The sequence below is a fragment of the Paenibacillus sp. Soil724D2 genome (assembly GCF_001427935.1).
Classification (GTDB): domain Bacteria; phylum Bacillota; class Bacilli; order Paenibacillales; family NBRC-103111; genus Paenibacillus_E.
Map to the genome: position 1 here is coordinate 57,672 of NZ_LMRY01000013.1, position 57,671 is coordinate 115,342.

55 protein-coding genes and 1 riboswitch (1 of these 56 only partly in view) are annotated in these 57,671 nt (G+C 43.7%); of the genes, 13 read left to right on the forward strand and 42 right to left on the reverse strand.

Annotated features, from left to right (window positions below):
• The 3 genes in view from ASG85_RS15090 to ASG85_RS15095 are tightly spaced (at most 3 nt apart) and all read right to left on the reverse strand, a layout consistent with a single transcriptional unit that may run on beyond the window.
• Nucleotides 1-256, reverse strand: partial view of an ABC transporter permease gene (locus ASG85_RS15090; RefSeq protein WP_060646709.1) — the beginning only. The gene continues 668 nt to the left of window position 1, outside the view; the window shows 256 of its 924 coding nt (coding positions 1-256); the start codon lies at nucleotides 254-256; the stop codon falls past the left edge of the window.
• A 3-nt stretch (nucleotides 257-259) separates the two neighbouring features.
• Nucleotides 260-427: a hypothetical protein gene (locus ASG85_RS37880; RefSeq protein ID WP_156389842.1), complete on the reverse strand. Its 168-nt coding sequence runs from the start codon at nucleotides 425-427 to the stop codon at nucleotides 260-262.
• A complete protein-coding gene (locus ASG85_RS15095) occupies nucleotides 424-2,709 on the reverse strand; it encodes a helix-turn-helix domain-containing protein (RefSeq protein ID WP_057301366.1) in 2,286 nt (761 codons plus the stop codon). The genes ASG85_RS37880 and ASG85_RS15095 overlap by 4 nt, the downstream gene beginning before the upstream one ends.
• Before the next feature lie 231 nt (nucleotides 2,710-2,940).
• Here ASG85_RS15095 and ASG85_RS15100 point away from each other — a divergent pair, with 231 nt between their 5' ends.
• Nucleotides 2,941-3,960 carry a LacI family DNA-binding transcriptional regulator gene (locus tag ASG85_RS15100; protein WP_060646737.1) on the forward strand — a complete coding sequence of 340 codons (1,020 nt, stop codon included), beginning with the start codon at nucleotides 2,941-2,943 and terminating at the stop codon, nucleotides 3,958-3,960.
• A gap of 27 nt (nucleotides 3,961-3,987) precedes the next feature.
• Here ASG85_RS15100 and ASG85_RS15105 read toward each other — a convergent pair whose 3' ends face one another.
• The 3 genes from ASG85_RS15105 to ASG85_RS37885 all read right to left on the reverse strand — a co-directional run bounded on the left by ASG85_RS15105 (nucleotide 3,988) and on the right by ASG85_RS37885 (nucleotide 10,163).
• Nucleotides 3,988-5,607, reverse strand: coding sequence for a cellulase family glycosylhydrolase (locus ASG85_RS15105; RefSeq protein ID WP_060646710.1), 1,620 nt, complete (start codon nucleotides 5,605-5,607; stop codon nucleotides 3,988-3,990).
• Nucleotides 5,608-6,057: 450 nt separating this feature from the next.
• Nucleotides 6,058-9,756 (reverse strand): FIMAH domain-containing protein, encoded by a 3,699-nt coding sequence (locus ASG85_RS15110; protein WP_060646711.1) that lies wholly within the window; start codon nucleotides 9,754-9,756, stop codon nucleotides 6,058-6,060.
• A gap of 248 nt (nucleotides 9,757-10,004) precedes the next feature.
• Complete coding sequence (locus ASG85_RS37885; protein WP_156396593.1) at nucleotides 10,005-10,163, reverse strand: hypothetical protein; 159 nt, start codon at nucleotides 10,161-10,163, stop codon at nucleotides 10,005-10,007.
• A 125-nt stretch (nucleotides 10,164-10,288) separates the two neighbouring features.
• On the opposite strand from ASG85_RS37885, the gene ASG85_RS15115 reads away from it, so the two are divergent.
• The 3 genes from ASG85_RS15115 (at nucleotide 10,289) to ASG85_RS15125 (ending at nucleotide 13,153) form a co-directional block, all read left to right on the forward strand.
• The gene (locus ASG85_RS15115; RefSeq protein ID WP_063860298.1) at nucleotides 10,289-10,957 is read left to right on the forward strand and encodes a TetR/AcrR family transcriptional regulator; all 669 of its coding nucleotides are present in this window, start codon (nucleotides 10,289-10,291) and stop codon (nucleotides 10,955-10,957) included.
• A 294-nt stretch (nucleotides 10,958-11,251) separates the two neighbouring features.
• Entirely contained in the window at nucleotides 11,252-11,809 is a 558-nt protein-coding gene (locus tag ASG85_RS15120) for an NADPH-dependent FMN reductase (protein WP_057301369.1), read from the forward strand.
• 273 nt (nucleotides 11,810-12,082) lie between these two features.
• The gene (locus ASG85_RS15125; protein WP_060646712.1) at nucleotides 12,083-13,153 is read left to right on the forward strand and encodes an SDR family oxidoreductase; all 1,071 of its coding nucleotides are present in this window, start codon (nucleotides 12,083-12,085) and stop codon (nucleotides 13,151-13,153) included.
• 57 nt (nucleotides 13,154-13,210) lie between these two features.
• Here the strand turns inward: ASG85_RS15125 and ASG85_RS15130 are convergent, their stop codons facing one another.
• Nucleotides 13,211-13,585 carry a winged helix-turn-helix transcriptional regulator gene (locus ASG85_RS15130; protein WP_060646713.1) on the reverse strand — a complete coding sequence of 125 codons (375 nt, stop codon included), beginning with the start codon at nucleotides 13,583-13,585 and terminating at the stop codon, nucleotides 13,211-13,213.
• 170 nt (nucleotides 13,586-13,755) lie between these two features.
• Between ASG85_RS15130 and ASG85_RS15135 the strand changes: the two genes are divergently transcribed.
• Nucleotides 13,756-14,829 (forward strand): LLM class flavin-dependent oxidoreductase, encoded by a 1,074-nt coding sequence (locus tag ASG85_RS15135; RefSeq protein ID WP_200957326.1) that lies wholly within the window; start codon nucleotides 13,756-13,758, stop codon nucleotides 14,827-14,829.
• Nucleotides 14,830-15,072: 243 nt separating this feature from the next.
• Nucleotides 15,073-15,462, forward strand: coding sequence for a PaaI family thioesterase (locus ASG85_RS15140; RefSeq protein WP_060646738.1), 390 nt, complete (start codon nucleotides 15,073-15,075; stop codon nucleotides 15,460-15,462).
• A gap of 334 nt (nucleotides 15,463-15,796) precedes the next feature.
• On the opposite strand, the gene ASG85_RS15145 is transcribed toward ASG85_RS15140, so the two are convergent.
• The 4 genes from ASG85_RS15145 to ASG85_RS15160 form a co-directional block, all read right to left on the reverse strand.
• A complete protein-coding gene (locus tag ASG85_RS15145; RefSeq protein WP_060646714.1) occupies nucleotides 15,797-16,663 on the reverse strand; it encodes a phytanoyl-CoA dioxygenase family protein in 867 nt (288 codons plus the stop codon).
• 100 nt (nucleotides 16,664-16,763) lie between these two features.
• Nucleotides 16,764-18,470: an ABC transporter substrate-binding protein gene (locus ASG85_RS15150; protein WP_060646715.1), complete on the reverse strand. Its 1,707-nt coding sequence runs from the start codon at nucleotides 18,468-18,470 to the stop codon at nucleotides 16,764-16,766.
• A 95-nt stretch (nucleotides 18,471-18,565) separates the two neighbouring features.
• Nucleotides 18,566-19,501: a carbohydrate ABC transporter permease gene (locus ASG85_RS15155; protein ID WP_057301374.1), complete on the reverse strand. Its 936-nt coding sequence runs from the start codon at nucleotides 19,499-19,501 to the stop codon at nucleotides 18,566-18,568.
• Between the two features lie 12 nt (nucleotides 19,502-19,513).
• On the reverse strand, nucleotides 19,514-20,419 hold the full coding sequence (locus ASG85_RS15160; protein WP_047673254.1) for an ABC transporter permease: 906 nt from the start codon (nucleotides 20,417-20,419) through the stop codon (nucleotides 19,514-19,516).
• Between the two features lie 153 nt (nucleotides 20,420-20,572).
• Between ASG85_RS15160 and ASG85_RS15165 the strand changes: the two genes are divergently transcribed.
• Nucleotides 20,573-22,336 (forward strand): sensor histidine kinase, encoded by a 1,764-nt coding sequence (locus ASG85_RS15165; RefSeq protein WP_057301375.1) that lies wholly within the window; start codon nucleotides 20,573-20,575, stop codon nucleotides 22,334-22,336.
• Nucleotides 22,333-23,850: a response regulator gene (locus ASG85_RS15170; RefSeq protein ID WP_060646716.1), complete on the forward strand. Its 1,518-nt coding sequence runs from the start codon at nucleotides 22,333-22,335 to the stop codon at nucleotides 23,848-23,850. Before ASG85_RS15165 ends, ASG85_RS15170 begins: the two co-directional genes overlap by 4 nt.
• Before the next feature lie 41 nt (nucleotides 23,851-23,891).
• On the opposite strand, the gene ASG85_RS15175 is transcribed toward ASG85_RS15170, so the two are convergent.
• The 3 genes from ASG85_RS15175 to ASG85_RS15185 form a co-directional block, all read right to left on the reverse strand.
• Nucleotides 23,892-25,193, reverse strand: a complete 1,302-nt coding sequence (locus ASG85_RS15175; RefSeq protein WP_060646717.1) for a hypothetical protein — start codon at nucleotides 25,191-25,193, stop codon at nucleotides 23,892-23,894.
• Nucleotides 25,194-25,489: 296 nt separating this feature from the next.
• Nucleotides 25,490-26,470, reverse strand: a complete 981-nt coding sequence (locus tag ASG85_RS15180; protein ID WP_057301378.1) for an aldo/keto reductase — start codon at nucleotides 26,468-26,470, stop codon at nucleotides 25,490-25,492.
• Between the two features lie 234 nt (nucleotides 26,471-26,704).
• Entirely contained in the window at nucleotides 26,705-27,046 is a 342-nt protein-coding gene (locus tag ASG85_RS15185; RefSeq protein WP_057301379.1) for a zinc ribbon domain-containing protein YjdM, read from the reverse strand.
• Between the two features lie 153 nt (nucleotides 27,047-27,199).
• Between ASG85_RS15185 and ASG85_RS15190 the strand changes: the two genes are divergently transcribed.
• Both ASG85_RS15190 and ASG85_RS15195 read left to right on the forward strand, forming a co-directional pair.
• Nucleotides 27,200-27,580 (forward strand): hypothetical protein, encoded by a 381-nt coding sequence (locus ASG85_RS15190; RefSeq protein ID WP_060646718.1) that lies wholly within the window; start codon nucleotides 27,200-27,202, stop codon nucleotides 27,578-27,580.
• A gap of 134 nt (nucleotides 27,581-27,714) precedes the next feature.
• Nucleotides 27,715-28,257, forward strand: coding sequence for an NADPH-dependent FMN reductase (locus tag ASG85_RS15195; protein ID WP_060646719.1), 543 nt, complete (start codon nucleotides 27,715-27,717; stop codon nucleotides 28,255-28,257).
• 89 nt (nucleotides 28,258-28,346) lie between these two features.
• Here ASG85_RS15195 and ASG85_RS15200 read toward each other — a convergent pair whose 3' ends face one another.
• From ASG85_RS15200 to ASG85_RS15215, 4 genes are all read right to left on the reverse strand, one after another.
• Nucleotides 28,347-28,946, reverse strand: coding sequence for a response regulator transcription factor (locus tag ASG85_RS15200; protein ID WP_029197103.1), 600 nt, complete (start codon nucleotides 28,944-28,946; stop codon nucleotides 28,347-28,349).
• On the reverse strand, nucleotides 28,943-30,079 hold the full coding sequence (locus ASG85_RS15205) for a sensor histidine kinase (protein WP_057301382.1): 1,137 nt from the start codon (nucleotides 30,077-30,079) through the stop codon (nucleotides 28,943-28,945). The genes ASG85_RS15200 and ASG85_RS15205 overlap by 4 nt, the downstream gene beginning before the upstream one ends.
• Before the next feature lie 77 nt (nucleotides 30,080-30,156).
• Nucleotides 30,157-31,212: a fatty acid desaturase gene (locus tag ASG85_RS15210; protein WP_060646720.1), complete on the reverse strand. Its 1,056-nt coding sequence runs from the start codon at nucleotides 31,210-31,212 to the stop codon at nucleotides 30,157-30,159.
• Nucleotides 31,213-31,491: 279 nt separating this feature from the next.
• A complete protein-coding gene (locus ASG85_RS15215; protein WP_057301384.1) occupies nucleotides 31,492-32,346 on the reverse strand; it encodes a helix-turn-helix transcriptional regulator in 855 nt (284 codons plus the stop codon).
• 118 nt (nucleotides 32,347-32,464) lie between these two features.
• Here ASG85_RS15215 and fabF point away from each other — a divergent pair, with 118 nt between their 5' ends.
• Nucleotides 32,465-33,700, forward strand: coding sequence for a beta-ketoacyl-ACP synthase II (gene fabF / locus ASG85_RS15220; RefSeq protein ID WP_060646721.1), 1,236 nt, complete (start codon nucleotides 32,465-32,467; stop codon nucleotides 33,698-33,700).
• Nucleotides 33,701-33,793: 93 nt separating this feature from the next.
• Here the strand turns inward: fabF and ASG85_RS39880 are convergent, their stop codons facing one another.
• The 4 genes from ASG85_RS39880 to ASG85_RS15240 are packed head-to-tail and all read right to left on the reverse strand — an operon-like array spanning nucleotide 33,794 to nucleotide 37,971.
• On the reverse strand, nucleotides 33,794-33,994 hold the full coding sequence (locus ASG85_RS39880; RefSeq protein WP_057301386.1) for a CLC_0170 family protein: 201 nt from the start codon (nucleotides 33,992-33,994) through the stop codon (nucleotides 33,794-33,796).
• A gap of 57 nt (nucleotides 33,995-34,051) precedes the next feature.
• Nucleotides 34,052-35,275, reverse strand: a complete 1,224-nt coding sequence (locus ASG85_RS15230; protein WP_057301387.1) for a Ger(x)C family spore germination protein — start codon at nucleotides 35,273-35,275, stop codon at nucleotides 34,052-34,054.
• Complete coding sequence (locus ASG85_RS15235; protein ID WP_057301388.1) at nucleotides 35,247-36,368, reverse strand: GerAB/ArcD/ProY family transporter; 1,122 nt, start codon at nucleotides 36,366-36,368, stop codon at nucleotides 35,247-35,249. The genes ASG85_RS15230 and ASG85_RS15235 overlap by 29 nt, the downstream gene beginning before the upstream one ends.
• On the reverse strand, nucleotides 36,316-37,971 hold the full coding sequence (locus ASG85_RS15240; RefSeq protein ID WP_057301672.1) for a spore germination protein: 1,656 nt from the start codon (nucleotides 37,969-37,971) through the stop codon (nucleotides 36,316-36,318). Before ASG85_RS15240 ends, ASG85_RS15235 begins: the two co-directional genes overlap by 53 nt.
• 282 nt (nucleotides 37,972-38,253) lie before the next feature.
• Here ASG85_RS15240 and ASG85_RS15250 point away from each other — a divergent pair, with 282 nt between their 5' ends.
• Nucleotides 38,254-39,510, forward strand: a complete 1,257-nt coding sequence (locus tag ASG85_RS15250; RefSeq protein WP_060646722.1) for a sensor histidine kinase — start codon at nucleotides 38,254-38,256, stop codon at nucleotides 39,508-39,510.
• A gap of 1,047 nt (nucleotides 39,511-40,557) precedes the next feature.
• Here the strand turns inward: ASG85_RS15250 and ASG85_RS15260 are convergent.
• From ASG85_RS15260 to ASG85_RS15315, 14 genes are all read right to left on the reverse strand, one after another.
• A complete protein-coding gene (locus ASG85_RS15260) occupies nucleotides 40,558-41,055 on the reverse strand; it encodes a DinB family protein (RefSeq protein WP_057301391.1) in 498 nt (165 codons plus the stop codon).
• A gap of 322 nt (nucleotides 41,056-41,377) precedes the next feature.
• Nucleotides 41,378-41,542 carry a DUF4025 domain-containing protein gene (locus ASG85_RS37890; RefSeq protein ID WP_162257264.1) on the reverse strand — a complete coding sequence of 55 codons (165 nt, stop codon included), beginning with the start codon at nucleotides 41,540-41,542 and terminating at the stop codon, nucleotides 41,378-41,380.
• Nucleotides 41,543-41,622: 80 nt separating this feature from the next.
• The gene (locus ASG85_RS15265) at nucleotides 41,623-42,420 is read right to left on the reverse strand and encodes an endonuclease I family protein (RefSeq protein WP_060646723.1); all 798 of its coding nucleotides are present in this window, start codon (nucleotides 42,418-42,420) and stop codon (nucleotides 41,623-41,625) included.
• Nucleotides 42,417-43,379: a S8 family peptidase gene (locus ASG85_RS15270; protein ID WP_057301393.1), complete on the reverse strand. Its 963-nt coding sequence runs from the start codon at nucleotides 43,377-43,379 to the stop codon at nucleotides 42,417-42,419. Before ASG85_RS15270 ends, ASG85_RS15265 begins: the two co-directional genes overlap by 4 nt.
• Nucleotides 43,380-43,623: 244 nt before the next feature.
• Nucleotides 43,624-43,707, reverse strand: a complete 84-nt coding sequence (locus ASG85_RS39885; RefSeq protein ID WP_367618672.1) for a putative holin-like toxin — start codon at nucleotides 43,705-43,707, stop codon at nucleotides 43,624-43,626.
• Nucleotides 43,708-43,823: 116 nt separating this feature from the next.
• Nucleotides 43,824-43,904, reverse strand: a riboswitch (cyclic di-GMP riboswitch).
• A gap of 170 nt (nucleotides 43,905-44,074) precedes the next feature.
• Nucleotides 44,075-45,265: an alanyl-tRNA editing protein gene (locus ASG85_RS15275; RefSeq protein WP_057301394.1), complete on the reverse strand. Its 1,191-nt coding sequence runs from the start codon at nucleotides 45,263-45,265 to the stop codon at nucleotides 44,075-44,077.
• 55 nt (nucleotides 45,266-45,320) lie between these two features.
• Entirely contained in the window at nucleotides 45,321-45,959 is a 639-nt protein-coding gene (locus tag ASG85_RS15280) for a ThuA domain-containing protein (protein ID WP_057301395.1), read from the reverse strand.
• Nucleotides 45,960-46,108: 149 nt separating this feature from the next.
• Nucleotides 46,109-46,867 (reverse strand): class I SAM-dependent methyltransferase, encoded by a 759-nt coding sequence (locus ASG85_RS15285; protein WP_057301396.1) that lies wholly within the window; start codon nucleotides 46,865-46,867, stop codon nucleotides 46,109-46,111.
• Between the two features lie 220 nt (nucleotides 46,868-47,087).
• Nucleotides 47,088-47,870 carry a phytanoyl-CoA dioxygenase family protein gene (locus ASG85_RS15290; RefSeq protein WP_060646724.1) on the reverse strand — a complete coding sequence of 261 codons (783 nt, stop codon included), beginning with the start codon at nucleotides 47,868-47,870 and terminating at the stop codon, nucleotides 47,088-47,090.
• A 30-nt stretch (nucleotides 47,871-47,900) separates the two neighbouring features.
• Nucleotides 47,901-49,088: a GntR family transcriptional regulator gene (locus tag ASG85_RS15295; protein WP_235550137.1), complete on the reverse strand. Its 1,188-nt coding sequence runs from the start codon at nucleotides 49,086-49,088 to the stop codon at nucleotides 47,901-47,903.
• The gene (locus tag ASG85_RS15300; RefSeq protein WP_060646740.1) at nucleotides 49,054-50,244 is read right to left on the reverse strand and encodes a trans-sulfuration enzyme family protein; all 1,191 of its coding nucleotides are present in this window, start codon (nucleotides 50,242-50,244) and stop codon (nucleotides 49,054-49,056) included. Before ASG85_RS15300 ends, ASG85_RS15295 begins: the two co-directional genes overlap by 35 nt.
• A gap of 17 nt (nucleotides 50,245-50,261) precedes the next feature.
• Complete coding sequence (locus tag ASG85_RS15305) at nucleotides 50,262-51,092, reverse strand: carbohydrate ABC transporter permease (RefSeq protein WP_060646725.1); 831 nt, start codon at nucleotides 51,090-51,092, stop codon at nucleotides 50,262-50,264.
• Complete coding sequence (locus ASG85_RS15310; RefSeq protein WP_060646726.1) at nucleotides 51,093-51,974, reverse strand: carbohydrate ABC transporter permease; 882 nt, start codon at nucleotides 51,972-51,974, stop codon at nucleotides 51,093-51,095.
• A gap of 64 nt (nucleotides 51,975-52,038) precedes the next feature.
• A complete protein-coding gene (locus ASG85_RS15315; protein WP_060646727.1) occupies nucleotides 52,039-53,409 on the reverse strand; it encodes an ABC transporter substrate-binding protein in 1,371 nt (456 codons plus the stop codon).
• Between the two features lie 276 nt (nucleotides 53,410-53,685).
• Here ASG85_RS15315 and ASG85_RS15320 point away from each other — a divergent pair, with 276 nt between their 5' ends.
• Nucleotides 53,686-54,033: a VOC family protein gene (locus ASG85_RS15320; RefSeq protein WP_060646728.1), complete on the forward strand. Its 348-nt coding sequence runs from the start codon at nucleotides 53,686-53,688 to the stop codon at nucleotides 54,031-54,033.
• 89 nt (nucleotides 54,034-54,122) lie between these two features.
• Here ASG85_RS15320 and ASG85_RS15325 read toward each other — a convergent pair whose 3' ends face one another.
• From ASG85_RS15325 to ASG85_RS15350, 6 genes are all read right to left on the reverse strand, one after another.
• Nucleotides 54,123-54,404, reverse strand: coding sequence for a late competence development ComFB family protein (locus ASG85_RS15325; RefSeq protein ID WP_060646729.1), 282 nt, complete (start codon nucleotides 54,402-54,404; stop codon nucleotides 54,123-54,125).
• 217 nt (nucleotides 54,405-54,621) lie between these two features.
• Nucleotides 54,622-55,167: a DinB family protein gene (locus tag ASG85_RS15330; protein ID WP_060646741.1), complete on the reverse strand. Its 546-nt coding sequence runs from the start codon at nucleotides 55,165-55,167 to the stop codon at nucleotides 54,622-54,624.
• Between the two features lie 83 nt (nucleotides 55,168-55,250).
• Nucleotides 55,251-55,604 (reverse strand): DUF6463 family protein, encoded by a 354-nt coding sequence (locus ASG85_RS15335; RefSeq protein ID WP_060646730.1) that lies wholly within the window; start codon nucleotides 55,602-55,604, stop codon nucleotides 55,251-55,253.
• 54 nt (nucleotides 55,605-55,658) lie between these two features.
• On the reverse strand, nucleotides 55,659-55,904 hold the full coding sequence (locus ASG85_RS15340; RefSeq protein ID WP_060646731.1) for a hypothetical protein: 246 nt from the start codon (nucleotides 55,902-55,904) through the stop codon (nucleotides 55,659-55,661).
• A gap of 22 nt (nucleotides 55,905-55,926) precedes the next feature.
• On the reverse strand, nucleotides 55,927-57,102 hold the full coding sequence (locus tag ASG85_RS15345; RefSeq protein ID WP_057301406.1) for an ArsA family ATPase: 1,176 nt from the start codon (nucleotides 57,100-57,102) through the stop codon (nucleotides 55,927-55,929).
• A gap of 49 nt (nucleotides 57,103-57,151) precedes the next feature.
• Nucleotides 57,152-57,625 (reverse strand): MarR family winged helix-turn-helix transcriptional regulator, encoded by a 474-nt coding sequence (locus ASG85_RS15350; protein ID WP_060646742.1) that lies wholly within the window; start codon nucleotides 57,623-57,625, stop codon nucleotides 57,152-57,154.
• Nucleotides 57,626-57,671 lie beyond the last annotated feature (46 nt).

Genomic DNA, 57,671 nt, shown 5'->3' on the forward strand with positions numbered 1-57,671 from the left:
AAGCCAAATTGTACACGACCGTATTTTTCGTCAAGTTCCATAGCGTACCTGATTGATACAAAAACTTAAAGTTCATCATACCGATGAATTCGCTTCCAAATATCCCGCCGTCGAAGCTGAACTTCGTGAAGGACAGATAAATTCCCACCATTGGAATATAGCTGAATACAATGAAAAAAAGGATCGCAGGAGCTACCATCAGAAACATGATTTTGTTCCTGGACACTTCCGCCCAGAAGCCTTTTAAAGCTGCCATCGCTTACTCACCTCCGAACTCTTGGATTGTGTTTGTTGTTTGCAAGGCCAATCTTAGGCCTTCTGCCAAGGCTGGAGCAACTATAAATATGCGATCATTATCATTTTTCACTTCATTACGAAGAGCTTTTCTCCGCATCAGATCACTTTTCCCGATGCGTTGAGCAATCAACTGATCTCTCGGACCCCTTCGTCCTGCAATCGACCGTTTTTACGGAAGTCAGCTGGGGTTACACCATTGATTTTTTTAAACGCTTTGTAGAAATACGGACTGTTTGAGAAGCCTGACTTTTCCGCAATATCCCCTATGGGAAGCTCTGTTGTATGCAATAATGTTCTCGCTTTGTCCATTCTTACTTCAATGATGTAATTCAGAATTGTGTTAAGCGTATGTTTCTTGAATAACCGGCCGATATAGGTTGCAGACAAACCCATTTCTTCGGCTAAGGAGTCCAGAGAGAGCTCTTGAAGCATGTATTTCTTCTGCACAATGGCAATGATTTTACCCACCACTTCGTCGTTTCTTGAATTCTTCTTATCTTCCAGGCTTGCGGATACGCGCTCGAATACATCGAAGAACGGGCGGAACATGTCCTCGACTAGCTCCGCATCGTTTAGACCGGAAAGCAGCGCATTGATACTCAAATCCCAGGAGATATCATTATTCTTTTGAATCGTGGAAACTGCGTTATTCACAGCAAAAGCCAAGTGCGACACAGCCAAATGATACGACATATAGGAATAACCAGCCGTTTCTTCGACGATCTCGCGGAATATGCGCGACGCTTCGGCAATTCGACCCAGCATCAGCTCTTCGATCAGCAACTTTTCCTTGGAGATCGGGTACACATAGGATTTGGCCTTCAGTGACTCGATCTGCTCCGCGTAAATCAGACACTCATGTCCAAAGAAAAGCCGATGGAATAAGGCTTCCGTCGCCTGAGTGTATAAGCGGCTGATGCTTCTAGCATCATCGCCTGTCGTACTCACCGCAATGGATACAGATACTTTTATGTAATCAGCCACGAAGGATTGAATTTGACGCCATAAACTCTCTGGCAGGACAGAATGACTATCCAAAGCGGGTTCCTCTATATTAAGCAGAATCGCAATACGGTCATCTCCCATATCTACGGCAAAAGAAGGACAGTAGGCATTCAATAACTCTTGAGAGATGTTCATAACCCCAATCTTGAGCAGGCTCCTGTCGCCGACGCTGTATCTCTCCACTAGCTCCCGATAACCGTCAATCTTCAGCACTGACACGGCAAAATGCTTCTTGGCGTTCAAACGAATTTCATACAATCTGAACTTCTCATCCAGACAATGAGGATTACTGCTGCCCGATCCTAGAAGCAGATTGCGAACCAGATCTTGCCGCAGCGCCATGAAATGATTTCTTCGTTCCGTCTCAAGCGTTGTCAGCTTCACTAACTTGCGGTTTACATTCAAGGACAATTTTCGTGAAATCAGGTAGGAAGTCAGAAGTCCAAGAAGTAGAATAGCGACTGCTATTGCGATCGTATATAGCCTCATATGATTAATACCGCTCGTAATGGCGCTGTAAGGTGCAATTCTAATATAGCGCCAGCCCAGAACATCGGGAGCCGTATAAGTCACTAAGGATTTAACCCCATCCACATCGGAGACGAAATATCCTTCAGATTCACCGCTTCCGAGTATTACTTGGATGTACGGTTTGTTGGTAAGGTCCGTCAGCATAGCATTCTTCCAGCTGTTCGTGACGAGGAAACCGCGATTGTCGATGATGAACGTGTTTTTGTCCGAAGTGGCGATCATACCGTCGATATTTTTGTGCATTTGCGTTTCGGATATATTAACGATAATGACGTTCTTTTCATCTTTATGAGAAAGAGTGTCGTACAACAGGAAAGTATAACAATCCCTTTCCTTCTCTTGGTTGTTCAACATAAGGCTCTCAAACGGAATTTTACGCGGGATTGGCATCAGCGTCTTGTAATCCGAAATATGTTTAACCATTTCTACGGCTGTCGAATCATAAAACTCATTCGATTTCCAAACCGAATTGGCACTGATCTCGGCGCTTGTATAAAACGTATCCGTTTGGTAGTTATAAATGTAGATAGAATCGATAAAAAGGGATGTAGCTCGATAAGAGTTCAGTTGAGCCATCGCTATACTTGTATCGAGAGGATCACCCGACGAGAAGTAAAGCAACTTGGAAACATTCATGTCGTTATATATTTGTTTAGCAAACGTGTTGGCGTTAACCGCCATGATGGAAGCTTCTTGACTTGTTTGTGCTAGATTATTCAATGTGGATTTGTACGTCTGTTTAAGGGAAATATCTTCGAAATAAACATGTAGAATTCCCGACAGCATGACAATCGTTAAAGCGATGGTCAACGTAAAGGACCGAAAAATGGAAGCGGAGAATTTTACGTTGGAATTGGACGTTTTTATTTTCAACATCGTCACCTCGTTCATTGAAATCGATTTCATTTAATTATAAACTAGCATGAAACCGTATTCAATTTGTTTTTACGTTTGTATTTTCATCTCAACATCTGTTTTCAAACCACAGTCATGTTTTATATGATAGATTACATGCATTCTTATTGAAATCGATTTCAAACTAACTTATACTTGGTGTACAGATCACACAATTTGTTTAATATGGATAGAAGGTTGATACTTATGGATATGAAATTCAAACTTGTCGACGTCGCCACCAGAGCAGGAGTTGCTCCCGCTACGGTTTCACGCGTTCTCAATGACAGCAGTAAAGTTACGCCTAAAACAAGAGCAAGAGTCATGAAAATCATTAATGAGCTCGGTTACCAACCCAATGCCGCTGCAAAAAATCTTCGTTCGCAAAAAACAATGACAATAGGAGTCATCGTTCCTGATATCAGTAACTCCTATTTTTCCGAAATCATTAAGGGTATTGAGAACATCGCTTATTCCAAGAAGTATAAAGTGGTGATTTGTGATACCGAAAATAATGAAGAAAAAGAATTAGAATTCTTGAATTTGTTAACCACGCGTACCATCGACGGAGTCATTATGGTTGCACCCATGCTTTCAAACGAAGTTATCTTGCAAATTGCAGATAATGGGTATGCCATTGGCATTGTAGGAAAGCAGATTGATCATGACCGAATCCCCTGCATTGTAACCGATAATGTGAAATTTTCGATGAAGGTTATAGCCCATCTAGTGGAACTTGGCCATCAAGAAATTGCATTTATTAACGGTTCTGCCCATGCTGTCGACAGTTATGATCGTTTAGAAGGTTATTTGAAAGCATTAAGAGAGCATCACATTCCGTTTCGTCCTGAATTAATTGAAAACGGCAACTTTAATGAAAATGGCGGTTATGAAGCTATTCAGCGACTTTTTGCTAAGAAGATCCCCTTTACTGCTGTCTATTCAGCAAATGACGAAATGGCGCTTGGCGTATATCGGGCATGCTCGGAACTTGGTATTCAAATCCCGATGCAGCTAGCGGTTGTCGGTGTAGATAATAATCGAATCAGTAAATATATCACCCCTCCGTTAAGTACTGTGAATCAGCCGAAATACACCATGGGTGCTCTTCTCGTCGAGAAATTAATCGACATGATGAATGAGAACGAATTTGCGGAGAAACGTGTTTTTAAAGTGGATTCTGAACTGCTGATCCGCGGCTCCTCCGACTATGATAAAAATGGGCAGGAATGATCCCCTGCCCACTTTTTTTGCCTATTATTAAGGTGCGGGGGTTATAACAAATGATTCCCAGGCTCCTCCAACTGAGCTTCTATTGGCCACCAGTGTGCCAGATTCTACATTCAGATCGGCACATACAAATAAATTATTCGCCATGGCTTGGAACGCTAATGTTCCATCTGGATTCATTACCTTCTTAAACTTCTCCCAACCTGCAATGCCTTGTGATCTCGCAATCAATCTGCCGCCTTGGTTGAGATCCGCTGTTACGTATTTATTATTCGCCATGGATAGGAACGATACCGTGCCGTCAGCATTATTCACCAGAATGAATTTCTCCCAACCACCCACCGTTGTGCGGTTCGGTATAAGCGGATTGGCGCCAGCGTTTTCAGCTGTTACGTATTTGCTGTTTGCTACTGCCTTTATACTGGACGTCCCAGCAAGATTCGAATAAGATTTGAAGATATTCTGTAAGGCTGTGTTTGCTTGGAAATTACTCGTCGAAAATTTGGTTAGTTTAGAGGATATTGTGGATGCACTGTCATTATTGATATCCGGGAATGCATTGCTATTGTTTTGATAAAGGCCCCAGTTCCCGCCACCTGTTACTTTGTAGGTCCAATTGGTCCACGATACATTAAGCGCGTCTAGCCCTGATAAATATTTTTCCCATAAGTCATTAAAATCCCAGAGTGTGAATTCACCAGCAAACACCGGAATATTCCAATTCTGTTGATGCCAAATGATATCGGTAAACCATTGATTCACACTTGCAGATTGACTATTGTAATCCGTGTTGCTCCAATTGTAGTTATGCACTTCATAGACAACATTCGTCCAACCATAGGTTGATGGCGATACGATGTTGTTCCAGTAGCCAAAGGCTTCCACATAAATCATGTGATCAGGATCAATCGCACGCACTGCCTTGTAGAGCCTGTCATACATTTGACTAATGGAAAGGTTGCTATTATTACTTACCGGTTCGTTCAAAAGATCGTAACCGGCGATGGTCGGATTGCCTTTATAGTGGGTTGCCAGACGCTCCCAAATCTGCACGGTCCAAGCCTGGTAGGTTGTATTGGTCCAAAGTTCATTTACACCCTCTCGCCCACCGCTCTGCCAACCATCATCATTACCTGGAACACCATGCAGATCGAGCAGCACATATATGCCTCGCTGCTGTGCTTGCGTTACCAGCCAATCAAGCTTACGGAACGAAACGGCATCTGATTTCATTGAACCATCCCGATTCATCAAGTTTTCCCAATAAATCGGCACGCGAACGAAGTTCAAGCCCATATTTTTAATGTTATCCAAGTCGCTTGCTTGAATCCACGTATCTTGGTACCCAGCGATTATGTTGTCCGTAGTCGCCACTCCGAATCGATTGGTCAACGTTTGACGCACAGTCCATTCATCTACGCCACCTAGAGGCGACATCCAATTCTCCTCCAGGAGCCAACCGCCGAGATTCGTTCCATGGAGATTAACAACGCTGCCTGACCCATTATTGTTTTTAATGACTGTACCGCTCGTTTTTAGGAAATCACTGGCGCCGATTGCAGCACTGGCAGCGGACGGGATGGCCGTAACAAGCAAGCCGATTGCAAAACAAATAACCAACAGCAGCGATAATACTTTCGTAAATTTCATAGTAATCCTCCTTTGAGTTCAATTCTTGGAAATTGCGCATAGATTCCGCTTGCAAACATCAATGTCGCTTCCTCCTTATCTTTCACTCGATGCTGTGAACATCACCTCCTTCATGAATTCACAAATGACAGCGCTTTCTTTCTAATGAAAAAAAAGAAATGATTCAATCACCTTCTGTGAAATTCTTGGTAGTTCGTTATTCCCTGTTTTCATTTTCCTTCATTCTCTAAAATGAAATCGATTTTATTTTGAAATATACATTGGTTATTCTTTTCTTTAAAAGAAAACTGGTTATTTTTGTTAACCCTATATTTGGATATTATACGAGAAAATGAAATCGATTTCAACGAAATATTTCAACACGATTTTCTTAATCTTTCGAGGATAAAAAAAGCATCCGGCCTTCAACAATGGCCGGATGCTTTTGCAGCTATAAAACGTTATTGTTCTTTACTTCGTTGACCAAAGCTCGATCAAAGCGTTAGCGTCAGCCGCGAGGATAGTCTTTACTGTTTCGGAGACATTATCCGCCATCGAAATGTTGTTCAAATGCTTCAGGAAATCCTGCATATGTTTGGCCGCTTTGTCATTGTCGCCTTTGCCCAATTGATGCAGCGCCAGATCCAGGCTGTTGCGCAATTGGTTAACCAACGGTCCCTTCAATTCACCAGCTTTGGCATAGCGGTCAATCAAGTTGGACATTCCTTCTGGGGTAGCTATAATGGTAAACCGAACAGATGCATCCGTCTTATTGTCGGCCTGATCGGCTATGACGATATTCAGGGTATGGAGGCCAGGCTTGCCGGCCAAATCAATAGAAGCGCCGCTATCCAAACGCTTCCCGTCCAGGCTGAGCTCCTGGCTCGCTATGCCGGACAGTACATCGTTTGCGTTCAAAAGAAGCGCAATCGGACGGTCGTCGGAGAATACAGCGCCTTCCGCAAGCGGTTCCCCGTTTGCCGTCAGTACAAATACTGGCTTCGTTTTGTCAATCTGGACACTTAGCTCCTTCGTTTCCTCGATGTTGCCCGCAGCGTCAACTGAGTGGAACTGCAGCCGATACACGCCGTCGTTCTTGAGAGCGATTGACCCGGCATAGGTTTGCCATTCAGCGTTATCCCCCAGCTTGTATTCCGTTTTCGCTAAAGCGGAGAGATCGTCATGTGCCGTCAGTACGACGGACCCATCCGTGTTCAACCAGCCGTTCCTCAGCGCCGGTTCGATCTGCGCTTCCGTCTTAGGAGCAGTCACATCTTGCGGATCTACTACTAAGGCCGGTGCCGATATCATAAACTTGCGGGAATTCGGGTCTGTTCCCTTTGATCGTATAGCGACTTTGGATACATCGGTTATGCCGCTTGGTAAAGTATAGCTTGTTGCGCCTGCGGGTAAGTCAATAAGTACCGCTGCGCCATTATAAACTGTGTAACCTTCGCTTAAATCATCAGTATCCCACTTCACCATTTTAGCTGACCCGTTTGCTTCAATTGTAAGATTCTGTGGAGGTGTTGGCGCATTAAACACTTGAACCTGTGTAAGACGTGGAGGACCTGTTAGATCCGTTCCGGAATTACTGCCGGATGCGTTCTCTACCGTTACCTTGATATATCTGGAATGATAGGTCTTACCAAGGTTAATTGGATAGGAACCATCTTCCGAATCAGTACCTCCATTATTGCTGCCTGTTGTATACGTATAACCTTGGGCAGACTGCCTATCTACTTGTTTAAACGTCATTGCATCAAATTCAGAAGCCGATGTATGGTTTCCAATATCATCAGATACATAAACGGTTGCACCTTTTAATCTGGTGGATTTTGCAAATAGTCTTAATTGGCTAAAATCCATTGCCTGGCCAAGGTCAATGACGAAACTGCCTTTTCTCTCTCCGTCGGTACCCAGCCATGAGTAATTCCCGATTTGATTCAGACTGGTGACGTTGGTAACATTCCATTTTGTAGGGTCTTCCAATACACCGTTTGTCAGTTTGTTTGCATTTCCGTATTCGTTAGTCATAGCAGATTGTATCTGAATCGGGTTAGCCCCTTCTGCCCTGCCTACGTTATACGCTTTTTTATTAAGGGCAAGGTTTACAGAAGACAAACCTGTTGCCACCTTGCTTATGGTGATATCGGCAAGTTGAAGCGAAGCGTCATAGGCAGAGTTGGTTCCGTTAGCGGAGCTGCGGTAAATGCCCCATTTGGGACGCAAATATTGATCAAATGCAGCTGGATACTCCGTCTCGAAACCGCCGACTCTTTCTGGTCTTCTCCATATATCTTTCGTACCGTCGCTTGCACCTTTGTTTGTAAACACTTGATAAACATCCGGGCTATCATATGTGTATACCTTACCAGTGACCCCATCCGTTATCTTAATTGTGAACCAGCCGCTATCCGAAATAAGAGCGTTAAGCTCAACCTTAATCCAGTGGCCATCGATTTCTTTCAACGGAATTCGCATCATGGTCTTATCGCCGTCATATCGGTTATGATTCACGACCAGATCCCTGCTGTTCGTTCCCGAAATCGACATCGCGAGGATATAGGCGCCGTTTTCACCACCGTTGTTTCCACCCGGTAAAGTATCAGGTGCTTGGCGATTCACGGCCTTCAATTGGAAGATATGTCGGAAGTTTGACTGATTCCACTGGTTGCCGTCCGGAATATTCCAGAGCCATTCATAGGAAACCAAGTCGCCGTCATAGGCTACAAAATCGCCGTTTGAATCTTCACTGGGGCGAATTTCAATTCGCTGCCTGTCCGTAATCGCCGCACCATCAACCACATAGCCTAAATTCCGGTCAAAAACACCTTTGTGGCCATACTCGCCGTCGCGAACCTTATCCAAGAATTCATTATTCAAACCTCTGCCGTTGGCAAGGACCTTGAATACATTTTTTTGCAAGGTACTGTCCCAAATGCTCTGAATATGGTCGTCGGCTGCAGTCGCCTTAGACTGATCTCCATAAAATTCGTGGTAACCGTCTCTTATTCTTTTGGTCACGCCTTCTACCGGTTCGTCTGTCCCCATGGCGCCGCCTAAAATGTTATAAGGAGATGTGCCATCAATTGCATTCATTTTGATCGTTTTGTCATTCGAGCCATACCCACGGGCTGTTACGTCCAATGCAAATATGGATGGGTTGCCGCTGTTAAAATGAAAGGTAAATTCATTCGTGCCGAGTGGCAGTTTGGCCAAGTATGGAAGTGTGAAAGTAACCGTGCTGCCAGCTAACAAGTAATCGATATTCGAACGAAGCGTAATCTCGCCTTTGGTAATACTCGTTAGTGTCTGTCCACTAGCAAGGCTTATATTGGTAGATTTAGGTGCAACCTGATCCCATGTGCTGTAGGTATCCTTAGCCGGTACCAGCGCAGTTGGGTTAGATACCGAATCTTTGCCGTATATAGCCAAGCCGGATATACCCATCATCGAACTGGTATCATTCGCTCGTTTATCACTGGGACCAACAAGCACCGTGTTGATCATCACATACCGGGCTGTAAACGGATACAAGAATGTCTTGGTATCATAGCCCCATTGTTGCCCGTTGTAAGTAACATAAGACCATAAGCCTTCCGTTTCCGTCCCGCCGGCCAGCGTCCAGCCGTTTGCCTTCCAATTATAATTGTTCGCGGTGTCGGAGGCCGTGGGAGCACTTGCCCAAGAATTGGGGTCATTTGTGTAATAAACCTCAAATCGTGTCGCATTGCTTTGGATATTTGCAATTGTGTTGGGAATTTCAAGATAAAGCTTATCAATCGTTTTGGGAGCGCCTAAGTCGAGGGTTAATGCTAGAAGAGATGGCGAATAGTTACTCCTATAGACATTTGAGCTTGAATTCCGCCAGTAACCGCTGCCTCCCGATCGCAAAGCGTCTACTCCCGGATGATCAGCAGCTTCTGAACTTACTTTGAGATTCACGCCAGCTTGTGGTGTAAAACGAGATGGAGCCAAGAGATTGACTGAACCAGTTGCTGAGGGGTTATAAACAGCATCCGTTACTGAAGAGTTGAGTTGGTTGCTATCTGGCGTATTGGCATGAACCGTTGCTGCTGGAAGAACGGACAAGTTAATAAACGAAAATGCAAGTGCAAATGAAAGAACTGAGCTTACTATCTTCTTTTGAACTTGTTGCTTAAACATCTTAAAGCCTCCTTATTTTCGTAAAATTAACTGACGAGCTTCGGCTCGCCGAGAGCTCGCTGAAAGCGCGATTTCCGCGCCTATTAAAAAACGATTCTGCATACAACAGATAAAATCAGAATTAACTTCTTCTCATTATGAACCCCTTCTTTCCTCATTTTTGCGAGAATGTTATACGCTTTCAATTACCATCATAATGAATCGCCGAGATTTCTGTATTAGTTAATTTATGATACACATGGAATTTTTTACGATTTTACATAACCACAAGCGATCATCGCGCTTATGCCGTCTTCTCCCCCGTTTCCTTGTAGTCCTCTTTTCACGAGAAAGGCATTGACCTCATCGGGTACAAAACCTTCGATGGGACAAGAGTCATTTCCGATCATTGCCGCGGCGTTCATCATGTTCTATATGGATCCGTTATTTCCAGAGTGACAATTTATATATTTTTCGTCTATTAAGTGTTAAATGTTTTTATTCATTTCAATGTTATGTATAATAAGAAGGAGAGTTTGCAGAAGGGAAAAGAATGAATATGCCCATTGAGAACCAGCAAGATAAATCACGTAATAAGTTGCTAAAAAAATTAATTACTTCCGTCACGAAAGACGGCTTTCAGAACTTGAAGATGGACGACATTGCCAAATACATGGATGTAAGCAGAGCCACTATGTATAAGCACTTTTCTTCAAAAGAAGAAGTCATCGAAGGCGTTGTGCGAATTTTTGTAGATTATATAGAGAAGCAAGAAGAACGGAATTCGGATGATGACGAGGAATCGTTCGGGGTCTGGTTTCAACAGTTGTTTGAGCAATCGGTATCTCTTGTAGGAAAGATTACAGATGTATTTTTAAAGGATCTTCAAGCAGCTTATCCGGATTTATACGATGATCTGAAAAGTACTTTGAACAGACGCGAACAGATGACCCTTAAATTCTATCAGGATGGAAAAAACAAAGGTATTTTCAATAACGTCAATGAAAAGTTTATTTTGCTTCAGGACGATATTTTGCTTCGAGAAATTATAAATATTAAGTATTTGCTTTATAACCAAATGTCCATTCAACAAGTTCTTTATGATTATTATCATTTCAAAAAAGTTCAATTATTCAAAGCGGACAAGATGTCAATTGTCGACGACTCAAGAATTCAACCCGTTATTGATCATATTGTTGAAAAATTTAATCGGACATTGTAATTGGAAAAGGGATCAGTTTTTGTCTTGAACTTTTGACAAATAACTTGATCCCTTTTAAGTTGTTGGCTTATTTCTACATTTTCCAATTAAGCACGCATTCTCTTAAAATAGCAACAGCCATTTGAGAAATAGCCCCTCCTATATCAACAGAAACTTTAGTTATAACGGTTGTTTCGTTTGAAATGTAAGGATGTTGTCTGTTAACATTTTCCATGGGTATAAACGGAAGGAGGTAATTGGAACTGAATATCATATTGCAATAAAAATACAGTCAACATAACGGAGGAAATAACAATGCTAAAAATCGCAATCATAATTGGCAGCACGCGTCCTGGACGCAGAGGTGAAGCAGTCGCTCGATGGGTTCACGAAATCGCACAAAAACGCAGTGACGCTGAATACGAAATCGTGGATATTGCTGACTTCAATTTACCGTTATATGACGAACCAAAGCCGCCTATGTTGGCTCAATATACGAAGCCGCATACGGTGGCTTGGTCGAAAGCAATCCATTCGTATGATGGCTTTGTTTTCGTAACGCCCGAGTATAATCATGCCGTCTCTGGAGCGCTCAAAAACGCCATTGATTTTCTTTTCAATGAATGGAAAGATAAGGCGGCAGGCATCGTCAGCTATGGCGGTGGCACAGGCGGAGCTCGTGCGGCAGAAAACCTGAGACTCATCTTAGGTGAGCTGCATGTGGCTGACGTACGTGCTCAGGTCACCCTTTCGCTCTTTACGGATTTTGAAAACTACAGCGTTGTGAAGCCCGCACCTCATCAGGAAGCAGCCGCCAACATGCTATTCGATCAAGTCGTCGCCTGGAGCGGTGCTTTAAAGACGTTGCGTTAACACTCCAACTAACCGAATACAAGTAAGCAAGCTGGATAGGGTTCGCCCAATCCAGCTTATTTGTTGTTAAATCTCTATTCCGAGTTACGATTACGCTCACACTCTTCGATCTCAGCCTAATTTAAATAAGATACTGGCTGTTCCCAGCGTCCCTTCTCCACTGCCTTTTATTACTTTGAAGTAACTATATGACCTCAAAGTGCGTACTTTTCATTCAACACTCCAAAGTGCACAATGATGTTGAAACCACCACGGAGTAGGAGAGGATATTTTATGAATACAAAAGAAGCCACACCACGCAAAATCGCTCTTGTTGTCGGAGCTAACGGTGTTATTGGTAGAAATCTTATCGACTATTTGGAGCAGCTTCACGACTGGGATATCATTGGTGTATCACGGCGGGGCGGGATGTCCAACAACCGAGTCCGATATATAGCCGTCGATCTACTTAATGAAAATGATATCCGTGAGAAACTTGGAAGTCTAACGGAAGTTACCCATATCTTCTATGCGGCTTATCAAGACCGTCCTACCTGGGCCGAATTGGTCCCCCCAAACTTAGCCATGCTTGTTAACATCGTTAATGCGATCGAGCCAATCTCTCCATACCTCCAGCATATCAGTCTCATGCAGGGTTACAAAGTATATGGCGCGCACCTCGGTCCCTTCAAGACTCCAGCTCGTGAAACAGATGCCTATCACATGCCGCCTGAGTTTAATGTTGACCAACAGCAATTCCTTGAAAATCGGCAAAAAGGTAGCAGCTGGACCTGGTCGGCGCTTCGCCCTTCCGTCGTTTGCGGATATGCATTAGGCAATCCAATGAACCTAGCGATGGTTATCGCAATCTATGCTTCCATGTCGAAGGAGCTCGGGTTGCCGCTCCGTTTTCCCGGTAAGCAGGGAGCCTACAACAGCCTGCTGGAGATGACCGACGCGGGATTGTTGGCCAAGGCCACCGTCTGGGCAGCGACAGATGAACGTTGCGCGAATCAGGCGTTCAACATCACGAACGGAGATCTCTTCCGGTGGAACGAACTTTGGCCTAAGATTGCTGCGTATTTCGGCCTAGAGACAGCACCTCCGCTGCAGATGTCCTTGGATGTAGTCATGGCCGACAAGGAGCCGCTATGGAACGCCATGGTGAAGAAGCACGGGTTGGTGGATAACAGCTACAGTGACGTATCCTCCTGGCGGTTCGGTGACTTTGTGTTTTCTTGGGATTACGACTTTTTTGCTGACGGTACGAAAGCGCGTCGTTTCGGCTTTCACCAGTTTATTGATACAGAAGCAATGTTCCTTGAAATCTTCGCGGATTTACGTCAACGCAAGGTTATTCCATAACTTCACATAAGAAACCGGCCTCTGAAATTCAGAGACCGGTTTCTGTCTTATCACTGATCATGATTCATTCAAGCGTACTGCATTTTCCAAGATCTTGACCTTATCACCATACACACGCTCAACATGCCTATCTCCCCATCTGCACATGATATGAAGAAGTTCCTTCAAACTCAAGCCATACTCTGTGATCTCATACTCGACTTTTGGCGGTACCTGGTTATATGAGATCCGGGTAACAACCCCGTCCTCCTCCAATTCTCGCAGCTGCTGGGTTAGTACTTTTTGTGTAACCGTTGGCATTAAGCTCATCAGCTCACCGTTGCGTTTCGTACCGAATGTGAGATGGAATAAAATGACTGGCTTCCACTTGCCTCCGATCACTTCGAGCGTTACTTCCACTGCCGTATTATATGTTTTCCCCGGTTCCAGCATAGGATTTGCCTCGCCTCCCTGCCTTTTACGATAACGTCTTAAACTCGCGGGCGCAAGCCCTACCTATATTAATATTCGCTTTAAAGCCTTCGTTGCTCCTCTCACTCTTACTAAATTTGAGAAACCATAAATAAATGAGTTAATATAGATAATGAAGGAGGTGAAACATTATGACCGATATGGCAACCAACATAGAAATAGGAATAAGTACATTCTTGGAGACTACACCAGACCCTGTGACAGGAGAAGTCATCAGTCATGCCGAGCGTTTACGCAATGCGGTTGAAGAAATCGTACTAGCCGATCAGGTCGGGCTGGATGTCTATGGCATTGGAGAGCACCATCGTGCCGATTACGCAGGCACCTCGCCTGCTGTTGTGCTGGCAGCTGCAGCTGCCATGACCAAGCGAATCAGGCTCACAAGCGCCGTAACGGTGCTGTCCTCTGACGACCCGGTTCGCGTGTATCAAGCTTTTTCCACACTTGACGGCATCTCTAACGGCCGAGCCGAAATTATGGCGGGCCGGGGTTCGTTCATTGAATCCTTTCCGCTTTTCGGATATAGTCTGGATCATTATGATGAATTGTTCGACGAAAAGCTGGAACTGCTGCTTGCGATCCGATCTTCCGAAAAGGTAACTTGGCGCGGCGGTCATCGTCCCGCCATCCATAACCTCGGTGTTTATCCTCGGTCCGTTCAGACCCCACTGCCGGTGTGGATCGCAAGCGGCGGGAGTGCACAATCCGCTGTTCGTGCAGGAATGCTGGGTCTCCCCATCGTATTCGCCATTATCGGCGGAATGCCCGAGAGTTTTGCTCCCTTAGTCGCACTTTACAAAGAGGCTGCCATGAAAGCTGGGCACGACCCTGACAAGCTGTCAATTGCGACTCACTCGCATGGATTTGTCGGAGAAACTACCGAGCAAGCTGCCGATTTATTTTTCCCTTCAACGCAGGCCCAAATGAACGTTATCGGGCGTGAACGGGGTTGGGGGCAGAATTACAACCGCGCAACTTTTGATGCCGCACGCAGTATGCGGGGCGCTCTTTACGTCGGTGATCCCGAATACGTCGCAGAAAAGATCATTCTATTGCGTAAAAATTTGGGAATAACTCGTTTCTTCCTTCATGTAAATGTTGGAACGATGCCGCACCATGAGGTCATGCGGGCTATCGAATTGCTCGGCACCAAGGTAGCGCCAATTGTACGACAGGAGCTTGCCCGAACCGAGTCAAAGGAATAAGTGAGCTCTGGTGAGCCCCTCCCTCCTATTCCAACCGAGATTATGAGCCTATGTTTGAATCTTTGGACATAAAATATATACAGCTCCTACTTTGTGTGATCATATTCGATTTGTCCGAAGATGTTCTGTTGCTGAGGGAAGGATTCGTAATATTTTCTAGACCTTAGGGAGGTTATGGTTATGATCGTATCCGAAGAAATTTATCAGTCCTACGGCATGGATAAGGATTCCTTTATTTCGTTCATGAGAGAAAGAAGTCAGAATACCGCTATCAGTGCGCTAGGCATTGAAATTGTAGAGCTAACTCCTGATCGTGTAGTGATGACGATGCCAGTTGGACCAGCTACACACCAACCAGCAGGGATTTTACATGGAGGGGCTTCTGTCCTATTGGCTGAGACCGCAGCTTCTATCGCTTCTGAAATTAATATCAATAAAGAGAAACATTCTGCTGTAGGACTTGAAATTAACGCCAATCACCTCAAGAGTAAGAAAGATGGTATCGTAACTGCTGTTGCTAGCCCTTTGCACAAAGGCAGGAAAACAATGGTTTGGGAAATTAAAATTTCCGATGAAAATAATCAACTCATATGCATTTCTCGCTGTACGGTCGCGATCATTGACAAAAAATGATTTGCTTAATAATACTGAAGAGGCTGTCTCACTTTGTGGACAGCCACTTTTGCTGCAATGATGTATTTTATCGTTAGATTCAAGTTGAGGTAGCATTACGATTGCTGCACCGTTGTTTTACATCGTTACGAGAGAGATTGGGAGTAAAACGGCCCAAAAAAGATTGCTGGAACGATGTTTTTCATTGTTGCAAGGGAGCTCAATCATCGTTTTGATGCTGTAACGATACTTTTCATCATTGCGTCACAGGTCGGCAAACTCTGCGTGCACTGTTTATCTCACAGGCATCTTCAGCGGCTTTTTGGACCGCTATTTTCACATCAACATACGCACACTATATGCCATGCTCAGGACGTCCCTCTAACCAATCTTCAAGAGTTGCAACTCGCTCCGGATGTTTGTAGCTTCTAGCCAAGAAGCCTGCTCCATGCGCTATCATAGGATCCTGGTCTGTCGGCTGGTAACGCAAATCCACGCTCCACCTTACTTCATCAGATTGATTCGGTGTTGACATATGGAGACAACGATCATTGAATAGAATTGCGCTGCCAGCGGAAACGGGCAATACAACAGTCTTTGTGTTCCCTAATTGACTTTCCCTCAATGCCGTATATCCGGTTCCAGTATCAGATTCTTGGTGCCATTTCAAGAGTGGTTTTCGGTGTGTCTTCGGTTTAATATGCAAACAGCCATTCACTTCATTAGCGTCAACTAAAGGGATCCACACCGTAATGACAGGATTAGAATTAGCGTCCGGCCAGTATGATTTATCTTGATGCCATGGCACTGCTCCAGCGGCAACCCTCGGAATCTTCGGCCTAACATTATAAACGGGATTCGAGAAAAGCTCACCACCTATCAAAGATTCAACGGCATTAAGAATTTTAACGTTGCTCATTAAATGAAAATAACCAGGGATCCGGTCACGCCAACTTCGTCCGTATTTCAAAAATTCCTCAGCGGTTAAATGTTCAAAAAGTTCAGCAAGCCGATATTTAAACGGACGGTCAACCAATTTATCTTCAATAAGTCCGTCACGAAACAATTCGTCGGCAATCATCGAAACCTTATACGTCATCGCTTCTTGCGCAGGCGCTAATTCCTCATCTGATAATAAACGATCAAGTACGATGTAACCTTCCACATTATAAAATTCAATTTGTTGTTTCGTTAAATATCCGCTTTTATTTTCTTTCACCATCTTTATCACCTTCCATTATTAAGTCTCAACGGATGAAGAACCTTCAACCCTACTATAGGTTTGAAGGTTCTTCACTAATTCGTACGATCAGGCGCAATTCCTATTTTTTATACACTTTGTCATAGGCATCCTGATAGATTTTGATGAATTGATCCATGCCGGAATCTTTAAGGCCCTTCAAGTAAGCATCCCAGTCTTTGTCAATGCTTTTAGCCCCCATGATAAACTGAAGCATGGACTGTTTGACGTAATCTGTAATGATTGGCTTTAACTGCTTCACTTGATTAGCTTGATCGCTAGTCAAGAAAATATCTGTCGGGAATTCTTCTTTCGGTTGATGTCCTTCGTATAATTCCTTGGTGGCCTTGTACAAGCGAGTTTCCAAGCCATCCATTGTATAGATTTCCTGACTGGCTGCATAAGCAGTTTCGCGATATTCAGCCGAACGAAGGTTCGGTCCCATTTGATTCCAATGATCGTTCTGCACCTGTCCTACCCCGTAAGACGTTTCCTTCACCTTGAACTTTGCTGCGGTTCCACGCGTATTTTTATCATTCGCATCCGCCTTCACCCAGTTGCGGCCTTCTTCCCCAGAGTTGGACATTGTTGTCCCCTCTTCTGAGTACAGATAATCGGCTATACGAATGGCCGCTTCCGGATTTTTATTTTTATTCGTTATTGCAAACACCGAGTTCCCGATACCGATGTAGTGTGCTGTGAATGAGGCTCCGTCAGGTCCTGTAAGCGGCGCGATCGGATCATAGTCTTTGTGTCGTGTTGCCTTTGGAGAAGCATCCGTGAATTCGCCAAACCAGCCTGCTGGAATAGCACCGGCAATCGCCGCATCAGGACTATTCCCTTTTTGGGTAAGCGCATCCGATTTTTGTGTAAATGCTTCCTTATCAATCAAGCCTTCCGCATACAGTTTGTTCAAAAATTGCAAACCTTTTTTGAAGCCTGGTTGGTCAACCGATGTTGCCAGTTTGCCGCCGTTCATCATGAAATAGTTGTTATCCGCATTGTAATAGACGAACGCGTTCATCACGAACGTCTCAACATCCGTGTGCCAACCAGTCGGAGAACCCGTGAACGCAATTTCATCAGCCTTACCGTTTCCATTCGGATCTTTTTCTTTAAAAGCTTTCAACATGTTATAGAAATCGTCAGTCGTCTTCGGTGCGCTAAGACCGAGCTTTTGCAACCATTTTGTGTTCACCCACATTTTGGCTGAAAACTGGCAGTGATAGCATTCATTTACGGAAGGGATCGCATAAATATTGCCATCTGGTGCTGTGATCGCCTTCTCCAAATACGAAATGTCTTTAAACGCTTTCTTAATGTTCGGTGCGTATTGATCGATTAACTTGTTTAACGGGATCAATACGCCTTGTTGACCGTACAGCAGCTGCTCTTCTTTTGTTAGATTCCCTTGCATGAAAATATCGGGATAGTCGCCACTAGCGAGCAACAGCTGCTTTTTCTCATTCAACGCCGCTGATTCTCCCGGTACAAGCTGCCAGTTCAAATGAACATTCGTCTTATCTTCCAAATACTTGGTAAACCAATTTGTATTCAAATCTGCAATATTAGCCGATTGCGGCGCGAAAGCACTCATCGTAATTTTATTTTTGGCGATAGGAAAGCCTGTTGTATTAACGTTTGCTCCCCCGCTTGCGCTTCCGCCCCCATTAGGGCTAGCGCTACCCTTTGGTTCATCGCTATTCGACGTACAACCGATTACAAGCGAAGTAATGAATAAAATCAGGACCACCGATAACCATGTTTTTCTGGTTCCTCTACTTACCATTCAAAACCCTCCTTGTTTTTCATAGCCAATCCATCCTCGGGGGCAAACCTGATCTGTTCGTGCCTCGCATCCCTCCTTTCAGTATGTAACTAGATTTAACCTTTCAGAGAACCAATCAATAACCCCTTCACGAAATGTCTTTGCACAAAAGGGTACAGAATAAGTACGGGAGCGCTTGCGACGACGATCAGCGAATATTTAAGCAGCTCCTTCAAGCCTTGCCTTTCCGCAAGTTCTCTAACATCTTTAATCATCGTAGGATCGATCGAATTCAGAATTAGAATGTTCCTTAGAATGAGCTGAAGCGGATACAGATTAGCCGATTTCAAGAAAATTAATGCTTCAAAATAGGAATTCCAATACCCGATAGCGTACATGAGGACTAGAACGGCAATGATGGGTTTGGAAAGCGGAATCACAATTCGAAATAAAAACTTGAAGTCGCTGCATCCATCCAAATGTGCGGCCTCTGTGAGTTCCGAAGGAATCGACGTCTGGAAAAACGTTCTCGCCAGAATGACTTGCCAAACCGAAATCGCGCCTGGAATAATCATCGCCCATCTCGTATCGAGTAAGCCCATCCCTTTCACAGTCAAATAATAAGGAATTAATCCCCCGCTGAACAGCATCGTAAAAACGAATAGTGCCGTAATGACGTTGCGTCCATAAAAGTTTTTGCGAGAAAGCGGATAAGCAGCCGTTATCGTCAATGAAACGCTAAGCAATGTCCCGAAGAAGAGATAGAACAAAGAGTTGCCGTACCCTGTCAAGATTTGCGGATTTTGAAATACGGCTTGGTAGCCTCGAAGTGTAGGTTCAACCGGGAACAGCCAAACCTTACCTGAGATGACGGCTGACGATGAGCTGAATGATGAACTAACAATGTAGATGAGCGGATAAGCTACGATAATCAAACATATGATCAAAAACAAATAGACAAAGAACAAATAAATTCTGTCCACACTGTTTTCAAGAATGCGGGTAGGTGCCTTTCGCACGTCTAACGTCAAAGTCTGCTCGGGATTTACCATAATTTCTACCTCCTACCACAAACTCGTCTCAGAATTTTTTCTAGCCACATAATTGACTACTATAAGCAGCAGCAAATTAACGATTGAATTAAATAGTCCTACCGCTGCAGAGAAACTGAAATTCGCTCCGACCAAGCCCATTTTGTAAACATAGGTGGAAATAACCTCGGATGCCCCAACATTAATCGCATTTTGCATCAGGTACACCTTCTCGAATCCAACATTCATGATTTGCCCTGCATTCAGAATAAGCAGAATGACGGCTGTCGGCATTAAGCTTGGCAAGTCGATATGAATCATCCTTTGGAAACGGGAGGCACCATCCACCTTGGCTGCTTCATACAAATGCGGATCCACTCCTGCTAGTGCCGCAATATAAATGACCGAGGCATATCCCGTAAATTGCCAAACGTCAGAAAGTACATACACGGTTTTGAAGTACTCCGGCTTTGACATGATATTCTCCGCTGGAAATCCGAATTTATCAGCCAAGAGATGGACGAAACCAAGCTGCGGGGAAAGAAACAGCATAATGATCGAAACCATGATGACGGTTGAAATGAAGTACGGCGCGAACGTGACCAGCTGTACGGCCCGCTTAAAAATTCCATTTCTCAATTCGTTTAAGGCAAGAGCGAGTATAATTGGCGCCGGAAACCCGATTAGAAGCGAGTAAAGGCTAAGCAGTGACGTGTTCTTGATAACCCTCCAAAAAATAGGCAAATGGAAAAAGTCTACAAAGTGCTTAAAACCAATCCAATCGCTTCCCCATATCCCTTTGGTAACCATATAATTTTTAAAAGCAATTTGTACGCCAGCCATAGGTACGTATTTAAAAATAATCAAATATACGAGTGACGGCAAGATAATCAGATAGAGTTGCCAGTTTTTCTTTACCATTCTAAGTGCTATACTCATGATACTCCCCCTCACTGCATTTACGTTAAAGTTAAAGTTAAAATTAAGCGCTTACAGGATCTATGATAAAGGAGCTTGAATTAAATTTATAGGGATCATTCTTAAGCAGTAGTGTCCGTTCATAAGGTGGTGTGATGAATCATAACAAAGCCAATGATTAACTTTCAAAATTTGTCGATTGTGAAAAAAATGGCGATAGGCTATATCGTCATCATCTTTATTCCGATTATTTCATTCGGCCTATTTCTGTATAACCAGAACTACAACAGTTTTCTCGAAGAGTATGCACAAGGCAGGCAGAAAATTGTTAATCAGGTGCTTAACAACTTAAATGTAAGCACGGTGCAGATCGAATCCGCTTATCAATTATTTCAAAATAATTCGAATACCATTGCTTATTTAAGTGGGAACTACCGGACCGATTTCGATCAGGTCTCTAATTTTTTAACCTATATCAGACCCCTATTCTCTTATATTTTGTCATCCAATCGACTGATCGACGGAATGACTATCTATATGGAGCAGCAGAACGGTATGGTTTTTCGGCCCGAAATGGCTAGGATGGACGAGTCCAAACTAGACGAGAGCATAAAGAAACTCCCACTTGGTATTGGGAAATGGATTACGATAAATAACGGGTCGAATCCAGACATCAACCTACATTTTGTTCATAAAATCGGAAACCGGAACTTTGAACAGGATATCGGTCTCCTCGATATTAAAGTAACTTCCAAATTAATTAAACCTTTGTTAGAATCGCTAAATTTGAACAACAGAAGCAATTTATATGTGCTTGATCAGGATCACCAAGTCATTTCTCTTGTGAAAAAAATCCCCTTATCTCAGGATTCAGAACAAGCCTTATTTGCCGATGTCCTCCAATCGAACGCAAAATACTCGTATCAACAAGTTAACGGAAATAAAATGCTAATTGAATCGTTTTATGCCGAAGGCCTTAAACTTCAGTTTGTCATGATTGAGCAAGTTGATGATGTCTTTATTGGTATCAAAAAAAACAAATACGTACTCGTATTAACCGTATCCATCCTTTTATTACTACTTTCCGGCATCTACTACCTGATCGCTAGTTCGATTACGAAGCGCATTTTGAAGCTTTCCAAACATATGCGTCGAGTTGACGAAAACCATTTCCCGCTCTATCACGGGGAAATTAATAAGGATGAGGTTGGACATCTGACCTCCGCCTATAATGCGATGATCAGGCGTATGGATGAGTTGGTGAATACCGTACACCGCTCGGAAATGCTGCGAAAAGAGTCTGCCTATCTCATGATGCAGGCGCAAATCAAGCCTCACTTCCTGTACAATACGCTCGAATCGATACGCATGATCGCGGAAGCGAACGATGACCCAGAAGCAGCTGAAATGTCCTATACACTTGGCAAACTATTTCGCTACAGTCTATCGGGAACGAAAAGCGAGACTTCGCTGAGAGAAGAAGTAGAAAATGTAAAAGACTATATCAAAATCCAGCAAATTCGGCTGGCCGACCGGCTGCAAGTATCTTTCGATATAGATGCTGATATCGATAACTTTAATTGCCCTCACTATATGCTGCAGCCGATTATTGAAAACAGCATTGTTCACGGTATCGCGAATGTAAGAAAACAAGGCTTGCTTTCGATCCGTATCTGGGAGGATTCTACATGTATGTTCATTGCTGTTGAGGATTCTGGCGCAGGCATTGAGGAAGAAAGGCTTGTGCTCATCCAAGGTGTGTTAACCGGTAAAATGGATGTCCAGCATTTGCAAACGGATGGCGGGGGTCTCGGTATTTTTAATGTTAACGAACGCGTTAAAATGTTTTTTGGTGAAGGTTCAGGCATTCAATTGGAGAGTAAGCTCAACGTGGGGACAACGTGTATACTCAAGTTAGCTAAGGGGGCAATACAATGAAGCTGATGGTTGTCGATGATGAGCCTATCATTTTAAACGGGATTATCCGCATGATCCAGAAAGCGAATACATCGTTTATCGAGATCGTCGGCGCTGCCGACGGCGTTGATGCACTGCAAAAGCTAGCCTATTTTCAGCCCGACTTGATCCTAACGGATATTCATATGCCGGAAATGGACGGACTCGCTCTTATAAAAGAAATACAAGCTCAGAACCTTTGCAGCCGTTTCGTTATTTTAACCGGTTATGGTGATTTCGCCTATGCTAGACAAGCTCTGCGCTATCAAGTCATCGATTATTTGTTGAAACCGATTAATAAAGAAGAACTAATCACTGTACTCACGAGAGTTGGGCTTGCGATTCGGGAGGAACAGAAGCAAACCATTGAGCATGACCTTCTGCTTCTCAAAGAACATATCCTTTACAATACGCCATTGGAGGACATGCCTCTCAAGCCTGAGCAGCTGCACACCCTTCTTCCCGATCCGTATACGACGATCATCGTCTTCCAGGCATACGAGAGTATTCCTCTCTTGACCGCCGAACGTCTGGAAGGTATTTGTGCCCTTCTATCGCACGTTTGCAAGAAAACTTACACCGTCCAGTCCCGTTTCTTACGGCAAACTGTCCTCATTACGAACGGTGTGGATGTACCGACAGACGAAGAGTTGCGGCATGCATGTGGCGAGCTGTTCGATACGAAGAAAATACAGGTCAGCGGATATTGCATCGGGGTCAGTGTGAGCAAGAACGCTAACGATAATTTGCGTGATCTGTATATTGAAGCGATGGCTGCGATGTTATTCAATCGGTACTTTTCCAATAGCAGTTTGACGATATATAAACCAGAGTCAGAGAACATACATAGTGACTATGATAATCTTGTTCAATATATTGAACATTCGCTAGCCCAACAGATTTCTATCGAACAGATCGATAAGGACATTCAGTCCATACTTCCTCATTTCTCAGGCAATGCGGATTGTAATAATAAGCTGCGTGAGCAGTTTCTTATCTGTGTCGGTGTCTACCTGCAAAGTGTTGGCCTAGCGCCTGAAGCCATTTGGGGTGAGCATGCCGCAACCAAACTATTTTCGCAAAGCAACGCCACGCTTGAAAATATCAGTGTATCGGAGATCATCGCACAGCTAATTCGATATGCACGCAGCACCGATCGTCAGCAGCCGCACACTCAGGCAATCGATAAAATTGTCGCTTTCGTGGAACTCAATTACAAGCTGGATTTATCGCTCGATGCCGTTGCGGATCATGTGCAAATGCATCCTAATTACATCAGCATGCTGTTTCGTAAAGAGATGGGATTAACCTTCCTCCACTACTTGCATACGTTTCGGCTTGCCAAAGCCAAGCAAATCATGCAAGAGAATCCGGAATGGCCGATCAACACCATTGCGGAGCTTGTAGGTTACGAAAATCCGCGGCATTTTTTCAAAGTGTTTAAAAAATTCGAAAACATCACCCCCGGGCAATTCCGGCTTGGCATTTCTTTGTGATGAATTCCCGAAGGCTTCTTCCCTTTTTTAGTCCGTTTGCTTTATAACGCCGCTTCGATCGTATGGAGCGTTTGCCGCTGTACAGCTTTACTAAATAAATAAATAGACAAACTGAGCTCGAACACAACGACGACGGAACTAGTGATCCCAGCGATCAGACCATTAAGCCCAGGATTGTAGTCCACTAGAAGGAAAAGTATCGTCACTGATAAAATCACATTGCCGAATTTGCTGTAAGCGATTGTCTTATTTACACCATGATACATAGCAAGCCCGTTCAAATAGTCGATCCAGGGATAGAACGCCGATCTAATGATGAGCACACCCAAGATGGTTGTACAGTTACGAAGCAGTTCGCCGTGAATGCCGAGCCCTTTCTCGAGTACGATGTGACCGAGTGGCGACCAGGCAAGAAAAGCGACAAGGGCTGTGGAAATTATCGAGAGCGCAGTCGTCAGCGCAAGGACATGTCGCGGCTGCTCTTCATGGAAATTGAGCACAGCTTGATGTAAAAAGCTGGCGAATCCGGCGATCAGTCCCGCTAGATTGGAAGCGACCGCAAAGGCGGCGATCGCCTGAATGGGATCTAGACTATGGTTCATAGCCGCGTTCGTTGCTGGAGCGATTACAATAGAAACAATCGATCCATACAGCAGCGGCATGTAAAACGGGAATATATCCGGCTTCCAGCGTCTGATCGGATGGGAAGGCAGCTTGTCAGGCAGCCGTCTTGCAAGATAATGACCTTCAAAACAAGCAACCGCGCTCTCAATGGCCATCCCTGCCAAGAACAACATCGCTCCGTACCTGCTGTCGTTAGTTAGATTCCAGGTAACCATAGCCCAAGACATAAGGCCCATGACGAATAAGCGAATCAGAATGCCGATAGTCATCCATTTGGTCAACAGATGTTGGATTATAATGCCCTGGTACAAGCTGCGGGCAGCGGAAAACACGTTAACAAACATCAAGATTTGATAAGCATTGACTGTAGCATCCAACAAGCTGTCTTGCGCCCCAAAAACGTAGTGAAACAAGAGCCGACCAAGCGGCGTCCATGCAATCAGCGCGTTAAACAATGCAATGATGCCAACAATCGTAACGATCATGCGCACCATTTCACGAAACGAGTGTTGATCCTTCACGTATTTGGCACTGGTTTGCCGTAGTGGAGCGATAGCCTGTTCCAGGATAAACGACAAACTGAGTGCAAGCGCATAACCGCTTATAGTCAGATCAGGGTGCGGCGAGCGGGCAAGTACCCCGCTGATGATGACGTGAGTCAGTGAGGCAAGCAATGCTGAGGCGCCCATGGGCAGGTAAAATAAAATCAATCGAAGCAAAAGAGTTCCTCCTGATAGTCGGGTAGATGATTCCTTAAGAAAATTTCATTCAATAAAGTAATCCATAAATGTGGGATTGTGACGTTTACAAGCGATTATATTTATTATTTTGTGGAATTAAACACATTGTCCCCCATGAACCAACATGTGTCAAGGTTTATAACGGTAAGTTCCCCAATGACTTATGCTTTCATAAAAAAATACACCCCTTAGAATTCATTGGAATCAATTTTCCAATGTTTTTCTTAAGGGGTGCATCTCAAAACTTTAGTGAAACGTTGTTTATTCTTACCTTTTTACCAAGCATATGCCTGTGGAGCTGCTCCTCCTGGACCCGGGAAGATTTCATCCAATTTCTTTAACGTAGATTCATCAAGTTCAATATCTACAACACGCAGTGTATTTTGAAATTGTTCTAACGTACGCGGTCCAATAATCGGTGCTGTCATAGCTGGGTGAACTAGCGTCCATGCCAATGCCACATTCGCTTCACTCTCACCAAGTTCTTTGCTTAAAGTCGAGAAAGCCTCAAGCTGTGCACGAAACTTCTCTACCCTTTCAGGGTTACTCGCTCGTTTAGAGCCTTCAATCGGCTTCAAAGCATTGCCGCCTAACAATCCGCCATCTAGCGGGCTCCATGCGATTACACCAATTCCAAGTTCCTCGGCCGCTGGCAGTACCTCAAGTTCAGGCAGCCTGCAGAGCAAGCTGTATTTGTGCTGCTCAGATATAAGACCAATAAGATGACGAGCTTTGGCTTCATATTGCGCTTTCACCAAATCACGACCTGCAAAGTTACTAGAGCCTACATAGCCGATCTTCCCTTGGTACACTGGAACTTGAAAAGCTTCCCACAACTCATCCCAAGATACGTTGCGATCCACATGGTGCATTTGATAAAGCTCAATATGATCCGTTTGTAGACGGCGCAATGACGCGTCCAAATGTCGGCGAAGCTTGTAAGCGGAAAGTCCGCCTTCCCGGTTAGGTCCGTCGTTCACGTCATGCATGTCTCCATAGAACTTCGTAGCTAGGATCGTTTTCTCTCTACGTCCGCCGCCCTGTGCGAACCAGCGACCGATAATTTCCTCCGTACGCCCAGCATTTTCTCCCCAACCATAAATGTTTGCCGTATCAAAAAAGTTGATTCCAGCATCCAACGCAGCATCCATGATGCGAAAAGCTTCTTTTTCCTCTGTATCTACACCGAAGTTCATGGTTCCAAGGCACAATTTACTGACTTTTAACCCCGAACGACCTAAGTAACTATATTTCATTTTTATCTCCTCCAGTAGTTTTATAGAGCAAAGCTCGTTTTTCCAGCGTGAAGTGATATCTACTTTTTCATATCTCCATGATTATCATACCTGAATCTGCGGCGCTTCTAAAGTACGCACTTTTCCTTAACATAGTTGGCTTAGGGTAATCTACTTACCTAAATGTTAGTACTATTTTGATAAAAAAATTGCTGGAAAAATCAAAAAAAGCCGCGATTATCGCGACTTTCAAACCTATACCTTTTTAACAAATTCGGATTTTAATTTCATTGCTCCGAAATCATCAATTTTGCAATCAATATCATGGTCACCATCAACCAAACGTATATTTTTAACTTTTGTACCTATTTTGATAACGGATGAACTTCCTTTTACTTTAAGGTCCTTGATGACTGTAACCGTATCACCGTCGTTTAAGACATTTCCATTGGCATCTTTTACAATTTTGTTATCGGAACGATCTTCCGTTTCCAATTCTAAAGTCCATTCATGCGCGCATTCTGGGCAAATCAATAGATTCCCATCTTCATACGTGTACGCTGAATGACATTTTGGGCAATTTGGCAAATCTAGCATTAATCTCATTTCCCCCATTCGTTATATGCTTATATACTGCCATAATCTTCTCAAATTAACAACCCTTCCACCTTCCCTTGTAACGTACAAATGTACAAACACACTGGCCGCTTTTGCATTTACTGTATAAATAAAGGAAGGAGAAGTGATAGGATGAATGCGAAGCGAGTTACATTCTCAACTGGTATTTTGCGGAGACCGAATAAAACCAAGTTTGCCCTAGTCGATGTTGTTAACTTCAATAAAAAGTGCTCCCGCAGGGTAACGGTACAAGTGTTTGACTGGTCTACTGGTTCACCGATCCCCTTGAAGGTAAGTCCTTGCAACACAAAAAAGTGTACAGTAAAGGTAGGATCTAATAAATCGGTTTTCTTGTTTGCAGACGTGTCCAAGGTAAGGTTTAAATATGAAGTTCGCATTACACAGCCCAATGACCGCAAGTTAGTAACGAATGTAACGGGTGTTACGAATGTGCCCTTTACTCCACAAGAAGGGGATACGGTGCTTCAACGAAGCTTAATAAGAATAAAATAGCATTACTATTTTAGCTGAAATTATTTCATATATGAACAGACCGCGACAGCATCTGCTCTCTTTGTGTTATTTTACTTTCGACTACCTTGCAATGTAAGATTAAGGAAACAACCAAAGAAATGAGATGATTTCAGATGGAGAAAATAGTAAAAGTGTTAGCCATTTCGGGGAGTCTTCGCCAAAAGTCTTCAAATACAGCTCTTATACACGCTATTATAGGATTAGCTCAAAAAGATATAGTCTTCACTGTATACAACGGTTTAGGTGATCTACCGCATTTTAACCCCGATCTTGACATCGATGACGGACCAGAATCAGTCCATGATCTGCGCACACAACTAAACGAAGCGGATGCCGTTCTTATATGCACACCTGAGTATGGGAATGGAGTACCTGGGGCTTTGAAAAATGCGCTGGACTGGTTAGTTTCATCAGGTCAGTTTATGAATAAACCGACAGCGGTAGTCACAGCGTCTCCCACTCCAATGGGTGGTGACAAAGCGCATGATTCCATTCTCCTGACGCTGAACATGATCAATGCCAAAATTGTTGAGGCGGGAACTATGATGATACCCCATATTAACTTAAAACTTAATAAAGAAGGCTTCATTACTGATGCATTAACCGAAACAGGCTTAAGGTCCCTGCTTGAAAGTCTTGTTGAGGCTTCTACTTAAGTCAGATTCTCCCTCTTATTCCTGATGTTTTGTTATTATGAAAAATAAAAAGAGCTCCGAGTTCTCGAAGCTCTCTTTAGCCATATTTATTACTTGAACCATCCTTTTTCTTTAAAACGCATAATAGCCTCAATACGATTGCTTACATTGAGTTTATCAAGGATGACAGAAATGTAGTTGCGGACGGTTCCTGTGGTTATATACATTTGATCAGCGATTTCCTTCGTATTTTTACCATCGGCTATCAAGATCAGTACTTCCTTCTCACGCTCGGTCAATGGATTTTCTTCCCCATATGCGTCATCTACTAACTCTGAGGCATAGATGCGGCGTCCGGCCATGATACTGCGAATCGAAGTAGCGAGTTCCTCACTCGGGCTATCTTTCAACAAATAACCGTTGGCACCTGCCTTCACAGCTCTTTCAAAGTATCCGGAACGGGCAAATGTAGTCAGTATCATCACCTTGCAGCCAAATCCCTTAAGTTCCTCAGCCGCGTCTAATCCGCTCTTGACTGGCATCTCAATATCCATGATACAAATATCCGGCTTATGAAGATGAACCAATCTCACAGCATCCTCGCCATTGCTTGCTGTACCAACGACCTGCATATCTTCTTCCAAATCCAGCAAAGAAGCAAGTGCGCCAAGCAGCATTCGTTGGTCCTCGGCAATTACAATTCGAATCATATCCCCGCCTCCCTTTCCGGTGGTTTGAAGACATTCGGCACTTTAATAACGATCGTCGTTCCTTGGTTTGAAACAATTTCCATGCATCCGTTCACAAACTCAAGCCGCTCTTTCATGCCGCGCAGTCCATTTCCAAGTAAAACAACAGATTCTTTGGCCATGCCGACCCCATTGTCCCCCACCTTGATAACCAAATCGGATTGTGATGGCTCAATGGAGATCGAACAGGTAGATGCACTGCTATGTTTAATAATATTGGTAATGGCTTCTTTTAAGCACATACTCACCACATTCTCGTTCATTAATGAAGTGTTGGTTAACTGAGGATCCCCTTCCAAAATAAGGTCGATCTCAGCAGCCTTCAAAATCTGCTTAACGCGAAACATCTCATCCTCGAGTCTAGTACCCCGCATGGATGTAACCATTTCTCGCACTTCCTTCAATGCACTTCTAGCCGTCTGCCGAACATCATTGATTTCAATTTGTGCTTTCGTCGGGTTTTTGCTAATTAATTTCCCCGCCAAATCACTCTTTAAGCCAATTAATGAGAGCTTCTGACCCAGTGTATCATGTAAGTCGCGGGCTATTCTTTGGCGTTCTTCCAACTTTACAAGCTCGGAAATTCGTTTATTTGCGTCCTCTAGCTGTCCCTGCAGTTTATCACTTCTGTTTCGGTTGTACGTGGTGACTGGAAGGAGAATTACGCCAATCACGTTAATGATGACAAACGGCAGCTGCGTAATATAAACAGGGTTTTGGGATACAAATCCATAGTTGATCGTTACAATAGTACTGACTAGATGAATGGTGTACAACGTAATAAATCCGGCTCGATTTTGAATATTGCCAATAAAAAAAGCTAAAAACAGCGAGAAATATACATAACTAAATAGTAAGGTCATGGTAATTGAAATCAGAATTTGTACACTCGACCAGAAGTACATAAGCCAGCCTTTAGAGACAAAGGAAAGCACGTAGCAGATAAAGAAAACAATAATCATGCTAGTGCCTAATACGATTTGGTAAGTAGCAGAAGAACGAAATATGAAGTAAAAAGGGAGGATGTAAAAGACAACCCATACATACGGACTAAGACCTGTTTTTTTATGAAAAATCTGATGCCACTTTTGCATGGTTCCTTACCCTCTTTTTCTTCGTTGTTGATTTCATTCTATTTTAACATAAACATGTATGGACTGGATTATTTTCCTTATATGACCGATTTACGGACTTTTAAGTTGTTCCCCAAAGAATCTTGCTTATCTTGGTTAGGGAGCACCTGTTTTTTATTTTTATAACCGACAAACGTTTTGTTCTGCTCGTCCCAAAGACGGAAACGTAACGATTGCAGACTCGTGCTAATAGTAATCGTCGTTGCTTTTTGCAGCGGAGGAGTTGCATTATGCGCCTTCTCCAAGTTATAATTTGGCACTTTTGGACTCAAATGATGCACATGATGAAACCCAATATTTCCGGTTATCCATTGCAAAAGCTTGGGCAGCTTGTAATAAGAGCTTCCATCTACCGCGGCTTTCACATAACTCCAATCCTCTTCGTTCTCAAAGTAGGAATCCTCAAACTGATGCTGTACATAGAACAACCAAATCCCCAGCAAGCCGGCTACGAAAACGAGCGGAGCTTGGATCATAACAAACGACTGCCATCCAATTGCCCAGCACATAAATGCATATAAACCGATGATGGAAACATTAGTCAAGTAAGTACTAATTCTTTCCTTACGCTTCGCACCTTTTGTATTAAAGCGGTTCGTAAATAGGAATAAAAAGATAGGGCCAAGTCCAAACATAATGAAAGGATTCCGATATAATCGATAGGCAACTTTGCGCAATAATGGAGACGCCGCATATTCATCGACAGTAAGAACCCACATATCACCTGTACCGCGTTTCTCGAGGTTACTGCTCGTTGCATGATGAATTGAATGACTGTTTTTCCATTGTTGATAAGGAAAGAGTGTAAGGATCCCCGTTATCGTACCGATGATTTCGTTAGCTCGACGGCTTTTGAAGAACGATTGGTGACAACAATCATGGAAAATGATAAAAGTCCGTATAACAAACCCGGAAGCAATGAACGTAATCGGCAATGTTATCCAATAAGATACCGATAGGCTTAGATAGGCAGCATACCACAGCAGCAATAAAGGTCCTAAGGTGTTGAGCAGCTGTTTAACACTGGCCTTCGTATTTGATTTTTCATAAGGGGCAACCTGTTTTTTTAAATTGGATAGCGTAGATTGGGTCATTGTAGAGTTCCTCCTCGGGTATGGTAAGCGGGTCATGTTGTCAACGTAAGTCGCAATATCCTATCTTCATTATAGATATCGCTTTCATTTCGTTGTAGTCATAAACGTCAAGTAGCGAGTATGATAAATGTCATGTCCTATGTCAAAAAAAAGTGCCGCTACTCCGTAAAATAACGAAATAGCAGCACTTTTTCACTTGGATTTGAAGTTACATATAACATTCTTATTTTAGACGCAGTCCCGCTTTATGCGATATGCATTGAAAATTGTTAAAACAAATTAGTCATGGTCCTGATCTACTAATTTGCTCATCAAAAGTCTGACTTTCGAATCGGTATCCGAACCGGGAGAAGGTGTATACACACTACATCTTAAATCGGTACGCCCTTGTACTTGAAGCGTTGTCAAATCGAACAGCATCTTTCCCACTTTGGCATGCCTGAATTCAATGAATACTTCGGGGGCTGAACTCACATCACTTTGGTTCCAAAAAGTTTTAAAATCCTGGCTCTGCTCACTGATCTGCTCGATAAACTCACTGTACCAGTTATCTCCCACATACTGCCCATAATAAGATCGAAACATCGCCAAGAATCCCTTTACAAAATCATGCCAGTTTACAGCCAGAGCCTTTAATTCTTTACGTGTAAAAAGCAGCCATATCATATTTCTTTGCTCTACAGGAATAATCGCAAAATCTAGGAATATAGCCGCGGCTGCTTGATTCCATCCAACAATATTACATCTACGATCTGAAATAATCGTGGGGCAATCGTGAAGTTCTGTCAGTATTCTGCTTAAAGCCGGGCTGATCGTAGGTATATGATCTACAAATGTGGTCGGTGCCGGCTGCTCGAGAGCCAGCATGAAGAGATACTGGCGCTCATCCTCATTAAGCTGCAAAGCTAAAGCAATACGGTCCAATACTTGCACGGACATTTTGATATCTCTACCCTGCTCTAACCATGTATACCAAGTCGTGCTGACACCAGCAATTGAAGCAACTTCTTCTCTGCGCAAGCCAGGTGTTCGTCTACGGCTCCCGCCAAGCACTCCAGCTTCACTGGGTTGAATTCTAGCACGATGTGTAGTTAAAAATTCGGATAGAGCCTGTAACCGTTCCTTTGTATCCACGCCATAATCCTCCTACGCATTTATCATAGAAGCTATTATACCAGTATAAACCGTAACTTGTAATAGGATAAAAATTGTGACAATCTAATGGAAAGCAAACCATTAGGAGGAATAACAAATGAAACGTGTAGTTGTGACAGGAATGGGCGTCATTACACCCATTGGTAATCAGGTGGATACGTTCTGGGGGAATCTTACGGATGGTAGATCAGGTATTACCAAAATAGATCATATGGATGTAACAGATTATAAAACCAATTTTGCTGGTGTTGTTCGAAATTTTGATGCAGAAGCAGCAGTTGGTCGGCGAGATGTACGCCGAATGGACCGATACTGCCAATTTGCCGTTGCCGCGGCCAAGCAGGCACTTGATGATGCGGCATTAGTCATTGATTCAACGAATGAGGAACGTATAGGTGTCTATATTGGCTCTGGAATTGGCGGTATCCAAACGATTCTGGACAATTATCGGACGTTACTGACCCGCGGACCTAGCCGCGTGAGTCCAACCGTTGTACCTATGATGATCGCCAATATGGCGGCGGCACAGGTCAGTATCCTATTCGGAGCCAAGGGCCCCTCGCTAGCTCCAGTGACCGCTTGCGCCACGGGCAATAATGCCATTGGCGAAGCTTTCAAGCTTATCCAGCGCGGAGGCGCAGACGCCGTCATTGCCGGCGGCGCCGAAGCGACGGTCACCGACCTCGCGCTGGCGGGCTTCGGCAATGCGACGGCGCTGTCGACGCGCTGTGACGCGCCGGAGCAGGCAAGCCGCCCGTTCGACGCGGAGCGGGACGGCTTCGTCGCCGCCGAAGGCGCCGGCGTGCTCGTGCTGGAGTCGCTCGAGCATGCCGAGCGGCGGGGGGCGCGGATCCATGCCGAGCTCGTCGGCTATGGATCGACCTCGGACGCCTATCACATCGTGGCGACCGATCCTGAAGGCTCGGGGGCCTACCGAGCCATGCGCGAAGCGATCGCCGACGCGGGAATCGCCGCGGCGGAGATCGACACGATCAACGCTCACGCAACGAGCACGATCGCTGGCGATCTTTCAGAGACGCTCGCCATCAAGCGGCTGCTTGGTCGCGGCGCGTATGACGTGCCGATCAGCGCAAACAAGTCCATGCTCGGCCATATGCTTGGCGCAGCTGGCGGTGTAGAAGCTGTCGCACTGATCAAAACCTTACAGGACGGCCTCATCCCTCCGACAATTAATCTAGAAAATCCAGATCCCAAGTGTGATCTTGATTACGTTCCACTCGTTGCAAGACGGGCTGAACTTCAATATGGCCTGTCCAGTTCATTTGGATTTGGCGGGCATAACGCCGTCCTCATTTTCAAAAAACATGAGTAAGTAATCCCTTCCTTCTACTCTAATACCAAATAAACCTAATCCGTTCAGCATAACGAAATGGATTAGGTTTATTCCTTAACTGATTCAGGAAGTCTAGTGCCAGAACCATTTCTCATAAATATAGTAGGTGCAAAATGAAATGAAAGCGAGGGCTATACTGAGCCACCCTGTAAGAAGGGCACCTTTTTTTTCTTTGATCATACCAGTCTTCGCATAGAGTCTAACATCGAAACTTAAAATGAGGATCCCAGAAATTAGTAACAACAAAACCGTGTAATAGTTAAAGGTAATCATTGTCGAACCCTTTCTCACCCGAGCCGCGGTCGTAAAACTCCTAGTATGGAACTAAGCTTATTTGGTTTTCGTGCCAATTCGTCGAATATTTATACGTAGGCTTACCTCAACGGACATTTCACGATACATATCTTCCCATTTCTGCTTCGTTTTAATTTCCCTATTCCAATAGGAAGGATGGAAAGCACGCACGTCTTCCCCGAAACCGAAAATGTCGCAACCGTCCTTTTGGGTCTGGTGAATTAGTTTTTCAAACCCTATTTTCCCGTCCTTTTCTATGGATTGCTCTAATTTTTTAATCGTTTCCTTCGTTAGCGTCAAATTTTCATCCGATTTTTCCCGTAAATCTCCTTCGATTTGACTCACAACTTTGGCATGAATTTTACCGTTTATGATCTCCGTAGTAATTTTCGCTTTACGATGCGTAGATTGAAACATGACAGATGTTTCTGAACCGGGTATCTGTGTAATGACGCTGTATCCTCCAGGATTGATTTGCTTCATTGCCATAAAGTGACCAATTTGCAGTGGCGTAGTGATTCCCTCCATTTTATCACCTCTAAAATAAGCCAATCCGGCGATTTCAATGTTAGATTCTTTCTTCAAATCCAGATACGGGAGAGACCCTTCCTGTCCTTTAGCTGAACTAGCACTATAGAAAACGCCTAGGAAATTATTTGGAAGTTTACCCATTTCCTTGGCACGATCTAGAGTGGCCACTAGATATAAGGTGGGAACACGTTCCAATTGGGGAGTAGCTCTCATGATATCTGAAGCCTTCCCTTTGGACACAACCATCCAAACTGTTCTTCTTACCTGAGGCTGACGACGGAAGAAATCTTTCTCATTTTCGATCCCTTTCCGTGCCATCGCTTCTGACACTACGATTACACGCAAATGACCAAAAAACAAGCGATCCGCCAATTGCTGCTGTAGATTCATCAAAGAATCATTGATGGTACTCCCAACGCTGCTCAGCACCCAGACTGGTTTCTGCCCGGCTGGTACGCCTCCAGTACCTCCCGTCCCCAAAGGAATGCGTCCCGGAACGGCAATTTGTACGGTGATACGTATTAATCCTTTATTCGACTTAGGATTTTTAAGGATTTGGGTTGCATTGCTGCTTTCATTCGCTTCTTGCGGTTTGGCCTCATCGATGGCAATGGCTAAAATAACAGCTCGATCTTCGATTTCCAAACGATCCCAGCATCCCGTAAGCATTGGTAAAAGGAATAGAAAAATTAGAATACGGCTAATCCGTTTTCGCCACACGCTGATCACCCCGACTCCCCTTCTTTTTCTTGCGAATGAGGGCTACGATCAGTAGAACCAAAGGATAGAAGACCGTGATGACCAGTCCCCAACGACCAACAACTTGAATAATGCCATACATCTGAAGTAGGTTTTGGGGAAACATGGCAATGACATAGATGAAAGGAATGAGAAAAAATGAGAAAAGCTTGTGATCGCGCAAATGTAACAGTTGGCTTAGAAAGTGAATAGCCAAGTAATAGGTCGACAGCAATGTTGTAAATACCGCTGTGACCCAAACGGCAAGAAAAGCGCCATCCAACCTCTCCAGGATGTTAGCCGGCAATGATGTAGTTTTGGCTAATTCCAAGGTAGGCCAAACTAAATTCTTAATTTCCTCTGCACCAAATACGCCAACTGTAGCAACTACAATGAGTAAGTAGAGCCCCCCCGAAATCAACATGCCTACTAAGCTTGCCAACATCGCTCTATCCGGCTTACGCATAGCAGGAATTACGATGGTCATAACGAATGACCCTTGAAACAAGGCAGCCATGGTAAGGATTCCTTTTGACATGCCGCTCGGCTCATTCCCCCATATTGGCAATAAATTGACCATTTGCGCATTTTTTAGCGATAGAACGACGATCAATACAAGCGGGAATACAATAAGCGGGAAATAAAAATGATGAAAATAGGTAAAGGTTGTCATATCAGCACGCGAGGAAACCGCAGCTAACAACAGCATCACAATAACAGTCACTTCCAGCGGCGTTTTCGTTAATACGGAAGTCACTACGACTTCACCGAATTCGCGCGAAGCGAGTGCTGTAAGTACGGAAAAGAAAACGATGATTAAGACACTGAATACCCGAGCCGTCCATTTACCGATCAGAACTTCACTATATTCAATAATCGTTTGAGTTGGAAAGCGCATGCCGAGTACGGTAACTAGCCAAAGCCCAAGAGAACCGATTAAGATACCTATAAAGGTTACGAGCGGCGCCCCCGAATCGGCAGCTCTAACAGCAAAAAGCGAAAGTGCTAATACACCAACACCAATAATCGTGCTAATTAGAATTATCGCTGCTTGAATCATTGTTACTTGACGAGGATACTCCATCTTCTATGTCCCTCCTTGTATTGCCTACTTTCAATGGATCTAAGGTATTGCTTTGCGGATGCTTCATTTTCTTCGTTTTCATTCCCAGACGGGTATCATTCGGCGTATGCAAGAGTGCCGGTCTCTTTGGCATGGACCAGAGTGGCAGCCGAGCCAATGTATCCTTCATCCCTTGGAAATTTCCTGGGACAATCGGACTCAAGTAAGGCACCCCGAACGATTTTAAGGAGAGCATATGGTTGGCGATCAGGATAAGCCCGATCATCACGCCGTACAAGCCAAACATCCCGGCCAAAATCACAAGCGGAAAGCGCAGCATCCTTAACGCCAACGCCGCGTTGTACGCCGGTGTGGCAAAAGAACCGATCGTTGTTAAGGCGATGATTACGACCGTAATGGGACTGATGAATCCAGCCGCAACCGCTGCTTGTCCAACGACTAGCACACCGACAATCGATAGCGCTCCCCCAACCTGCTGGGGCAGCCGTAGAGTCGCTTCCCTCAGCACCTCCATGGAAACCTCCATGACCAGAACTTCAATTAGAGATGGAAAAGGCACTCCGGCTCTCCCACCCGCAACGGCTACAGCAAATTCTGTTGGTATGAGCTCCGGATTAAAAGAAATCAGAGCTACATATAACGAAGGGAAAATCAAGGAAAAAACAAGAGCTACCAGTCGCGCTAGTCGAATAAAGCTGACCAGTAGAAATCGTTCCGAGTAATCTTCGACCGTTTGGTAAAATTGACTGAACACAGTCGGCAATATGAGGGCAAAGGGGGAACCGTCGACCAGCAGAATAACCCTGCCTTCCAGAAGATTGGCGACAGCCTTATCCGGGCGTTCCGTATTTTGGATCTGCGGGAACGGGGATAAATGATTATCCTCGATAAACTGCTCCAAGTACCCAACATCAAGAATCCCATCAATATCTATCAAGGCTAATCGTCTGAACACCTCTTCAACAAGTTGGGGATTAACAATCCCATCCAAGTAACAGATAGCTACTTTAGATTTGGTTATACGCCCTATTCGAAGCGTTTTTACCCGTAGATCCGGTGTCGGGAGGCGGTAACGAAGCAAGGAAAGGTTCGTACCCAACATTTCGATAAATCCTTCTCGTGCTCCGCGGATAACCTGCTCCGTTTCAGGTTGCGTGATCGAACGCTTGTCCACATTTCGTGTACTAAATAGCAGCGCATCCTCCATCCCGTCCACTACAAGAACCGTTTCTCCTTGTACAACAGCTTGGATAATCTCAGATAACTGTTTTTCTGTTCTCCCTTCACAGGCATACAGTGTATCTCGAAATAATACCTCCTTTAAGGGCCGGCTTTCCTTCGCTTTCCCCTGTTTGTTAGTCGACGATAACATCAACGGTTTTAAAATATGCTCATTTAAATACTGCTTCTCAATTAAGTCGGAGAAATACAAAAGCACAGCCGGGTACTGATCAAATATACGAAACCGGTGCATAACAAAATCGTCGTTTTCACCAAGTATTTTATCAACGAATGAAATCGTCTCTTCGAGAAGTGGCGTGATTTTCCCTTCTTCATTTTCCTCCAAAACCTGATGAGCAGGCGGCCCCTTCGGCGGAATCATACGAGGTTGCTGGCTCTGAGCTACTTTTATAGACCTTCGTTTATACCATTGCCACATAGCCACGCTAACACCGCCTCCTGAAAACAGTCCCAAGATGATCTATTCTTCCGGATTCCCTTTCATTTCCTTCTCCGTATTTTTATCCATTTTCCCAATAATATACATGAGAATAGGTAATCTGTACGGAAGAGCCTTTCCTAACGTAACTCCAAAGAGGAAGTTTCCATAGATACATCGAATAACTGTATGGTAAATTATTTTCGAACTGGCGAGGGGGCCATTATGCTTTATATTAAAGATGTTTTGCTGCAATTACTGTTCGCCCTAACTCCCTTTGTTCTATATAACATCTACTACCGTGATAAAACCGCAAACTATTCAAAACGGTTTATCAATATAACGTGTATGATTTGCCTATTTATGTCTATGACCTTTCATTCTAGCGTGCAGAACGGAATCATTTTTGACATCCGTTACGTGATCATGTTTTTTGGAATGGTTTACGGCGGCATGACTACTGGACTTATATTGCTTGTTGAGTTTGTCTTGTACCGCGTACTAATTGGTGGACAAGGACTACTTTCAGCGATGATTATTCTTGTGATTACATTCAACTTATCTGCCCTATTAGCCATCTTATATCGCCGACGCTCCGAGTACCGAAACCTAATAACTTTCCTAGCTGGGTTAAGCTTTTCATTTATACCTATTTGCGTCATGTTGGTAACTGAACGTAAATATATAGTCGAGAACTTGACGTTTAATATCCTAGCTATGCCCGTCCAAAATTCCTTGGGTATTTGGCTATTGATTTCCCTTTTCAATAAGGCTGTTTCGGATAAGCAGCTATTCCAGAAATATCTTCAAAACGAAAAAGTTGAAACCATCGCTCATGTCGCCGCCTCGCTTGCCCATGAAGTGCGCAATCCGCTTACAGCCGTAATTGGATTCCTGAAATTAATTCGTAATGATTCTCTCTCAAAAGAAAAGACCAACTATTACATTGATATTTGTGTTGAAGAAATGAAGCGTACGGAAGTTATTCTTTCCGAATACCTATCCATAGCTAAACCTAGCACTCCAATTTATGAACAAATGGATCTTGTGCCGCAGTTGAACTCCGTTATAGATATCATGACACCATACGCTAACATGAATAACGTCGCATTAGAGGTACACAATCAGGGGCAAGAACTTTATATATCTTCGAATCCAAATGAAATCAAACAGCTACTTATTAATTTTATAAAAAATGCCATCGAGGCTTGCTCATATATCTCAAGGGGAAAAGTCGTCATTCGTTTGGACACCGAATCTCAACTCTATGCTAAGATAACCATACATGATAACGGGGTTGGCATGAGCAGCGAGCAGCTTGAGCGGCTTGGGACCATTTATTTTTCAACAAAAAGCAAAGGGACAGGATTAGGACTAACCTCCTCCTATCAATTAATCCGTTCGATGAACGGTGCTGTAAATGTTCGAAGTACATTAGGAAAAGGAACAGAATTCGTTATCTCGTTACCATTAACCAACTGACTATTTTCTTTATTAGTTTCAAAAGTTTGAGATAAACAAGAAGAGGCTGTCTCAAAAGTAACATGATAGATGTGTGGGACAGATCCAATTGTTTAAAAATAGTAAATATTTGAATGAAAAGGAGCTAAGTGCTTGTATATGCTTAGCTCCTTTGTTTTTGGCGTCCACCGCCGCTTTCTTCAGTAAGTTGTGGGCAAGCGAAAGCCACCCTACCTCTCAGATTTACTTTGGGTAAGCTTTGAAGCATGAACCTTTTGAAACCACGATTGTTCTTCCGATCATCAAACGCTGGTTCCAGCTCGATCATACGTCGAAACGCTAGCGTGCTTAATCGAAATCCCATCGTCCTATATGCTCTTTTCCATATTCGCAATTGAAAGATGTTGTAGAAAGTGCAACATTAGCTGCCTAAATCTCGCCGTCCTCACATCGTTGTTGCATTATGTACAACAATTCGGTCCTATAAAGGCCCACATCGCAACAAGTGGGCTCAAAATGTTGTACAAACTGCAACTTCAAGTTGCAAAATAGCCTTTTGGCGTGTGAATTGTTGTAGAGAATACAACATTCGTAATCCTACAGCCCATCTAACGTCACGAAAGCTGAATGGGACTATCCCAAACTAACATGGCCATTGTTTTGTCGTAAAGCCTATCTCTCAGACTTCTTCGGCGACTTTTTGGACAGCCATTTTTGCTGCAATGATGTATTTCATCGTTAGATTCAAGTTGAGGCAGCATTACGATTGCTGCAACGATGTTTTACATCGTTAGGAGGGAGATTGGGCGAATAACTGTTCATAAAAGGTTGATGGAACGATGTTTTACATTGTTGCAAGGTAGCTCAACTATCATTTTAATGCTGTAACGATACTTTTCATCATTGCGTAACTGGTCGGCAAACTCTGCGTGTACTGCCTATCTCTCAACCAGTTTCGACTACTTTTTGGACAGCCAACATTTAATAAAGGGGCAGTCCTCAAGTAGATTTTATCCACTTTGGTGACAGCCCCTTCATTCCACTTTATGGCTTCCTTTACTCAATCAACTAGTCAAAAGAACGACGAGATGGCCAAGACCCCTGCAGCTTGCGAATGAACATGATCTGTCCCGTGTGATAAGCATCATGCATGATGAGGCTATTCACCCAACGGCCAACGGGCAGAGTTCGATTGGGGAAAATGTGCTCGAATTCTTCCTCTTCCCAATTCGAGATCCGATCACGAATCCCCTGATGAACGGATTTCAAGCGGTCCAAGGTTTCTTGCCAATCCTTAGTCGACATTGACCTCACGGCAAAAGTATCATCATTGGTTATTTCCTCAGGATAATCGGATTCTTCGCCTGTCATTCTTTTCAATAATCGTTCTTTATAAAAAATTAGATGATGGACATTTTCCCAGATTGTGTTGACATGTTCTCCCTCTGGCCGCCAATTAGCTTGCTCTGCAGTTAACTCTTTAAGCGCATCCGTTAGTGGCGGATACCAGTCTTCCTTCTCATAACAGCTATCCCATCCGTGAAGCAACAGCTCGACCTTATTCATTTCATATCCTCCTTAAATCGCACATTTGTAAGTACCAAAATAACGAGATACACTTTTAATGTATCATGGAATATTTTGGAGGTCAAGTAACTAGCGTAATTCAATTTAAGGTGTTACACCAACTTTAGCTGTGCGATAATTTAATGAAACTACGTCGGTAAATTCCTTACTCTTGTAAAATGGAATAAGTGCTTTCTGCTTTTGTTATTGTAGTTACAACAGCATCATTCATCGTTTTACTCCTCTAACTTTCACCATGTTGTTCGCCCCTATTTTTTTACATTTTAAAAAGCCTTAACCGACAAGCGGTCAAGGCTTCTTGTTATTTTTGCCTGGAATCAAAAGGCTCGTCCGTTATTTTGACCTTTCCCTCTGCTAGCTGGTGTATACCGTCACTCGTCCCCGCTGCATACACATCCGAAATTTGTTCTTGCGTAAGGGAGCTGCCTTCTAATTTTTTGTCGCGTGAATCCTTATTATTTTCCATCGCATTCACCTCCATTTTCCTGTTATATCCAATATAGTTTGTACTTTCAGACTGTTCTTATTCTCTACTATTTGCATATCTTATTTAAATATTTCTCCTAAGTGTGGAAAGTCAATAAACGGATTTCGGTTCCCCTGCAATTCATAAATGGCCAAGTTTCTGTGCTTTTCATAAAGAGATACCGGAAATTGCTGATGCCACTCGATTAATAGCTGCAGGTCAACGTAATTCCTATTTATTATGTTTGGATATCTGGTTATAAAATACATAGTAGCCCTAGCGACAATTCCCTTCCCGTATTCAGGCTCAAACTTTCCTTCTTCTAACTTTCCACAGCCTTCCGTTATTCCTAAAGCACGACTTTCCGGAACATAATCAAGAAAATCATAATAAGGATGGTTTCCACGGCGACTATTGCATGTGGGTTCGCAAGCAAATAAATGATGTAAATCTCCCCTCATCGGTTCCTGCTTATCAAACCATGATTGAGGTACAACATGTTCACAATTCAACATATTTTCAGCAGATAAGCTTGTTATGTTTCCACTTACGGTGTTTTTAAGCATTTGAATATCTTCCTCAATGGCAACGAGCGGATCCATCCCTCTCCCGGAATAAATGCTTTTAAGTTTCTTATTCTCATGAATATCAACCCATGGATACACATAACGATAAGGAGAGTAAAATAGCTTATTCTGGTGCGTTTTTTCTAATAAATGAGAAATACCGTCTCTTTCAAATGAACTATTTAGATAATAAATATGTTGGATTTCTTTATCCTTTTGCTCATCATAATAAACGCGGTTAACGCTATAAGCCAAATAGTCTGCAATTGCTTTCTCCCGTTCTGCGGTCAATAATTCAAGGCTATTCATCATAAGCTCAGTAATTTAGCAACAAATTTGGGATTAAATACTTCGGATAGCTCGTCCATTACATTTAAATAGACAAGCCCATTGCCTTCAAGTTTTGGAGAATTCCCTAGGGGTACAGTTCTTTTTATTAATTGAGCATACAGCTCACGCTCTGTGAGATTTCGCTCGAAACTTGCATTCACCAGTACCTTTATTAGCGCCATTGCTCCAGCGACATGTGGAGTTGCCATAGAAGTTCCGCTTAATGTTGCATAAGTTCCGTTTAAATAGGTTGATAAAATTTTTTCTCCAGGGCCCACTAGATCGACTTCATTATTCGAATTAGAAAAATTGGAAGAGTGTCTCTCCAAGTCAATTGCACCTACGCTTATGACTTCGTTATAAGATCCTGGGTAGTCAAACTCGTCTGTAGAATCAACACCATCGCCTTCATTACCTGCCGCACAAATCACAACAATGTTGGATGCTACGGCTTTTTGAATAGCTTCGTGTAACGCAGGAAGATTTTCTGGACCTCCAAGGGACATGGAGATAATATCCGCTTTTTGTTCAATCGCATAGTTAATGCCATTAATTATCCACTCGTATTGACCAGAACCATTTTTATCAAGAACCTTAATAATAAGCAGATTGGCTTCAGGTGCTACACCGACAACACCATTATTATTTTTTGTCGCAGCGATTGTTCCAGCAACATGTGTTCCATGACCGTTATAATCTTTGTATACATCCGTCTTGCCTCCATCATCATTCGTAAAATTAATTCCGCCGACAATACGTTCTTTTAAGTCAGGGTGGGTGATATCACAGCCGGTATCCAGTATGGCAACCGTTATCCCCTTGCCTTTGGTTTGATCCCAGATTTTGGGGGCCTGAATCATTTCCACACCTTTAGGAATTTCGTTGACCTGTTCAATCTTCTCAAGAACTTGAAACGGAATCACATGCACTTGTCGCTCCATTTTAATTTCCTCCTAATTAGGATTAAAATAATAAAGCTTGATTCATTCAAATTTGATGTTGATCGACGGGTTATCTCTATGCTATTATTTGGGGGAACATTTTTAACATATCGTTATATTTTGCTAAAAAAAACAAGAGTGCTACCAACACTCCTGTTTTTTAGATACATTGGCTTTGGGACCTCCTGGGGCTAATGGTTCATACACACCTACCTGATCGTTTAGCGGCGAAGGGGTAGGTTTTTTAGTGTATTCTAACAATAATTAACGCTATAAAAGTTAACAATGCCAAGAGGAAACTCCCAAATTGAAGAATCAACTTTATCATTTCATCTGGTTTCACCTTTACCCTCCTCCTTCCTGACGAAAGGGAGATCCGGGTGGCCTAGTATCTAACAAAAGTGTCTACAAAGAGTCATTTTGGACAGAAAAAGCCTACCCTCATGTAATAGCTGGCTGGCATAGTTTCCCTTAGCCCCTCTAGCTTTGCGTCACCGCCTTTAAACGGTTTTGCCATTATCGTGGGTAGACTTCTATATACTGTAAATCTATTATATGCCTAATTTTTATATAAGAATATAGGGAGTTAGACACATTATAGATTGTAAGTGCATTCAATGAATTTGTCGAACTTAATCAAGAAATACACCGGATCCCAGAAAATCGTCATCCGAGTAGTTCAAAAGCAATGTATGCTAAATCTCCGCCCTTAAGTTCTCATTAACCTGTTGTCTTGCGAACTCATAGAAAGCAAAGGCTTCCTCCCAGGTATGGAATCCTGCCTGTGCGATGATATCGCTACCTCCGCCTTTCCCATTGTAGTTACCTACATATTCTTTGAAGAAGGCTCCACAAGAAAGTGGAGAACTACTGTCGTTAGCAAGAATAACTTTGTTCTCCGCAATAGTAGCGAGCAGCACAGGTGTCTCACTTTCCGAAGCTAGCTTCACCGCCAGGCTTTGCAAATCTTTAAGCGTCTTGTCTTCAAAAACACTTGCTATCAGTTTGCCATCACTATTTGATAACAGCTCCTGCGCTACATAAGCGTTGTTTTTCTCTTTGAGTGCAGCCAATTCAGCCTGCAGGTGCTTCTGTTCATTTTCCCACTTCTCAATTCGGTCGATAATCTCGTCTTTACCGGTGTTGAATTTGGATGACAACGCACCCAATATCCGCTGACTTTCATTAAACTCCTTCAGGGCGCGATACCCGCATAAGAAGTATATCCGAGTGTTTCCCTTTTGTTTTTCTGCTTTCAGCAGCTTAATCATGCCAATTTCGCCCGTTGATGAGACATGTGTCCCACCGCAAGCATTGTATTCTACGCCTTTTATCTCAACAATTCGAATATGATCCGTTACTTTGGGCTGTTTAACTAGCTGCAATTGAGCTACTTCTTCTTGGGTAATAAAATAACTAACAATGCTGTTGTTCAAGTAAATTTGCCGGTTTACTTCGTTCTCGATTGAAGCAAGCTGGTTAAGCGTCAGTTCTGGCTGTTCCACATCGATGGTGGCATAATCATTACCCAAATGAAAGCTTACCGTCATGGCCTGATAGAGGTCTCGGCACACAGCAGAGAGCAGATGCTGGCCACTGTGCTGCTGCATATGGTCGAATCTTATAGTCCAATCGAGCTGGCAAGTCACCTTGCTCTCATCGGGCAAACGTTCCAACTTGTGCAGTACTTCATCTTCTTCAGTGATCACATCAAGCACAGGAATCCCGTTAATATGCCCAACATCGCAGGGCTGTCCGCCCCCGTGTGGGTAAAAAGCTGTCTCCTTCAGGATGACATAATACCCATCTTCTCTTTCAAGCATTTGGTGTATGTCCGTTTGCCATTCGGTTACATAAGCGGAATTGTAATATAGTTTTGTGGACATGGCGAATTCCTTTCTGCTTGCTAGCCATTACAAAGGCTTTTATCATTTAGCTAATTTAACTACAAGTGCTTAACCAACGTGCGCTGTTGAGCACTAGACGCCTGTAAGCTTCCGGTTTAAATGATGGAGCATGATGCCCGGGTTGTAAATAGATAACTTTTCCCAGACCGTAGGCTTGTTCCCAGGCTGCTGGATACCTGTTTCCATCAAATTCGTACTCTAGAAAAACGGTTTTCATGGTAAAAGGGTCAAAATCGAACATATACGGCTCTTCCTCCAGGCTGAAGTCCTCGACACCCTCGAGCAATGGATGATCTTCAACAGATCTGTAATAATCTAGAGATTGGTAAGACGGGTGGCTTGTAAACTTTGCACCGATCAACTGGATCAACTCGTAGCTGCGTTGAACCGAAATGCCATTATGGATCACAAGTAAGCCGCCACCACTCGCCACAAATTGAATCAGGCCTGCGGTTTGTTGCGGAGTTAGATCACGGTTCCAGCAATCCGTATAGGATATGCAAAGTGGAAATTGTTTCCGAGCCAATTCCGTGAAACAGTTATAGTCCTCCGTACTCGTAATCAGAAAATCTTCGCCAAGAATCCCGCTAAGCTCCTCCTGGGCGGGTTCCAATGGATGCCATGGGGCATCTGAGTAGTCACCAACCAAAAGTACATTCGTTTTATCACTCATGCGCTCTTCTCCCCACCTTTTGTTTCACCCTTCTCGCAATAATGACTTCGTAATCGCTAGACCTATCCCCCTCTATCCGTACCGGTTACACAAGCCGTTTTATTGTTCGGCATTTGAACGTCCTCCCCCGTATTGGTGATCGCGTTATACTAAACCTCTCCCCAATATACCTCGGTTTCATAGTCGAAAAACACATTTCCATCCTGCTCATGACGTTCAAATATATTCTGCAGTTCCGTCATCATCGGCGCAAAATTGGGGTGCTCTGGTACGGGAATGTAGGAAGATGACATCAACCGTCCCTTCAAACCTTCAAAATCGAAAACCTGAGTAATTGCGAATCGTTCAACCTGCATACTATCGTTCTTGAAGAAAGACGCCAGCGTTTCCTGCGAAATATTTTTATGAGTAACTTTTTCGTAATCGCTTCCGAAAGTACGGAGCAGTAAGTCGTACTCTTCTCTGAATGCATTGCCATGTTCCAAACGCGAGTTCCAGATCAATAGCACCTTCCCGCCCGGCTTTAGAATCCGATGGAATTCGGCTTGTGCAGCCGTGCGATCAAACCAGTGAAAAGCTTGGGCACAAACGATAAAATCGACGGACTTATCTGGCAGACCAGTCGCTTCAGCAGACCCCGATACGGTACGAAAATTTGCATCTGCGCTTAACATTTGCTCAGCGGCTTCCCGCATCGCTTGATTCGGTTCAACAGCGATGACTTGGCTCCCTCTTTGTAAGAGCAGCTTTGAAAAAATACCTGTCCCTGCGCCGATGTCCGCAACTAATGCCTTTGCGCGCAGACCAACGACGTCGTACAAATAATCAATAGCCTCTTTCGGATAACTCGGGCGGAATTTCACATAGGTATCAACGCGATTTGAAAAACGGTCTTTATGATTATTCATCTCATACCTCTCCCATCAGATAAAATACCCATCTACAAACAAAGCGGCCAACTGTTGTTAAGTAAAGAAACTACGATTTTCGTTTCACATGGTGAAACAATGTTTCATGATATACATCTTTATCATATTCAATTATTTGGCAAAAGTCCATAACAAATACATGGCTTTACAACAAAAAAACGACCGCTAAATTCGCGGCCTTTCAACCTTTTTATCAACTTCAACTATTCTCGAATTCGGCAGGATAACTAGCTCCGAAGGGAGCATCCGGTCTTGCAAATTGCCCCATTAAATAACGGCGTGTTGACGTTGTGCGGTCTAAGAACTCTTGATTATTCTCGAAACGATCTGAACATCGAACCCATGGCGGACTATAGATATAGTGCATGGTATATCGGTCGTAATCACCATCATGAGCGAAAGTCCGATGCCAAACAGCATTATGAAAAAATAATACCGATCCCGCCGGAGCACAGACGACATGACCAATTGGCACATCATCTTTGGCTGATCTAATCGCATCCGGAAGCTGCGCTTGGCTTCTATGGCTTCCTGGGATCATCTCCATATTCCCCGTTCTAGGAAAGGATTGGTCGGTCAATAAGAAAGAAGCTCGTAGCTGAATCAAAGGAATCGGATAGCCGAGTTTACTAAATTCGTAGGCTCCTGACCCATCCTGATGCCATCCCCCCACCCCGCCGAAAGCCGGCTGTTTGGTACACCATGCGGACTGTAAAATGAAGCGATCTCCGTAAAGCGCCCTAACTTTAGGCAATATTGCGGGATGATCAATCAATCGCTCCAAAGCGGCTTCCGTTTCATAGCCTTTTCCCACCTGTGCCCAACCTTTTGAATCGGCTGACTCGTGTAAGCGGATGGATGCTTCAAGGCATTCCTTCACCTCATCTTCTGAGAGTACGTTAGGAATAATCAGATAGCCCCATGATTCAAACATAAACCGATCGAGCTCTGTCAATTCTCCTGGATTAGAAATAGGATTCATAGTAAAGCTCCTCCTTTTTTGAACAAATGATTATTCCTTTGCAGAAAACGCTCCAGTGGAATCTCCTACTACTAAGGCTGACTTTACGATCACTTTAGCGGGCTCTGTCACACTCTCTTGGTTATTCAGCAGTTTAAGCAGAAGCTCCGCCGATTTAACGCCAATTTCCTGCTCATGCTGGTCTATATGAGTGAAGGTAGGGTTCCCGTCTATCTCTGATGAGGGATTATCATACGTTAAAATAGAGAGGTCGCGCGGTACATTTATTCCCAATTTTTTAGCAATGCTACTTATATTCAAGCCCAACTTCAAATTCAATGTAATGAATGCGGTTGCTGTGCGATATTTGAGATAATGATATAACGGGTGTTTTTCTGTGGGGATCAAATCCATCACTTGAAAATCCGTCACAATTAGAGCCGGGTTAATCATCGAGCCTTTTTGTTTCAGTGCTTCCATATAGCCGCGAATCCGCTCATCGACGGTTACTGTATGGATCGAAATATCAGAGCAAATAGCGATGTTTCGATGGCCTAGCTCCCACAGATGGTTGACCGCCAATTGAGCGCTCATCCAATTATCCGAACAAACACAATGGGTTTCAAATCCTGGCAAGTAGCGATCAATGAGCACAAAAGGAAATTTCCGCAGTTTCAGTACCAAGATTTCTTCGTTGTACGTTTCCGCATCAATCGGAAAAATAATAAGTCCGACGGCACCATTCTTCATCAGCTCCTGAATGGCTTCCTTTTCTCGCTCCTTGCTATTGTGAGTTAACACAATCGAGACATAATAATCAGTGTTCTGGAGCACGGAATTGATTCCCTTTAATAGTCGAATTGCAAAGAAATCCTCCAATAAGGGGAGAACAAAGCCGATCATTTTGCGAGATGAAGCACGCTCAATGTGCTCTTTCACATCGGTGACGTCAAGCTGATTGTTCTCCAGGCTCTCATCTGCTTTCGTGCGGTATTCTGGACTAACGAAGCTTCCTCTCCCCGGTATCCGGTAAATCCATCCGTCTTTCGCCAGCTGCGTAAGCGCATTGGAAACCGTCATCCGACTGACACTGAATTGCTCCATCAGCGCTTTTTCCGTTGGAAATTTGTCGTTATCCTCCATTGCTCCTAATTGGATCAACTGTTTAAAATGCTCTTGAATCTGCAAGTATAGCGGTTGTCGTTCATCCGTCCTGGCTGATACCCGCATTCTGCTCATATATCTCCCCCTCAGAAGGGCTCTGTGTAACACATCGCCATGCTTCTTCCATATCCCGAATTAAATCGTCCGGATCCTCAGAACCTATATAGAGTCGAACAAGCGATCCTGTTTGTTGATCATTGTTAGTTAAGGCATTTACATTGATTAAACTCTCGAAGCCACCCCAGCTGGCTCCAATCCGAAAATAGTGCAGATGGTCCGCCCAAGCCCTTAATTTGAAAACCGGCTCATCGGATTCGAACGAAAATAAACTGCTGTACCCTGACATTTGCGTACGAGCTAGATCATGCTGAGGGTGGTTTGTTAACCCAGGATGGTTAACCTTCCGAACAAAATGCTGCCTGCCTAAATATTCGGCGACCTTCCGCCCGCTCGTTTCATGCCGCTGCATCCGCATTGGCAGCGTACGCAGCCCCCGCGTAACCAATCCCGCTGTCTGTGGCGTCATAATGCCGCCGAACAACATATATTCCGTTGACATCAGCGGGTCCATGAATGGATGGGAGCCGACCACAACACCTCCCACGCAGTCGCTATGCCCAGAAATATATTTCGTAATCGAATGGACGACAAGACTAACCCCCATCGTGAGCGGGTTTTGATGACAAGGTGTCGCCCACGAATTGTCAAGAATTGTTACTGCTCCTATGCTTTGTGCCAGCGCCGCACAACTTCGTATATCTTGCAGCTGGAACATCATGCTAGTCGGGCTCTCCAAATACAACAGTTTGGTATTCGGCTGAACCGCACGTTTCCAGTTTTCCAATGAGCTGCCATCGACAAAGGTCGTTTCGACCCCAAACTTTTTCAAGTAGACGCCTAGAAATTCCCGTGTCGGTCCATACGCCTGATGGGTGCAAATGACGTGGTCACCTTGTTTGACAATAGACATAATCGCTGACGAAATTGCTGCCATTCCGGATGAAAAGCACTTGGCCCTCTCCCCTTGCTCCAGCTGGGCGAGCTTGTCCTCCAAGTACCTCACCGTCGGATTATTGCCTCTGGAATACACAAAGTTTTCTTGCTCATCGCGTCTTGCCAAATTGAATTGCTCGTACGTATCGAACGAAAATAAACTCGTCTGATAAATGGGAACACTGATGGCGCCGTGATGACGATCATCGTGCTCATCATGCGCCACTATAGAGTACATCTTCTCCTTTGCGCTCACTACCCTTTCACCGCCCCTTGGGTTAGACCTTCTACAATAAATCGCTGTGCTAGAGCAAACAAAAGTATCGTTGGAAGTACAGACAGCACAGTTCCGGCGGACATAGAGCCCCAATCCACATTAAATTTGAGGATAAAAGAATTCATCGCTACCGGCAGTGTCTTTAACGATTCGTTATCGATAAACATGACGGCCAGGAAAAGCTCGTTCCAGTTCTGGACGAAAGCAAATATGAACATGGACGAAATACCCGGCATCATGATCGGGATAATGACTCGCATGAGAGCAGACAGCTGGGAACAGCCATCGATCATCGCCGCTTCCTCTAGATTGGCAGGAATTCGCTGGAAAAAGCCTCGCAGCATAATCGTGGAGAATGGGATCAAGATGACCGTATACATGAGGATCAATGAGATTCGCTGATTAAGCAGATGCAAGTTTGACATCATCATGTAAAGCGGAGCCAGAGCAATGAATCCAGGAAGCATCTGCGTGATGAAGAACCCGAGCATGATTTGTTTGTGGCCGCGAAACCGGAATCGTGCGAGTACATAAGCGCTGCAAATAGCAATTATAATTACGATGAGAGCAGAGGAAATCGAGACGAGAAGGCTGTTAGCAATATATACGTTAAACTTAGACACTTTGAAGATGTTGATGTAATTTTGAAGCGTGAATTGCTCGGGCCAGTAATGAACGGGATAACTGAATATTTCCTTCTGCGGCTTTAACGAGGTGATGACGATCCAGTATAACGGAAATACCATAACAAGTAAGTATACGGAAAGAAAGGCAACTTTGATGAACCGATACCCATAATTTCGTTTCATTTAGAAGTCACCTACTTTCTCCGACTTAGTTACCATCAAATAAAACAAAGTGTACAAAAATAACATAACGATCATAATAACCCCGACTGCCGATGCAGCCCCATAATCTCCGTCATAAATTATTTTATTAAGCATCAAGGAGGATAAAATGTGGGTCGCCCCTCCCGGTCCGCCATTCGTCATGCCGTAAATGAGCGTAGGATCGTTGAAGATCCAAATGACCCGCAGCAGCGTTGTGGCGATGATGGTCGGCATGATGTACGGAATCGTCACATAAAGCAGCTTTCGATAACCGTTCGCTCCATCAATGCTCGCTGCTTCATACAGCTCCGAAGGTATAGATTGCAGAGCAGCCAGCAGCATGATGGTAAAAAAGGCTATCCCGTACCATACGTTGGCGACGATAACGGAGGACATCGCCCATTTGGGATCCGACAAGAATCCGATCCGATCTTCAATCATACCAAAACGCAATAAGAGATCGTTGATGACGCCAATTTGTGAGTTAAACAGCCATTTCCAAATAAGGCCGATCAGAAATCCCGATAATGCCCATGGATAAAAAATAAAGGCTTGGTACACGCCTCGTCCCCAGAATTTCTTGTTCAGGAACAATGCCAGGATGAACCCTAATAGAAATTGCAGAATTAGGGAGAAAAACACCCAGTAGGCGCTGTTTTTTAGTGCTGCAAGAAATTGATGGTCTCGAAACGCATCGACGAAGTTTTGCATGCCGACAAAATGAACCTGCTTCAGATTGAACAGCTTGTAATTTTGAAAAGCCATCACCACTCCCTTGAAGAAGGGATAGTATGTAAAAATCAATACAAGCAGCAGTGCGGGCAGCAAGCTGGAGAGAATGAATTTTTGCCGAGAACTCATATGAACACCCCCCGGTAAGAAAAAGCGGCAAGCGATGACCGCCCGCCGCTTTCAACTACTTCTTTTATTTTTTCATTCCCGCTTTCTGATCTAACCAAAATTTATCCCATTCCTTCAGCGTATCGTCAGTCGATTTCTTGTCGAGCAAATACGATTGCTGCCCTTTCATGCTCAGTTCTCCCCAGCTCCCGTTGCCTGGATATTTGAAAGGCGGTGTAAAGTTGACGAAAACATCTGCTTTTGCAGTCATATCTAGCAGTGTCTTGTAAGGGCCTGTTTGGAAGAACGCATCAGCTGTCGCAGATGTATGAATCGGTATCGTGCCAATTTGCTTAGAAAATTCCGTATTTTCTTTCGGGCTCGAGAGATAAGAAATCAATTTCCACGCTTCGTTCTTACTTTTGGAATTCGCAGTTACGCCCCATCCTGCAGCTCCTGTACTGACCAGCGATTTGCCGTTAGGGCCGAGTGGCATCGCTGCCGTTTCTAATGTTTTGGGGTCCATTTTATCCTGAAGCACCTTGATAACGTCTGGATCCTGGAGTAAAATGCCGGTTACACCAGATGTAAAAGCTTGAACTTGATCCTGGAATCCCCAGTTGATCGAGTCCGGCGGCGACGCCTCTTTATAAAGCTTCTTGTACAGCTCCAAAGCCTGCTTAGCTTCGGGTGTACTGTACACCGACTTGCCGTCTTTCGTAAATGGCGCATCGTCGAGATTCATCACTTTGTCGTTATAATCGTAAATCAAATGGTCGAAGTTGCCGTTAGCTCCAGGACCACCGCGGAATGAGAAACCGTACCGATTTTGCTTTGGATCGGTCAGTTTCTTGGCAGAATCGACCAGTTCTTCCCACGTCTTCGGTGCAGTAAGACCCTTGGCGTCGAACCAATCTTTCCGATAGAACATTTGTCTTTGATATAGAGCGTTCGCGATAAAGTAAAGTTTGCCGTTATTCGAGCCTACAACTTTGGACGTACCAGAGAGCGTTTTACTATCTGCCCAACTCGATGCGTAGGTATCCAATGGTTCCAAATAACCATTATTCACGTACTCGGCAATGTTCAAATCCCGTACCTCGAGAATGTCGAGTTCTTGCTTGGCTGCAAGCATTGTTCTGATTTTATTGTCCGCTTGATCAAATGGCGGTGATATGAGCTCCACTTTGATGTTCGGATTGTCCTTTTGAAACCGAGCTATGGCATCTTGAAGCAGTTTGGTGCGTTCTGGACTTGTTAAACTTTCAATCATATGAAGCGTTACTTGCTTGGCCGGAGGCTCAGTGCTCTTCACGCTCTCACTGGGCGCTGCCGTATTTCCGCTTGGAGTTGCCGTATTCTCGGAGCTTCCACTCCCACTACACCCTGCTAAGGTACCCAATAACATAACGCCGGCAAACAAAGTTGTCCATCCTTTGACCACAGCTGCCCCCATATCTGACGACCTCCTCAAATTAGTCATATTCAACTATATTGTCTTAATTAAATAGATATGTCTTATTGCTGCTGCTTTGTTTAATAAATAGGCTGTGTTAAAGGTAAATGTTGATAATTGAAACCTCACCGTTTCCCTTATATAATTAATATAGGAACAAGCATTCGGGGAAGGTTGTAAGGGAGACTCTCTTTACAGAGGAATTTAAATTTAAATCTCGAATATCTAATGTAATCGGATAGCTAAAAATTTGATGACAGACAGGAGTTAGATACGATGATAAAAGGTTTCGGAGGAATATTTTGGAGAACCAAGAATCTTGAAGTTATAAAAAAATGGTACAGTGAAGTTTTGAAGATTGAAATAGAAAATTGGAATGGGACTGTGATAAAACCCCAATTAGGAAATGAGACTATTTTTTCTTTCTTTACCGAGAATGACAGTTATTTTCCAACAGAACAACAAGTGATGTTAAATTTCGAAGTACATAATCTAAACGAGACTATTAAGCATCTTGAACATATTGGTGTACCTCTTGCAAAGAAAAAAGAGACTAGTGAATATGGAAAGTTTATTTGGATTGAAGATCCTGAAGGTCGACTGGTCGAGCTTTGGGAGAAATAACGAGTTGTCATTCATTTGCTATTGAGCTAACGCCAATAAATAAAAAAACGCTAATGACAGTTACTTGTCGTCAGCGTTTTTTTAATTTCTTATACCCCTTCATTAACAACATGGTTTTGGTTATGTTCAACAATAAGAGCAGCCCGCATGAGCTCTCTCATGACATCGGATTGCAGTTGTGGATTTAAATAGAGGGTTTTGATATACAGCTGGCCTTTTTCACTCGACGTGTATTTGGGAGGTATGCGATTTAAAACTAGAGCAAGAATATCCTCTTTGCAATGCTGACATCCGCATTTGATCTCATAGCTCTTTTGAAACTCTTCATATAAATTGCTAACGATTGCTTCTACTGCATTAACTAACCCCATACGTGTTCAGACCCCTCTGTACCGGCATTTTTCGCTCAAAAACGATTGATGCTATCCGTAAATCATCAACCTTTAACTAAAGTCTCATGTACCTATTCAATCATGAATATGTTTAGTAAGTGTTAGGTTGTCATAAATGGAACCCTTATTAAAATTCATCTTTTTTCAAAATAAAAAAACGAGGAAGCTTTTAAGAAGCACCCTCGTTTTTATGATGTTATACGGTTTCCGTGCTGTTTATGAATGCTTTCAAACGCTCTAACTGAAGAAGATGATGGTGATAATGCATCTCAATTAGTGAAAACCATTCTTTCGCGTTAAGCGCGCCTAATCTTGGATGCAACGCGGTACATCTCGGAGATATGTCCTCAAGCATAGGCTCGATTTCTTTCATTCTTTGGAGCACTGTATGCATGCCATCGATGATCTGCTGCTTACTATCTGGCTGCTCAGGTGTATATTGAGGAGAAGCTGGAACCCTAATGCGTTCAGGTGGAAAACCGCCTAGCGCAAAGATGGCTGCTCCCGCTTCCGTTTTTTCTCCTACAGTATCAATTTCATCTGCACTCTGACTTCGGCATTTCTCAATATTGCCAATCTGCATATAGATTGCTGTTTTGATGAGATGGAGATACAACTGTCCAAGCGACCATTCATTCTCATTTGACTGAAGCTTCAGTTGCTCTATGCTTAGCGGATGTAATTCCTCTAGGTATTGGTGAGTAAGTTCCTCAATTCGTTTCAAAGTTTCGGCTGTTTTCATCATATTATTAGCTCCTCTCGTATCTTGTACCTTTAGTATACCAAACACTACTGACAACTGTATGTCAGTAGTGTTTATGTGTTTTAAGATTTTCGTATGAGATAAATTCCTTGCGGAATGGCGACCCAGAAGCCCGATATAGGCATTATTATTGCCCCGACAACAGACAAAATGAGTATATGCCAGCCTACAAAGCGGGGGATTGCAATGCCTTTCTCTTTGGTCATCCAACGCAACATTCGTCCAATAAACCACAATAAAACACCAAATAATAAAAACCAGATAGCTGCCGACCTGTCGAAGGATTGACCAACGGAATTCCATACCCCCGCTTTCACCATCTCATTGAGCGGTTTCCAAAATATAATCAAACCGACTACATTATGAAGATAAGATGTCCACTCCATCATCCATCCGCTGTGTTTCTGAATGGCCATGCTGCACCTCCTTAGCGTTCCGTTGTTATAAAACTATCGAACATAGACATAGCTCTAATCCTCAACTGGAATCTGTTTCAAATGATTAGATTCGCTCACTTGTTTCATGGAATCATCTTCTTCTAACCGGATAATAGCCGCATCAAGCAGAGATTTGACTCCTAATAGGGCTTCTTTTTCCGCTTGACGAAAATGTGCTCTTGCTTCCTTTGGAACGAGTCTTGCCATAGCGATGTTTTTAATTTCCTCGAAGAGGTTCGCAATGTTTTCTAGATCCTGCATGTTTGTGCGGATGCTCATGAATCTTCTCCTCCCTTTCTATTTACAATTCTTCGTTCGGACCGAAATGTATGGTAAGTATGCTGTCTGCAAGACGTGCAGCCTCCACCTGTCGACCCAGCAAGACCCTCGGCAGTGCAACAATCCGTCTATAGCTGCCCACCTGCAGTGTCAATTCATCGCCTTTTTGGTTTAATTGGAGTTGTTTCTTTTCGGTAAAAGGCAGCGAGATGCGGAGCTCATATCCTGTGTCTGTTTTCTTCACTTCCTCTATGATTCCTCTGTGTAGAATCGCTCCGCATTCCCGTTCGTGGAAAGCCGCTGCTGCAACGCGCTCAAGCATCTCCTTACCAACAACCTCAAGAGGCATTAGAGGTACTTTCAAGATTGGCAGAGGACTAAAGCATTGGACAATTTCTTCTTCGTACTTGTTCTGAATTTGTTTCCACTGCGCGAAATACCCTTCGGATGCTTCTTCGGAAAGCACTTTATTAACGATGACCGCGTCGGTATGAAATCCGTATAAGTTGAGGTTAGTAAAGGCTCTCCGCGCTTCGGAAATAACCATTTTTTCCGGATTAACGACAAGGCGAATACTAGTAATTTCGGGATCGGCGATCACCTGCTGCAGCTTTTCCAATTGATCGACAACTTGGCTGAAGCTGTCCATAACATCGTCGCTGGGCAATTCCAAGCCCTTGGTCACTTTCATAATCGGGCGAGCTAGCTTGAGAATTTTACGCTCGTAAGGGAATATATTTCGCACCCACCATCTAAGGAGCTGGGGATAGCTAAGTAAACGAAGTGTTTCTCCGGTAGGTGCGCAATCTACAATGATTGCATCATACAATCCACTTTCGGCATGCTCCTTAATTCGTAAGAGACTAAATAGTTCTTCAAAGCCTGGAAACACCATAAGCTCTTCAGATCCGATATCATCCAGGTTGGCCCACTGCATAAAGTTCGAGAACCAATTGCGAACACTTCCCCAATACCGCTGCGTTTCCTTCAAGCTATCGATTTCTTGCGCCCACAAACGCTCATGAATTAAAATGGGTTCGTGCTGCAGCGGAATACCGAGCGAATCCGATAAGCTGTGGGCAGCATCTGTACTTATCACGATTGTTCGTTTTCCTTCGGCAGCCATTTGGTAAGCCGTTGCTGCGGCGATACTGGTTTTTCCCACTCCGCCTTTACCTGTGTAAATAATAATGCGCAAGCTTAGCACCTCCAATAGTACGATTTCGTAGTAATTACACAAAAAAAATTTAATCGATTTCAATCGTCCTCGTCTGCGTCGATTTCGAAGGTCCGGCAGGATCTGCGTTCTGCTGCAAAGCTTTAGCCACTTTTAACGAGAGATGAATGAATTGCTGAAGCTCCTCAGCCGTCAAGGCATTTTCAATACGCCCAAACATGACATTCATCGTACGCAGCGCCTCTTCGGCAATCAGTTCCCCGTCCTCCGTCAATCGATTAACAATGATTCGCTGATCTTGCTGCGATTTCTCTCTATAGATATAGCCTTTTCGAACAAGCCGCTTGGCAATACTGGTCGCCGTACTAAGAGGCGCACCCAAGTGATCTGCCATTTGGGACATTGTCAGCTGCCCATGAAATTTCAGCAACAACAATGTTGAAAAATCAGAACTCGTGAGCTGCAGTTCCAGGTAGGTCGTATCAGGAAACATACTAAGTGGACGAAGTCCATTTTTGAAAATAAGCTCAAACAGCTGCTGCATGAACATTCCTTTCTTCTAACCATAAACTACGATATCGTAATTAATT

Coding starts and splice junctions, on each gene's coding strand:
- ASG85_RS15095 (WP_057301366.1), bottom strand. CDS start 2,709: ATGTTGAAAATAAAAACGTCCAATTCCAACGTAAAATTCTCCGCTTCC.
- ASG85_RS15100 (WP_060646737.1), top strand. CDS start 2,941: ATGAAATTCAAACTTGTCGACGTCGCCACCAGAGCAGGAGTTGCTCCC.
- ASG85_RS15105 (WP_060646710.1), bottom strand. CDS start 5,607: ATGAAATTTACGAAAGTATTATCGCTGCTGTTGGTTATTTGTTTTGCA.
- ASG85_RS15110 (WP_060646711.1), bottom strand. CDS start 9,756: ATGTTTAAGCAACAAGTTCAAAAGAAGATAGTAAGCTCAGTTCTTTCA.
- ASG85_RS37885 (WP_156396593.1), bottom strand. CDS start 10,163: ATGATGAACGCCGCGGCAATGATCGGAAATGACTCTTGTCCCATCGAA.
- ASG85_RS15115 (WP_063860298.1), top strand. CDS start 10,289: ATGAATATGCCCATTGAGAACCAGCAAGATAAATCACGTAATAAGTTG.
- ASG85_RS15120 (WP_057301369.1), top strand. CDS start 11,252: ATGCTAAAAATCGCAATCATAATTGGCAGCACGCGTCCTGGACGCAGA.
- ASG85_RS15125 (WP_060646712.1), top strand. CDS start 12,083: ATGAATACAAAAGAAGCCACACCACGCAAAATCGCTCTTGTTGTCGGA.
- ASG85_RS15130 (WP_060646713.1), bottom strand. CDS start 13,585: ATGCTGGAACCGGGGAAAACATATAATACGGCAGTGGAAGTAACGCTC.
- ASG85_RS15135 (WP_200957326.1), top strand. CDS start 13,756: ATGACCGATATGGCAACCAACATAGAAATAGGAATAAGTACATTCTTG.
- ASG85_RS15140 (WP_060646738.1), top strand. CDS start 15,073: ATGAGAGAAAGAAGTCAGAATACCGCTATCAGTGCGCTAGGCATTGAA.
- ASG85_RS15145 (WP_060646714.1), bottom strand. CDS start 16,663: ATGGTGAAAGAAAATAAAAGCGGATATTTAACGAAACAACAAATTGAA.
- ASG85_RS15150 (WP_060646715.1), bottom strand. CDS start 18,470: ATGGTAAGTAGAGGAACCAGAAAAACATGGTTATCGGTGGTCCTGATT.
- ASG85_RS15155 (WP_057301374.1), bottom strand. CDS start 19,501: ATGGTAAATCCCGAGCAGACTTTGACGTTAGACGTGCGAAAGGCACCT.
- ASG85_RS15160 (WP_047673254.1), bottom strand. CDS start 20,419: ATGAGTATAGCACTTAGAATGGTAAAGAAAAACTGGCAACTCTATCTG.
- ASG85_RS15165 (WP_057301375.1), top strand. CDS start 20,573: ATGATTAACTTTCAAAATTTGTCGATTGTGAAAAAAATGGCGATAGGC.
- ASG85_RS15170 (WP_060646716.1), top strand. CDS start 22,333: ATGAAGCTGATGGTTGTCGATGATGAGCCTATCATTTTAAACGGGATT.
- ASG85_RS15180 (WP_057301378.1), bottom strand. CDS start 26,470: ATGAAATATAGTTACTTAGGTCGTTCGGGGTTAAAAGTCAGTAAATTG.
- ASG85_RS15185 (WP_057301379.1), bottom strand. CDS start 27,046: ATGCTAGATTTGCCAAATTGCCCAAAATGTCATTCAGCGTACACGTAT.
- ASG85_RS15190 (WP_060646718.1), top strand. CDS start 27,200: ATGAATGCGAAGCGAGTTACATTCTCAACTGGTATTTTGCGGAGACCG.
- ASG85_RS15195 (WP_060646719.1), top strand. CDS start 27,715: ATGGAGAAAATAGTAAAAGTGTTAGCCATTTCGGGGAGTCTTCGCCAA.
- ASG85_RS15200 (WP_029197103.1), bottom strand. CDS start 28,946: ATGATTCGAATTGTAATTGCCGAGGACCAACGAATGCTGCTTGGCGCA.
- ASG85_RS15205 (WP_057301382.1), bottom strand. CDS start 30,079: ATGCAAAAGTGGCATCAGATTTTTCATAAAAAAACAGGTCTTAGTCCG.
- ASG85_RS15210 (WP_060646720.1), bottom strand. CDS start 31,212: ATGACCCAATCTACGCTATCCAATTTAAAAAAACAGGTTGCCCCTTAT.
- fabF (WP_060646721.1), top strand. CDS start 32,465: ATGAAACGTGTAGTTGTGACAGGAATGGGCGTCATTACACCCATTGGT.
- ASG85_RS39880 (WP_057301386.1), bottom strand. CDS start 33,994: ATGATTACCTTTAACTATTACACGGTTTTGTTGTTACTAATTTCTGGG.
- ASG85_RS15235 (WP_057301388.1), bottom strand. CDS start 36,368: ATGGAGTATCCTCGTCAAGTAACAATGATTCAAGCAGCGATAATTCTA.
- ASG85_RS15240 (WP_057301672.1), bottom strand. CDS start 37,971: ATGATTCCGCCGAAGGGGCCGCCTGCTCATCAGGTTTTGGAGGAAAAT.
- ASG85_RS15250 (WP_060646722.1), top strand. CDS start 38,254: ATGCTTTATATTAAAGATGTTTTGCTGCAATTACTGTTCGCCCTAACT.
- ASG85_RS15260 (WP_057301391.1), bottom strand. CDS start 41,055: ATGAATAAGGTCGAGCTGTTGCTTCACGGATGGGATAGCTGTTATGAG.
- ASG85_RS37890 (WP_162257264.1), bottom strand. CDS start 41,542: ATGGAAAATAATAAGGATTCACGCGACAAAAAATTAGAAGGCAGCTCC.
- ASG85_RS15265 (WP_060646723.1), bottom strand. CDS start 42,420: ATGATGAATAGCCTTGAATTATTGACCGCAGAACGGGAGAAAGCAATT.
- ASG85_RS15270 (WP_057301393.1), bottom strand. CDS start 43,379: ATGGAGCGACAAGTGCATGTGATTCCGTTTCAAGTTCTTGAGAAGATT.
- ASG85_RS39885 (WP_367618672.1), bottom strand. CDS start 43,707: ATGATAAAGTTGATTCTTCAATTTGGGAGTTTCCTCTTGGCATTGTTA.
- ASG85_RS15275 (WP_057301394.1), bottom strand. CDS start 45,265: ATGTCCACAAAACTATATTACAATTCCGCTTATGTAACCGAATGGCAA.
- ASG85_RS15280 (WP_057301395.1), bottom strand. CDS start 45,959: ATGAGTGATAAAACGAATGTACTTTTGGTTGGTGACTACTCAGATGCC.
- ASG85_RS15285 (WP_057301396.1), bottom strand. CDS start 46,867: ATGAATAATCATAAAGACCGTTTTTCAAATCGCGTTGATACCTATGTG.
- ASG85_RS15290 (WP_060646724.1), bottom strand. CDS start 47,870: ATGAATCCTATTTCTAATCCAGGAGAATTGACAGAGCTCGATCGGTTT.
- ASG85_RS15295 (WP_235550137.1), bottom strand. CDS start 49,088: ATGAGCAGAATGCGGGTATCAGCCAGGACGGATGAACGACAACCGCTA.
- ASG85_RS15300 (WP_060646740.1), bottom strand. CDS start 50,244: ATGTACTCTATAGTGGCGCATGATGAGCACGATGATCGTCATCACGGC.
- ASG85_RS15305 (WP_060646725.1), bottom strand. CDS start 51,092: ATGAAACGAAATTATGGGTATCGGTTCATCAAAGTTGCCTTTCTTTCC.
- ASG85_RS15310 (WP_060646726.1), bottom strand. CDS start 51,974: ATGAGTTCTCGGCAAAAATTCATTCTCTCCAGCTTGCTGCCCGCACTG.
- ASG85_RS15315 (WP_060646727.1), bottom strand. CDS start 53,409: ATGGGGGCAGCTGTGGTCAAAGGATGGACAACTTTGTTTGCCGGCGTT.
- ASG85_RS15320 (WP_060646728.1), top strand. CDS start 53,686: ATGATAAAAGGTTTCGGAGGAATATTTTGGAGAACCAAGAATCTTGAA.
- ASG85_RS15325 (WP_060646729.1), bottom strand. CDS start 54,404: ATGGGGTTAGTTAATGCAGTAGAAGCAATCGTTAGCAATTTATATGAA.
- ASG85_RS15330 (WP_060646741.1), bottom strand. CDS start 55,167: ATGAAAACAGCCGAAACTTTGAAACGAATTGAGGAACTTACTCACCAA.
- ASG85_RS15335 (WP_060646730.1), bottom strand. CDS start 55,604: ATGGCCATTCAGAAACACAGCGGATGGATGATGGAGTGGACATCTTAT.
- ASG85_RS15340 (WP_060646731.1), bottom strand. CDS start 55,904: ATGAGCATCCGCACAAACATGCAGGATCTAGAAAACATTGCGAACCTC.
- ASG85_RS15350 (WP_060646742.1), bottom strand. CDS start 57,625: ATGCAGCAGCTGTTTGAGCTTATTTTCAAAAATGGACTTCGTCCACTT.